The organism is Corynebacterium sp. A21 (assembly GCF_052266655.1).
Classification (GTDB): domain Bacteria; phylum Actinomycetota; class Actinomycetes; order Mycobacteriales; family Mycobacteriaceae; genus Corynebacterium.
Window position 1 is genome coordinate 519,045 of sequence record NZ_JBQPQY010000001.1, and the last position, 57,671, is coordinate 576,715.

At 62.3% G+C, this 57,671-nt stretch carries 50 protein-coding genes and 2 tRNA genes (2 of these 52 cut by a window edge); 25 read left to right on the forward strand and 27 right to left on the reverse strand.

What is annotated here, in order from left to right; translation table 11 throughout:
- Positions 1-179, forward strand: the final stretch of a protein-coding gene (dapF, locus tag ACTU46_RS02340; RefSeq protein WP_443379409.1) for a diaminopimelate epimerase. 727 nt of this gene lie to the left of the window's left edge; only the last 179 of its 906 coding nucleotides appear in the window; its start codon lies beyond the left edge, outside the window; the stop codon is at positions 177-179.
- A gap of 32 nt (positions 180-211) precedes the next feature.
- Here the strand turns inward: dapF and ACTU46_RS02345 are convergent, their stop codons facing one another.
- Complete coding sequence (locus tag ACTU46_RS02345) at positions 212-739, reverse strand: hypothetical protein (protein ID WP_443378551.1); 528 nt, start codon at positions 737-739, stop codon at positions 212-214.
- Positions 740-800: 61 nt separating this feature from the next.
- On the reverse strand, positions 801-1,559 hold the full coding sequence (locus ACTU46_RS02350; RefSeq protein ID WP_443378552.1) for a hypothetical protein: 759 nt from the start codon (positions 1,557-1,559) through the stop codon (positions 801-803).
- 119 nt (positions 1,560-1,678) lie between these two features.
- Here ACTU46_RS02350 and hflX point away from each other — a divergent pair, with 119 nt between their 5' ends.
- Together hflX and ACTU46_RS02360 are read left to right on the forward strand one after the other, a co-directional pair.
- The gene (hflX, locus tag ACTU46_RS02355) at positions 1,679-3,301 is read left to right on the forward strand and encodes a GTPase HflX (RefSeq protein WP_443378554.1); all 1,623 of its coding nucleotides are present in this window, start codon (positions 1,679-1,681) and stop codon (positions 3,299-3,301) included.
- 109 nt (positions 3,302-3,410) lie between these two features.
- Positions 3,411-4,694 carry a uracil-xanthine permease family protein gene (locus ACTU46_RS02360; protein ID WP_443378556.1) on the forward strand — a complete coding sequence of 428 codons (1,284 nt, stop codon included), beginning with the start codon at positions 3,411-3,413 and terminating at the stop codon, positions 4,692-4,694.
- A 39-nt stretch (positions 4,695-4,733) separates the two neighbouring features.
- Here ACTU46_RS02360 and ACTU46_RS02365 read toward each other — a convergent pair whose 3' ends face one another.
- From ACTU46_RS02365 to ACTU46_RS02375, 3 genes are all read right to left on the reverse strand, one after another.
- The gene (locus tag ACTU46_RS02365; protein WP_443378558.1) at positions 4,734-5,003 is read right to left on the reverse strand and encodes an HPr family phosphocarrier protein; all 270 of its coding nucleotides are present in this window, start codon (positions 5,001-5,003) and stop codon (positions 4,734-4,736) included.
- 69 nt (positions 5,004-5,072) lie between these two features.
- Positions 5,073-7,184: a PTS fructose transporter subunit IIABC gene (locus ACTU46_RS02370; RefSeq protein ID WP_443379412.1), complete on the reverse strand. Its 2,112-nt coding sequence runs from the start codon at positions 7,182-7,184 to the stop codon at positions 5,073-5,075.
- A 99-nt stretch (positions 7,185-7,283) separates the two neighbouring features.
- Positions 7,284-8,249 carry a 1-phosphofructokinase family hexose kinase gene (locus ACTU46_RS02375; RefSeq protein WP_443378560.1) on the reverse strand — a complete coding sequence of 322 codons (966 nt, stop codon included), beginning with the start codon at positions 8,247-8,249 and terminating at the stop codon, positions 7,284-7,286.
- Positions 8,250-8,456: 207 nt separating this feature from the next.
- Between ACTU46_RS02375 and ACTU46_RS02380 the strand changes: the two genes are divergently transcribed.
- Positions 8,457-10,157, forward strand: coding sequence for a phosphoenolpyruvate--protein phosphotransferase (locus ACTU46_RS02380; RefSeq protein ID WP_443378562.1), 1,701 nt, complete (start codon positions 8,457-8,459; stop codon positions 10,155-10,157).
- 665 nt (positions 10,158-10,822) lie between these two features.
- Positions 10,823-11,956: an MBL fold metallo-hydrolase gene (locus ACTU46_RS02385; RefSeq protein WP_443378564.1), complete on the forward strand. Its 1,134-nt coding sequence runs from the start codon at positions 10,823-10,825 to the stop codon at positions 11,954-11,956.
- 322 nt (positions 11,957-12,278) lie between these two features.
- Here the strand turns inward: ACTU46_RS02385 and ACTU46_RS02390 are convergent, their stop codons facing one another.
- Positions 12,279-13,058: a DeoR/GlpR family DNA-binding transcription regulator gene (locus tag ACTU46_RS02390; protein WP_443378566.1), complete on the reverse strand. Its 780-nt coding sequence runs from the start codon at positions 13,056-13,058 to the stop codon at positions 12,279-12,281.
- A gap of 301 nt (positions 13,059-13,359) precedes the next feature.
- Entirely contained in the window at positions 13,360-14,082 is a 723-nt protein-coding gene (gene lexA, locus ACTU46_RS02395) for a transcriptional repressor LexA (protein WP_443378568.1), read from the reverse strand.
- Between the two features lie 482 nt (positions 14,083-14,564).
- Here lexA and ACTU46_RS02400 point away from each other — a divergent pair, with 482 nt between their 5' ends.
- A complete protein-coding gene (locus ACTU46_RS02400) occupies positions 14,565-14,744 on the forward strand; it encodes a hypothetical protein (protein WP_443378570.1) in 180 nt (59 codons plus the stop codon).
- A gap of 82 nt (positions 14,745-14,826) precedes the next feature.
- Positions 14,827-15,285, forward strand: a complete 459-nt coding sequence (gene nrdR, locus ACTU46_RS02405; protein WP_443378572.1) for a transcriptional regulator NrdR — start codon at positions 14,827-14,829, stop codon at positions 15,283-15,285.
- A 23-nt stretch (positions 15,286-15,308) separates the two neighbouring features.
- Here nrdR and hrpA read toward each other — a convergent pair whose 3' ends face one another.
- A complete protein-coding gene (hrpA, locus tag ACTU46_RS02410; protein WP_443378574.1) occupies positions 15,309-19,214 on the reverse strand; it encodes an ATP-dependent RNA helicase HrpA in 3,906 nt (1,301 codons plus the stop codon).
- Between the two features lie 133 nt (positions 19,215-19,347).
- On the opposite strand from hrpA, the gene ACTU46_RS02415 reads away from it, so the two are divergent.
- Entirely contained in the window at positions 19,348-20,364 is a 1,017-nt protein-coding gene (locus ACTU46_RS02415) for a hypothetical protein (protein ID WP_443378575.1), read from the forward strand.
- Positions 20,365-20,566: 202 nt separating this feature from the next.
- Here the strand turns inward: ACTU46_RS02415 and ACTU46_RS02420 are convergent, their stop codons facing one another.
- Complete coding sequence (locus ACTU46_RS02420; protein WP_443378577.1) at positions 20,567-20,923, reverse strand: iron chaperone; 357 nt, start codon at positions 20,921-20,923, stop codon at positions 20,567-20,569.
- A gap of 198 nt (positions 20,924-21,121) precedes the next feature.
- Positions 21,122-22,099, reverse strand: coding sequence for a hydrogen peroxide-inducible genes activator (locus ACTU46_RS02425; RefSeq protein WP_443378579.1), 978 nt, complete (start codon positions 22,097-22,099; stop codon positions 21,122-21,124).
- A gap of 193 nt (positions 22,100-22,292) precedes the next feature.
- Here ACTU46_RS02425 and ACTU46_RS02430 point away from each other — a divergent pair, with 193 nt between their 5' ends.
- The 3 genes from ACTU46_RS02430 to ACTU46_RS02440 all read left to right on the forward strand — a co-directional run bounded on the left by ACTU46_RS02430 (position 22,293) and on the right by ACTU46_RS02440 (position 24,583).
- Positions 22,293-22,889: a peroxiredoxin gene (locus ACTU46_RS02430; protein ID WP_443378580.1), complete on the forward strand. Its 597-nt coding sequence runs from the start codon at positions 22,293-22,295 to the stop codon at positions 22,887-22,889.
- Positions 22,889-23,413 carry a carboxymuconolactone decarboxylase family protein gene (locus tag ACTU46_RS02435; protein WP_443378581.1) on the forward strand — a complete coding sequence of 175 codons (525 nt, stop codon included), beginning with the start codon at positions 22,889-22,891 and terminating at the stop codon, positions 23,411-23,413. Before ACTU46_RS02430 ends, ACTU46_RS02435 begins: the two co-directional genes overlap by 1 nt.
- A gap of 417 nt (positions 23,414-23,830) precedes the next feature.
- Complete coding sequence (locus ACTU46_RS02440) at positions 23,831-24,583, forward strand: DedA family protein (protein WP_443378582.1); 753 nt, start codon at positions 23,831-23,833, stop codon at positions 24,581-24,583.
- 162 nt (positions 24,584-24,745) lie between these two features.
- Here ACTU46_RS02440 and ACTU46_RS02445 read toward each other — a convergent pair whose 3' ends face one another.
- Positions 24,746-27,289, reverse strand: coding sequence for a DEAD/DEAH box helicase (locus tag ACTU46_RS02445; protein WP_443378584.1), 2,544 nt, complete (start codon positions 27,287-27,289; stop codon positions 24,746-24,748).
- Positions 27,290-27,407: 118 nt separating this feature from the next.
- A complete protein-coding gene (locus tag ACTU46_RS02450; protein ID WP_443378586.1) occupies positions 27,408-28,526 on the reverse strand; it encodes a PAC2 family protein in 1,119 nt (372 codons plus the stop codon).
- Positions 28,527-28,913: 387 nt separating this feature from the next.
- On the opposite strand from ACTU46_RS02450, the gene ACTU46_RS02455 reads away from it, so the two are divergent.
- Complete coding sequence (locus ACTU46_RS02455; protein WP_443378588.1) at positions 28,914-30,083, forward strand: DUF4192 domain-containing protein; 1,170 nt, start codon at positions 28,914-28,916, stop codon at positions 30,081-30,083.
- Positions 30,084-30,114: 31 nt separating this feature from the next.
- On the opposite strand, the gene galE is transcribed toward ACTU46_RS02455, so the two are convergent.
- The 6 genes from galE to ACTU46_RS02485 form a co-directional block, all read right to left on the reverse strand.
- Positions 30,115-31,104 (reverse strand): UDP-glucose 4-epimerase GalE, encoded by a 990-nt coding sequence (galE, locus tag ACTU46_RS02460; protein WP_443378590.1) that lies wholly within the window; start codon positions 31,102-31,104, stop codon positions 30,115-30,117.
- Positions 31,105-31,155: 51 nt separating this feature from the next.
- Positions 31,156-31,836 (reverse strand): iron dependent repressor, metal binding and dimerization domain protein, encoded by a 681-nt coding sequence (locus ACTU46_RS02465; RefSeq protein WP_443378592.1) that lies wholly within the window; start codon positions 31,834-31,836, stop codon positions 31,156-31,158.
- A 367-nt stretch (positions 31,837-32,203) separates the two neighbouring features.
- A complete protein-coding gene (locus tag ACTU46_RS02470; protein ID WP_443378593.1) occupies positions 32,204-33,205 on the reverse strand; it encodes a sigma-70 family RNA polymerase sigma factor in 1,002 nt (333 codons plus the stop codon).
- A gap of 195 nt (positions 33,206-33,400) precedes the next feature.
- Positions 33,401-33,835 carry a D-aminoacyl-tRNA deacylase gene (dtd, locus tag ACTU46_RS02475; RefSeq protein ID WP_443378595.1) on the reverse strand — a complete coding sequence of 145 codons (435 nt, stop codon included), beginning with the start codon at positions 33,833-33,835 and terminating at the stop codon, positions 33,401-33,403.
- Between the two features lie 19 nt (positions 33,836-33,854).
- Positions 33,855-35,378 (reverse strand): DUF7782 domain-containing protein, encoded by a 1,524-nt coding sequence (locus ACTU46_RS02480; RefSeq protein ID WP_443378597.1) that lies wholly within the window; start codon positions 35,376-35,378, stop codon positions 33,855-33,857.
- Between the two features lie 70 nt (positions 35,379-35,448).
- Complete coding sequence (locus ACTU46_RS02485) at positions 35,449-35,916, reverse strand: DUF3099 domain-containing protein (RefSeq protein ID WP_443378599.1); 468 nt, start codon at positions 35,914-35,916, stop codon at positions 35,449-35,451.
- 58 nt (positions 35,917-35,974) lie between these two features.
- Between ACTU46_RS02485 and ACTU46_RS02490 the strand changes: the two genes are divergently transcribed.
- From ACTU46_RS02490 to ACTU46_RS02505, 4 genes are all read left to right on the forward strand, one after another.
- The gene (locus ACTU46_RS02490; RefSeq protein ID WP_443378601.1) at positions 35,975-36,214 is read left to right on the forward strand and encodes a DUF3039 domain-containing protein; all 240 of its coding nucleotides are present in this window, start codon (positions 35,975-35,977) and stop codon (positions 36,212-36,214) included.
- Complete coding sequence (locus tag ACTU46_RS02495; RefSeq protein ID WP_443378603.1) at positions 36,211-37,935, forward strand: DEAD/DEAH box helicase; 1,725 nt, start codon at positions 36,211-36,213, stop codon at positions 37,933-37,935. Before ACTU46_RS02490 ends, ACTU46_RS02495 begins: the two co-directional genes overlap by 4 nt.
- A gap of 227 nt (positions 37,936-38,162) precedes the next feature.
- Positions 38,163-38,777, forward strand: a complete 615-nt coding sequence (locus tag ACTU46_RS02500; protein WP_443378605.1) for a DUF4190 domain-containing protein — start codon at positions 38,163-38,165, stop codon at positions 38,775-38,777.
- Between the two features lie 77 nt (positions 38,778-38,854).
- Positions 38,855-40,249 (forward strand): DUF418 domain-containing protein, encoded by a 1,395-nt coding sequence (locus ACTU46_RS02505; RefSeq protein ID WP_443378607.1) that lies wholly within the window; start codon positions 38,855-38,857, stop codon positions 40,247-40,249.
- Positions 40,250-40,327: 78 nt separating this feature from the next.
- Here the strand turns inward: ACTU46_RS02505 and ACTU46_RS02510 are convergent, their stop codons facing one another.
- Both ACTU46_RS02510 and ppgK read right to left on the reverse strand, forming a co-directional pair.
- Positions 40,328-41,902: an RNA polymerase sigma factor gene (locus tag ACTU46_RS02510; RefSeq protein ID WP_443379415.1), complete on the reverse strand. Its 1,575-nt coding sequence runs from the start codon at positions 41,900-41,902 to the stop codon at positions 40,328-40,330.
- A gap of 255 nt (positions 41,903-42,157) precedes the next feature.
- On the reverse strand, positions 42,158-42,910 hold the full coding sequence (gene ppgK / locus ACTU46_RS02515) for a polyphosphate--glucose phosphotransferase (RefSeq protein ID WP_443378609.1): 753 nt from the start codon (positions 42,908-42,910) through the stop codon (positions 42,158-42,160).
- 64 nt (positions 42,911-42,974) lie between these two features.
- On the opposite strand from ppgK, the gene ACTU46_RS02520 reads away from it, so the two are divergent.
- Both ACTU46_RS02520 and ACTU46_RS02525 read left to right on the forward strand, forming a co-directional pair.
- Entirely contained in the window at positions 42,975-43,841 is an 867-nt protein-coding gene (locus tag ACTU46_RS02520) for an inositol monophosphatase family protein (protein WP_443378610.1), read from the forward strand.
- Between the two features lie 137 nt (positions 43,842-43,978).
- The gene (locus ACTU46_RS02525) at positions 43,979-44,272 is read left to right on the forward strand and encodes a DUF4193 domain-containing protein (RefSeq protein ID WP_443378612.1); all 294 of its coding nucleotides are present in this window, start codon (positions 43,979-43,981) and stop codon (positions 44,270-44,272) included.
- 226 nt (positions 44,273-44,498) lie between these two features.
- Here the strand turns inward: ACTU46_RS02525 and ACTU46_RS02530 are convergent, their stop codons facing one another.
- Complete coding sequence (locus ACTU46_RS02530; RefSeq protein ID WP_443378614.1) at positions 44,499-45,014, reverse strand: DUF3093 domain-containing protein; 516 nt, start codon at positions 45,012-45,014, stop codon at positions 44,499-44,501.
- A 209-nt stretch (positions 45,015-45,223) separates the two neighbouring features.
- On the opposite strand from ACTU46_RS02530, the gene dut reads away from it, so the two are divergent.
- The 5 genes from dut to dxs all read left to right on the forward strand — a co-directional run bounded on the left by dut (position 45,224) and on the right by dxs (position 51,102).
- A complete protein-coding gene (dut, locus tag ACTU46_RS02535) occupies positions 45,224-45,679 on the forward strand; it encodes a dUTP diphosphatase (RefSeq protein ID WP_443379417.1) in 456 nt (151 codons plus the stop codon).
- A gap of 141 nt (positions 45,680-45,820) precedes the next feature.
- Positions 45,821-46,759: a DUF3710 domain-containing protein gene (locus ACTU46_RS02540; protein WP_443378615.1), complete on the forward strand. Its 939-nt coding sequence runs from the start codon at positions 45,821-45,823 to the stop codon at positions 46,757-46,759.
- Between the two features lie 74 nt (positions 46,760-46,833).
- Entirely contained in the window at positions 46,834-47,577 is a 744-nt protein-coding gene (locus ACTU46_RS02545; RefSeq protein ID WP_443379420.1) for a DUF3159 domain-containing protein, read from the forward strand.
- On the forward strand, positions 47,574-48,857 hold the full coding sequence (locus tag ACTU46_RS02550; protein WP_443378616.1) for a class I SAM-dependent RNA methyltransferase: 1,284 nt from the start codon (positions 47,574-47,576) through the stop codon (positions 48,855-48,857). The genes ACTU46_RS02545 and ACTU46_RS02550 overlap by 4 nt, the downstream gene beginning before the upstream one ends.
- A gap of 310 nt (positions 48,858-49,167) precedes the next feature.
- Positions 49,168-51,102: a 1-deoxy-D-xylulose-5-phosphate synthase gene (dxs, locus tag ACTU46_RS02555; RefSeq protein ID WP_443378618.1), complete on the forward strand. Its 1,935-nt coding sequence runs from the start codon at positions 49,168-49,170 to the stop codon at positions 51,100-51,102.
- Between the two features lie 85 nt (positions 51,103-51,187).
- Here the strand turns inward: dxs and ACTU46_RS02560 are convergent, their stop codons facing one another.
- Both ACTU46_RS02560 and ACTU46_RS02565 read right to left on the reverse strand, forming a co-directional pair.
- The gene (locus ACTU46_RS02560; RefSeq protein WP_443378620.1) at positions 51,188-52,402 is read right to left on the reverse strand and encodes an HRDC domain-containing protein; all 1,215 of its coding nucleotides are present in this window, start codon (positions 52,400-52,402) and stop codon (positions 51,188-51,190) included.
- Positions 52,403-52,421: 19 nt separating this feature from the next.
- Positions 52,422-53,042, reverse strand: a complete 621-nt coding sequence (locus ACTU46_RS02565; RefSeq protein ID WP_443378622.1) for a DUF3000 domain-containing protein — start codon at positions 53,040-53,042, stop codon at positions 52,422-52,424.
- A gap of 293 nt (positions 53,043-53,335) precedes the next feature.
- Between ACTU46_RS02565 and hemQ the strand changes: the two genes are divergently transcribed.
- A complete protein-coding gene (hemQ, locus tag ACTU46_RS02570; RefSeq protein WP_443378624.1) occupies positions 53,336-54,037 on the forward strand; it encodes a hydrogen peroxide-dependent heme synthase in 702 nt (233 codons plus the stop codon).
- Between the two features lie 123 nt (positions 54,038-54,160).
- On the opposite strand, the gene msrB is transcribed toward hemQ, so the two are convergent.
- The 4 genes from msrB to ACTU46_RS02590 form a co-directional block, all read right to left on the reverse strand.
- Positions 54,161-54,574, reverse strand: a complete 414-nt coding sequence (gene msrB, locus ACTU46_RS02575) for a peptide-methionine (R)-S-oxide reductase MsrB (RefSeq protein WP_443378626.1) — start codon at positions 54,572-54,574, stop codon at positions 54,161-54,163.
- A 75-nt stretch (positions 54,575-54,649) separates the two neighbouring features.
- Positions 54,650-55,966 carry a glycosyltransferase family 87 protein gene (locus tag ACTU46_RS02580; protein ID WP_443378628.1) on the reverse strand — a complete coding sequence of 439 codons (1,317 nt, stop codon included), beginning with the start codon at positions 55,964-55,966 and terminating at the stop codon, positions 54,650-54,652.
- A 61-nt stretch (positions 55,967-56,027) separates the two neighbouring features.
- Complete coding sequence (locus tag ACTU46_RS02585) at positions 56,028-56,777, reverse strand: pyrimidine reductase family protein (protein WP_443378630.1); 750 nt, start codon at positions 56,775-56,777, stop codon at positions 56,028-56,030.
- A 114-nt stretch (positions 56,778-56,891) separates the two neighbouring features.
- Positions 56,892-56,964: transfer RNA gene (locus tag ACTU46_RS02590), tRNA-Gly, on the reverse strand.
- A gap of 658 nt (positions 56,965-57,622) precedes the next feature.
- Between ACTU46_RS02590 and ACTU46_RS02595 the strand changes: the two genes are divergently transcribed.
- Positions 57,623-57,671: transfer RNA gene (locus tag ACTU46_RS02595), tRNA-Val, on the forward strand (it continues 26 nt past the right edge of the window).

Genomic DNA, 57,671 nt, shown 5'->3' on the forward strand with positions numbered 1-57,671 from the left:
GCACCGTAGCCGCCGCCCGGGCAGCACTCGCCGATGCCGGACAGCTTGACGGCACCGTCACCGTGATAGTTCCCGGCGGCCGGGTCCGAGTCGAGATCGCTGGTGAGCACTCCACGCTGACCGGGCCCTCCCGGATCCTGGCCACCGGTGAGGTGGACACCGCGGCACTGCTGCGCTGACCCCCGGCCACAGGGCGTCGATAAGCGCCGGGCTAGTAGTCGTTGCCGAGCCGTTTTGCGGTGTGCCGGGCCAACAGCCAGGAATCCTTGAGCTCCTGGGCGCGGCGATCGGTCACATTGAGTAGCTGCTCCAGCTCGGTCACCGTGAGATCGGCGAGCAGGCGGGCTGGTAGGCGGCTGAGGAATCTCCGGTTCGAGTTGTACTGGAAACGGAAGTTCTCCAAGTCGGGGTGCGCGCAGTCCTCGTCCCGCAATGCTGGGCGGTAGAGGGTGCGATCAGCCACGGAATCAGTGTCCGGCGAGTTGCTGAACTGCTCATAATCCAGGATCACGTGGTGGATGTCCTCCGCAGAGAGCTCGATCGAAGAACGTAATGCCCGGGTCTCCGGTTCATCGGGCCGGCTCCGGGCCACCAGAATGGTCACCAGAATGATCGGCACCGAGAGTAGCAGTCCGGGGACTTTGAGCCAGGCCACCAGCACCAGACAGCACAGCGCGATAACGATCAGCCAGGTCGTCTGACGATCGGTTCTGGAACCTTGTCCCGGGGTGTCAGACACGCGCTACCTTCCTCGATCGCTGGGCTGCTCGGGCATTGGCGGGGATGAAGAGGAGGAGGGCTCAGTGGCCGCCGCAGCCACAACCGCCGCCCTCGCCGCCGCCACCACAACAGCCGCCACCAGAGGAGATTGGGGCGAGGACATTGCCGGTCAGCACTGCGCCGCCGACAATGATGTTGCCCTTGAGCGGTAGTGCCGGGGCATCGGGCAGACAGACGTCGAAGGGGAAGGCCCCATCAACGGTGGCGTGGATGAAGCGCTGGCCGGTGAGCTGATTGCTGCGGTATTCAGCCTCAAGCACGCGGGCAGAGAAGGTGGCGGAGGCATCCGGAGCCGCAGCGCCGGAACCGGCGGCGAGGATCTCCGCGCCGGCAGAGCTGAGCTGACCCGGGAGCGCGCCAGTGGCGGCGGTGAAGGCCTCGGCGTCCTCATGAACGGTGACCTCGGTGGCCAGAGCAGTGACACCCAGCTGCTGCCACTGCTGGATCGGTTCATCCACCAGCAACGGCCCCTGCGAGAGATTCAAGGTCACCGAGCTGAGGACGGTGCCGAAAGGGTCGACGATCTCGCAGAAAGCCAGGATGTCATTGATCATCTGGATGTGGGCGAAAGTCTGGGTGACGGAGTCGAAGCCGGCATAGGTGGCGAAGGGCTCCACCGCCAGAATGTTGATCTGGGCACCGGAATAATCGGTGAACTGGACCAACTGGCCACCCCGAAGCTCGCCGGTGACCACCAGCTGGTTAGTGGCGATGGCGGCCTCGACCGCCTCCTGCCAACGGTCGAAGCCCAGGCCGATGCTCTTGAGATCAGTAGTCATGGACAACAGTCTAAACCTTTGGGCCCACAACCCAAACCAGCCGCTTTTGGGGCCGATGAGGGGTTTTTCCCGAAGAGATGTTAACGCCTCGGCGTCATTGCATGGAACAATGGCAGATAATGACCCAATCGAACAATGATGATCTGTTGGCCCGGGCATTCCGGGACCACCTTCCCACGACTCAGCCCGCTGAGGACCCCGGCGAGGACCACTCGGGGCTGCTGCGCTCGGAGAAATCCGCCCAGCCGGAAGATTCCACCCCCACCACCGGTGATCTGGATCTGGAGGCACGTAATGCCCGCCGCCAGACCGGCCTGGATGCCACGGTCCGCTCCGATGATGCCGCTGACATTTATGAGGTTGAGTACCGCAAGGTTCGACTTGAGCAGGTGATCCTGGTCGGCATGTGGACCGAAGGGACCACCGCCGAGATCGAGGCCTCGATCGCCGAGCTCGCCGCCCTGGCCGAGACCGCCGGCGCCGAGGTCATCGAGACGCTCTACCAGAAACGTGACAAGCCGGATCCCGCTACCTACATCGGCTCCGGCAAGGTCAAGGAGCTGCGTGACATCATCGAGGCCACCGGTGCAGACACCGTGATCTGTGATGGTGAGCTCACCTCCGGTCAGCTGGTCGCCCTGGAGAACGCGCTCAACACCAAGGTCATCGACCGCACCATGCTCATCCTCGATATCTTTGCCCAGCACGCCACCTCCAAAGAGGGCAAGAGCCAGGTCTCGTTGGCCCAGATGGAGTACCTGATCACCCGGGTCCGTGGTTGGGGTGGCACGCTGTCCCGACAGGCGGGTGGACGTGCCGGTTCCAACGGCGGAGTGGGCCTACGCGGCCCCGGTGAGACGAAGATCGAGACGGACCGTCGTCGCCTGCGTACCGATATGGCGAAACTGCGTAAGGAACTCAAGGGGATGAAGACCGCCCGCGAGATCAAGCGTTCCCAGCGACGGGCCTCGACGATCCCGCAGATCGCCATCGCCGGCTACACCAATGCCGGAAAGTCCTCCCTGATCAATGTGATGACCGATGCCGGGGTACTGGTCGAGAACGCGCTTTTCGCCACCTTGGACCCGACCACCCGCCGGGCGGAGCTGGCCGATGGCCGCTCCGTAGTCTTCACCGACACCGTCGGCTTCGTCCGGCATCTGCCCACCCAGCTGATTGAGGCCTTCAAGTCCACGCTGGAGGAGGTACTCGAGGCGGACCTGATGCTGCACGTGGTGGACGGTTCCGATCCCTTCCCACTGAAGCAGATTGAGGCGGTGAACAAGGTGATCCTCGACATCGTCCGCCAAACCGGGCAGGAGGCACCGCCGGAGGTCATCGTCGTTAATAAAATCGACGCCGCCGACCCGCTCGCACTGGCCGAATTGCGTCATGCGCTTGATGATGTCGTCTTCATCTCGGCGTTGACGGGGGAGGGGATACCCGAGCTCGAGGCCCGGGTGGAGCTCTTCCTCAACTCTCTCGATGCCCACATCACCGTGCTGATCCCCTTCACCCGCGGGGAGATCGTCTCCCGGCTGCATGAGTTCGGTACCGTCCGCAGTGAGACCTACACCAACGAGGGGACCCTCGTTGATGTCCGCCTGCCGCAGTCCATGGTGGGTGAGCTCAAGGAGTTCCTTGTTGAGACCGTGGATGAGGATGAAACAGATGAAGTAGCTGAAGCTTCCGCCATCGGTGAGGTGGCTGGCGAACCGGACTCTGAGGGTTCCGGAGGCTGATCCGAGGATCTTAGCCAGGGGCGTTGTCAAAGCCGCGGCACCGATCCTGAGATCCACTGTGAACACCCTGATTTCCCATCAAGGTGTTCACGGCGGATAATCGGGATCCGTGAAGACCTCCTTTGGCTGGACCGTCCACGGTGACGGCAAGAAGATTCTCCCCGGCGCCGTCGTCGCCCCTGATGAACGACTGAGTTGGCCCCGAACCATCGGCATTGGTATGCAACATGTGGTGGCGATGTTCGGTGCCACCCTGCTGGTGCCCACCCTGACCGGGTTCCCGGTGAACACCACCCTGCTGTTCTCCGGTCTCGGCACCATCATTTTCCTGCTGATCACCCGCAACCGGCTGCCTTCCTATCTGGGCAGCTCCTTTGCCTTCATCGCGCCGCTGGCCGCCAGCCAGAGCTATGGCATCGGTGCCCAGATCGGTGGTGTCCTCATCACCGGCCTGGTCCTGATTCTGGTCGGGGTGATCGTCCGGATCCTGGGCCGAAAAATCATTGATGCGGTGATGCCACCGGCGGTGACCGGTGCCATCGTTGCCCTGATCGGCCTGAATCTGGCACCCACCGCCACCGCCAACTTTGGCCAGCAACCACTGGTGTCCACGGTGACCCTGCTGTCGATCCTGGTGCTGACCGTCGCCGGCCGAGGCATGATTTCCCGGCTGGCGATCCTGCTCGGTGTGATCATCGGCTGGGTTTTTGCCGCCCTCAGTGGCAACCTCGCCGAAGGCGCGGTGGACACGGTGCGCGCGGCAGCCTGGATCGGCCTGCCCGAGTTTCACACCCCCGAGTTTCAGCTCTCTGCGATCCTGGTGACCCTGCCGGTACTGGTCGTGCTCATCGCCGAAAATATCGGCCATGTCAAGGCTGTCAGCGCGATGACCGGCCGAAACCTTGATGACCTGGCTGGAAATGCCCTGATCGGTGATGGCCTGGCCACTACTCTGGCCGGTGGCTTCGGTGGTTCCGGTACCACCACCTACGCCGAGAACATCGGGGTCATGGCAGCCACGAAGGTGTATTCAACCGCCGCCTACTGGGTGGCTGCGATTACGGCGATCGCCCTGGCCTTCATCCCGAAGTTCGGTGCCCTGATCTTCACCATCCCCACCGGTGTGCTCGGTGGCGCAACTCTGGTGCTTTACGGACTGATCGGTCTGCTCGGCGTCCGGATCTGGATGGACGCCAAAGTCGAATTCAATAATCCGGTCAACCTCACCGCCGCAGCGGTGGCCCTAGTCGCGGGCATCGGTAACCTGACGCTGAACGTTTTCGGCGTCACGTTGGAGGGAATCGCCTGGGGTTCAATCGGCATCATCATCGGCTACCCGATTCTCAAGTGGCTCTACATCAATGTGGGTGAAGGCCAACAGGCGAAGTTCTAGGCGCTTGCCGACGCCGCGGGGCAGCCCTGGGGCGCTGGATCAGACGGCATCGAGGTTGGACTCGATCATCCCGGCGATCTTGTCCACCGCAGCCTGACTCTCTGAGGAAACCGACACCTGATCACCATGCTCTGCGCCCAGGGCCATGATCATCAACGAGGAGTCCGCCTCGGTCAACTCCGCCGTCGGATCCCCGAGGAGTTCGAGAAAAACCTCAGCATCGAAAGCTGCGGCCGCAGCCGCGATCAGGGCGGCCGGGCGGGCGTGCAGACCCACCATGGAACCTACGGTCACAGTTCTGGAAACCACCGGCGGAATCCCTTCCTTGAGAATTCTTAGCTGAAAAGGGCGCACATGCGGGCCGCTTAGTTACCTCACTCATCCTAGAGAACGCGCAGACCCCGTGCCACCGAGCAGGCGACTCGGCCAGAATTGCTTGATCAGGACCACCGCGATCGCCCCGACACCTGAGCCCACCGCAATGATCAGGAGGAAGGTCAACCAGGGATCGATCGCAAAGAGCACCAGCACACCCCCGTGCGGTACCGGAGAACCCACCCCCAGGGACATCGAGAGGGCGCCGGTCACCGCACCACCGAGTACCACTGAAGGAATCACCCGCAGGGGATCTGCCGCGGCGAAGGGAATCGCCCCCTCAGTGACAAAGCTCAAGCCCAACACCCACGCCGACTTACCGTTCGCCCGTTCCGCCGGAGTGAATAGCCTCCCCCGGATCAGCGTGGCCAGGGACATCGCGATCGGTGGCACCATCCCGGCGGCCATCACCGCCGCCATCACCTGGGTAGAAGCCATATCACCGGTGGACAGCCCCGCAGTGGCGAAGAGATAGGCCGCCTTATTCATCGGCCCGCCAAGGTCCACACACATCATCATCCCCAGCAACGCCCCGAAGAGCAGCGCCGAGGAACCGCTTAAGGAAGCCAGCCAGTCACTCAACAAAGTCAGCAGGTTCGCCAGCGGCCGACCCAGCAGCAGGAACATCGCCAGACCCACCGCCAGGGTGCTCAGCAGTGGAATGATCACCACCGGAACCAAGGAAGCCAACAACCGGGGAGCCTGCCACCGGCCGATCCCAGCAGCCACCGCGCCCGCTAACACCCCGGTAACCAGAGCCCCGAGGAAACCCGCTCCGAGGAAGAGCGAGATCGCGCCGCCGACAAACCCCGGCGCCAGACCCGGCCGCCCCGCCAACCCGAAGGCGATAAACCCGGAAAGGGCGGGAACAATCAACTGCATCGCCAGAATTCCGGTGCCGTAGAGCACCGCCCCCAGATAGAGCAACCATCCGGAACGCTCGAGAAGAATCACCTCACCCTCCAGCAGCCCCGGCTCAAGGGGCAGGTTCGCCGGCGAGTAGTTGGTGACCACCCCAGGCCAGACCTCAGCGACATCAGAACCGCCCAACAGAAAACCCAGGGCGATGAGGAGGCCACCAGCGGCCACAAACGGCACCATATACGCCACGCTGGTCATCATCGCCTGACGTACCCTGCGGCCCCAGCTCAGCGCAGTGCTGGTTGACCCCGCCATCTGGCCGAGCCCGGTCGCCTCCCCCAGATCGCCGGCAGGGGAGCTCCTCACCCCCGGAACCCGTGGGGCATCGGGGTCCTGGGCAGCCGCCACCGCCTCATCCAGCATCGCGCCGGGCTCATTCATGGCGCGCCGCACCGCCGAGCTGATATAAGGTTTACCGGCGAAGCGTTCCCTTCCGGAGACAGAGATATCCGCGGCAAAGATGATCACATCAGCCCGGTCGACCACCTTCGGATCAAGTGGGATCGGGGCGGCTGACCCCTGGGATTCCACGACCAAGCGGACATCATTGCGAGTGGCTGCAGTTTGCAGCAACATATCTGCGGCCATGTAGGTCTGCGCGATACCTGTGGGGCAGGCGGTTACCGCCAATACCCTGATCACCTCATCGCCTTCTTTCGCCGCAGTGGCGAAGATGGGGACAGGTCCCTGGGAGGGCCGGGTCTTATCCGGAGTCTTAATTGGAGAAGTTGTGGTGGGGGTGTCCCCGAGAGCCACACAGATCACCTCGACAGCGGCTTCCGCCGTGTCAGCCAAACGCAGCGCACTGAGAAAATCCGCCCGCAGGAGTGCCCGGGCCAGTTTAGCGAGAAGTTTCAGGTGAGTTTTAGCGCCATCAGCTGGGACCGCAATCAGGAGAATCAGATCACTCTCCCCGGTGGGGCCGCCGAAATCCACCGGCCGGGAAAGCCTGGCGAAGGCCAATGAAGGTTTCAGGACTGCCGCACACCGCCCGTGTGGGATGGCGGCGCCACCGGCGACTCCGGTGGGGGACTGTGCTTCCCTGGCCAGGACTACCGCAGTGAATTCCCCGGCGGAACGTACCCGGCCGGAACTCTCGAGAAGCAGTGCCAATTCAGAGATCACCGACTCAGCAGAAGCACCTAGGTCGGCGTCAAGGCGCACTTGGGCCGTGCTGAGGAGCTTCCCTGAAATCGAGTTCACCCCCTCATTAAAGCCGGACTGGTGAATCGATGTGATAATTATGCCCCCGGTTGGGGCAGCCGCGAACCTACCCGGGAGCAGAAAGGGGGGCTAGACCACCTGTGTCACCCGCACCGCAGAAAAGGAAAGATGTTCCGGGGAAGGCATGGTGGTTCCGGGCAACTCCACTGCGGCCCGACCATAGGCCACTGCCTGGGCCAGCGCATCGGCCGGTGACTGGTCCTGTACCCGGCCGAGGAGATAGCCTGCAAGTAGGGCATCGCCAGCCCCGACCGTGGAAACCGGTCTAACGGCATCCACGGTGGCGTACCAGGCGGCGGAACCATTGACCAACAACGCACCTGCCGGACCAAGCGTCACCAACACCTCCCGTAGGCCCTGAGCCATGAGCCGCTGGGTGGCCGCAAGCACCTGGGACAGATCCCCGGCGGCAGCCTGGGACTCTAAATACTGACTATCGATACCGCAGAGCTGGCCCAATTCCATCACATTGGGTTTGATCAGGTCGGGGGTGGCAACCGAAAAACTCCGGGCAAGCTCCAACAGTGGACGGTCAGAGGTGTCCACGGCGATCTTGATCTCCGGAAGTATTGAGTGCACCCTCCTGATCAACTGGGAATACCAGTCCAACGGCACCCCCGGTGGCAGCGATCCGGCCATCACCAACCACTGGGCCAGGGGCGCATGCCTGAGCAGCTGCTCAAACAATTCATCCTGGGCACTGGCGTCCAGACGCGCGCCGGGGCCATTGAGTTTAGTGGTCGTCCCATCAGGCTCGGTGACCGTGGTGTTGATGCGCGCCAGATCTGGAATATCGACCCGAGAGTAGGGAAGTCCGGTGAGATCAATCAGCCGCAGCATCGGATCGTCCTCCCGGGCGGGCAGGACCGCCAAGGTGGGATATCCGGCGAGATGCAGGGTGTGGGCGACGTTGATGCCTTTGCCGCCGGCGGCCCGCTGGCTGTCCCGCAGTCGTTGCACCGCTCCACGCTGGAGCGGGGCGGACAATTCCAAGGAACGGTCGATACTTGGATTGGGGGTAAAGGTCAGGATCATGCGGGATTCCCCGCCCTTGGTGAACGGGTGGCGAACACTGGGTGAGGATGCCTCACCGGGAGAGCCGTTGATGCTCCGCTCAGATACCGGATCGGAACGCCGGTGTAGGTCAATGTCACTCCATTTCGCTAGGTGCCCAGGGGCGGATGGTTCAGCTGACAGTGGCCGGTGCCGACCACGACTACTATCCGGAACATGGAGCCTAATATGACAACCGGTGTGGACCGCGACCCCGTCAATAACTCCTTTCAGGGTAGCGCTGTTGTGTCTGGCATCGCCTATGGGCCTAGCATGTGGGCTCAGGCACGGCCAAAAATGCCCGTTCCGGGGGAACAGGTCCCGGAGGGGGCCCGTCAGCGCGAATTCGAGAAATTCATTATCGCCACCGAAAAGATCGCGGGACGGCTGAATGCGCGTGCCGACGTCGCGACCGGGGCGGCCGCTGAACTGCTGCGAGCCGCAGCGGTGATGGTGGCGGACCCGGCGTGGCGTCGAGAAGCACGCAAGGCGGTGACGGTGGGGTATGCGGCCGATTACGCGGCGGTGAGGGCCACTGAGAAGTTCACCACCATGTTCGCCACCCTCGGGGGAAGGATGGCAGAAAGAATCGTCGATCTTGAGGACCTCCGGGACCGGGTTATCGCGGAGATCAGGGGAGATGTCGAACCTGGTCTGCCGGTGTTCACACAGCCGGTGGTGCTTTTCGCGGATGATCTCTCGCCAGCGGACACCGCCATGCTGGATCCGGCGCAGGTGATGGCGCTGGTGACTGTCCGCGGCGGGAGGACCGGCCATACGGCCATCATCGCCCGTCAGCTGGGGATACCCTGCGTCGTCGGGGTGGGGAAAACCCTGCACAAGGTTCATGAGGGACAGAATGTCCTGGTCGATGGCGGCACCGGTATCGTGCGCACCGAGGCGGATCCCCTGCTCGCCCAGGCTCTGGTGAAGGGCGGGGACATCCGTTCACACCGCCTTGCCCAATGGCGTGGACCGGCGCAGACCAGAGATGGGCATCGGATTACGCTGCTGGGCAGCGTCACCTCGATCATTTCCGCGCAGCACGCTGCCACCAGCCCGGCGGAAGGCATCGGGCTCTTCCGGACTGAAGTTCCCTTCCTCAATGCCCGGGAGGAACCCACGGTGGTGGAGCAGGCCAGGTTGTATCAGGAAGTTTTGAGGGCATTTCCCGGCAGAAGAGTGGTATTCCGGACCTTCGACGCCGGTTCAGATAAACCCCTGTCCTTCGCGAATCTGCCGACAGCGGAGAACCCGGCGTTGGGAGTCAGGGGACTGCGGGTTGCCTGGGACCAGCCACGCCTGTTGACTAATCAACTCGATGCCATCGCACAGGCGGGAGCCGCGACGGCGGCGGATCCTTGGGTGATGGCACCGATGTTGACCACCCCCGCAGAAGCGGAATGGTTCTCCGGGCTCTGCCGGGACCGTGGGTTGATCCCCGGGGCGATGATCGAGGTGCCAGCAGCTGCCCTGATGGCGGATCTGATTATGCCGCAGCTGAGCTTCGTGTCCATCGGTACCAATGACCTGACGCAGTACGTTATGGCCGCTGATCGGATGTCTCCGGAACTCAGTGAATTTGCTGACCCCTGGCAACCGGCGGTGCTGCGACTGATTCAGCACACGTGCCGGGAAGGGCAACGTCTGAGCACCGACGTCGGGGTATGCGGGGAAGCCGCTGCCGACCCTGTGCTCGCCTGCGTCCTTGTAGGGCTGGGGGTCAACTCTTTGTCCCCGGCGGTCACGGCGATTGCCGAAGTGGGGCTGCGCCTCTCTGAGGTGAGTCTGGCGGCCTGCCAGCGTGCGGCTAGGGCGGCGGTCCGGGCCGGGAGCGCACCAGAGGCCAAGGCCATGGCCGAAGTCGAGCTGTGGGAGTCGGAGGCCTGAGACTGCCGGCCTGTCCGAACAACCTGCTCCGGGACAGTCGCTGGTAGCACTTTGTTTGATGGTGTCCCGCGCGGCAATAGGGGGACGCACGCAAAAACTCGAGGACAGCGGTCTGGAACTCAGCGAGCATGGCCGAGATTTTCAGACCACCGGTGAAGCTGCGGGAACGGTGGACATCAATGGGCGGAAACCAACAGATTCGCAGTCGTGATCTACAGCGTGCGGTGATGCCCGCCCATCCAGTTCCATCCGACCAACAACCACACCGCAGCCAAGGCACGTCCGGATTCCGCAGCGAATCCCGGTTCAGGTCCGGCGACGGCGGATCTGATGAGGTGGATTCAACCCTCCGGGGTGGAGAGAACAGGTATTTTCAGCGGCACCTACAACTTGATCCGGATTAGGGTGTATGGAGCTACAGCGGTCCCCGCATCTCGCCCAGGTGGTAGAACCAGGCGCCGGCACGTTGGCCCTTGTCGGCAACTCAGGTGAAGTTCGCTGCGAAGACATTGCCAGGTTCAGGCTGGGTGCGGGTGCGCAATAATCGTGGGATGCCGGATCTGAGACAGCACCATAGGGGGAGCGGACACAATGAGTTAGGTCATGTCTTTTTTGCTTGCTATCTTCATATGAATAAATTCACACGAACGATTGGACTATGACACATGAACCTCTCACTTTCCGGTGCCCGCCCGCTGGCGAAGACCTTGGTGACCGGAGCCCTGCTCCTTTCCCTGACAGGTATTACCGCCTGCGCAGCTACCGGGACGCAGGGGACCCCGGAGGATAAGTCCGCCACCGGAACTGCAGCAGCCGGTGAAGCTGCTGCCACCCAGGCGATCTCAGCCAATGATTTCCCGGTCAATGTCACCGAATCGACTCATCCGGCGGCAACCCCGCCGGCGGAAGGTGACCTGCGGGTCACCCTCCTGGGTACCGGCAGCCCGATCCCCAGCACCGAGCGCTTCGGCTTCTCAGTACTCATTCAGGCAGGGGAGAAGAACTATGTCATCGATGCGGGCCGCGGCGCCATCATCCGACTGATCCAGGCAGGCGTGGAAGCCGGGCAGGTCGACGGGTTATTCCTCACACATTTCCATTCGGATCACGTCATCAGCATCGATGATCTGTGGATGACCGGCTACGTGCCGGCTTTCGGCGGCCGGGAGGGGACCTTCAATGTCTATGGTCCGGAGGGAGTGACTAATATTGTTGATAACGTGCGCGATGCCTTCCAGAATGACATCGATGTCCGTGTCGCGGACGGTGAAGTCGAGCGGGACACCACCGGTATCGCGGCGCATGAGTTCACCGAGGACGGTGTCATTTTCGATCAGGATGGCCTGCAGGTGACGATGTTTGAGGTCCAGCACGACCCCGCAGATGTTATCAAGCCTTCCAAGGGGTTCCGCATCGACTACAACGGTAAATCAGTGCTCATCAGCGGCGATACCATTCCTCACCAGAACGTGGTCACCTATGGCAAGGACGTGGACCTCATGCTCCACGAGGTTGCCGCTTTCCAGGACCGCGATGTCCTGCCCCAGGTGATCTCACATCACACCACCCCGGATCAGGCCGGTGAGATTTTCGCCGAGGCCCAGCCGAAGCTCGCCGTTTATACGCACTTTGTCAACGGGATTCCAGGCAAGGTCGAGGGCATCACCGATGAAGAAATGATCGCCCGCACGAAAGAAAACTATGACGGTGAAGTAGTCTTGGGTGAAGACCTCATGACGTTCCTGATCACCGACGATGGAATTGAGACCACCGATCAGGCCGATCTCGCGGCCAAATAGCAGGAGATCGCCCACGCTTCGCTAGCAGCGTGGGCTGTTATTGCGAAGGAACGAGCACCCGTACTTCCCGCAACCACCACCAGATTGCATGTGGGCTGAACTCCCCGATAGGCGGCTTCTGGGGGAGGGTGGCTGGGAGATAGGTGCGGCTGCACTGCCAAGATAACGAGTGAAGTCCCGGAGCGCGAAGTAGGACTCAGCTGCTGGCGAGTTTCCCAGATGAGCGCAATCGCTGCAGCGATGACCAGCAAGATTCCGCCGACAGTCTCTTTGCGCGATTCCGTGCTCTACAAAACTGGTGCCAAATTTAAAACGCAGAGCATTAGCTCGCGATGATCACTTCAATCTCACGTTCCCGGAGTGCCTCAAGGAAGGTCTCGGGAGCACCCTCATCGGTGATGACCACGTCGATGTCATTGATGCCGGCAAAACTGACCAGGTAATCATTGCCCAGCTTGGTGGAGTCACAGAGGACGACAACTTTGTGAGCATTGGTGACCATCGCGGCCTTGATGGCGGCTTCCTGGGGATCTGCGGTGGAAAGACCGTGGTCCAGAGTCAGGGCGTTGGTACCGATGAACGCGACATCGCCGCGCATCAGCGCCAGAGTGCGTAGTGCGGTATCACCGACGACCGCCTGGGTGATGGCGCGGACGCTGCCTCCCAAGAGCTGCACCTCGGTCAGCCCGGCATTAGCGAGGTTCAGGGCGGTGACCAAGCTATTGGTCACGATCGACCATTCCCGGGCTCGCGGTTGTTCGGTGATCAGGTTGGCCAGTGCCGTGACGGTGGTGCCGGCATCGAGAAACATGCTGCCGCGGGCAGCGGGTAATTGGTCCAGGGCAGCCCGGGCGATCGCCGATTTTGCGGCGGAGGCCGAGCGAAAGCGGGTGTCCAGGCTGAACTCAGCGGTCTGGAAGGTCTGGCTGGCCACTGCGCCACCATGGACGCGGTGTACGATTCCCTCGCGGTCCAGCACTGCAAGATCGCGGCGGATGGTCTCGGCGGTAACTTCGAATCGTTCCGCAAGCTCGGTGACGTTAACGCGACCTTCGACAGCGGTCAGCGAAGCGATCTGGCGGCGGCGTTCCTCAGCGTACATCCAACTTCCTCGGTCTAATGGGATCGAACTGCGTGACGTTGTTCCATCAATTTCCGATTCTCCCACTTTCGGCAGAAGCAGTAGCAGATTCATTTTCCACGCACCCCTCTCCGGGGTGAATAGAAAATTCTGAAGTATCAGAAGAAACTGCATTGACCTCTGGAAATAGCTCATCCGGCAGACCTATATCCGTATAGGCGGCAGCTGCGCGGAACGAAGTTCGGGGGTGAGGTTCGGGCGGTGGCTAATAATCCCCGGTCTCGAACCGCGGCAGCTATGCCGTGGCCCGTCTACCTGGGGACTAGAGCTTGCGCATCACTGAGACGACCTTGCCCATGATCTCGGCATCGTTGCCGGGGATGGGGGAGAAGGCGTCATTGTGGGGCAGGAGCCAAATGCCGGTGGAGTCCTTGTGGAACTCCTTGACGGTGGCCTCTCCCTCGATGAGTGCGGCGACGAATTCGCCCTGCTCGGCGACCGGCTGGGAGCGAACAACAACCCAGTCGCCGTCCAGAATACCGGCGTCGCGCATCGATTCGCCGACGACCTGCAGCATATACAGTTCGCCGTCGCCAACGATCTCAGCGGGGAGCGGAAAATAATCCGAGACATTCTGCTCCGCCAGGATCGGGGATCCGGCGGCGATGGAACCGACCACCGGGATATAGCTGGCGGAACTTGCCTCGGCCGGGATGCTGCCGGCTGCTGCCGGCTTGGCAGCGACAGGTTCTCTCCCAAACTCACCTCCAGGAAGCTTTCGAACGTCCACGGCGCGCGGCTTATTCGGGTCCCTGCGTAGGTAGCCCTTCTTTTCCAGCTCCTTGAGCTGGTAGGCCACCGAGGAGGTGGACTGTAAGCCGGCGGCATCGCCGATCTCGCGGATGCTTGGCGGGTAACCCCGCAGCACCACCGCATCCTGGATGACCTCGAGGATCCGACGCTGCCGGTCGGAGAGGTCCGACTTCTGGGTTTTGCCGCTGGCAGTGGTCTTCGAGGATGTTGCTTTGGCTCTGGCGCGGGCCATGTCAGAAGCTCCTTAGGTCTGGACCAACGAGGGTCAGTGTTCAGCCGGTGCGGTTGTAGGTCCGCTTCGGCGGGGCGACAGTCCTGCTATTCGAATCAGCTGGTCGGTTTCTGGGCGAACCCTGCCCCATCACATTCGAATTTAACACGAATGTTCGAGAAAAGGGGGATTTATCTGGACAAGTGTTCGAAGGCATGTTATAAATCGAACAGAAAAGTGTATTCGAATACCTGAGCGAGAGATGTTTGGGTGTGGCGGGGCGGGTTCCTAGGATTGCCCACGGATGAAAGGACATGATGGTGGCGATTTCTCTTAATCACACTCAACCAGCACAGATCAACAATAAATTTGATTCCAGGGTCGTTCCTGCGGCGGCGATATGGGAGCCGAGGGAGGGGTTTTCCCTCTCTCCTCGGGGCGTCGGAATACGTCGCCTTTCCCGGGAAATTCGAACAGAGGGACTAACCCCTTCCAGGGTCACCATGGCTCCGAAGTGCCTGCGCAAAAGCGGACTTCAGTTGGGGGAGTCTACTCAGGCATATTTGGCGGGTGCGGTCTTCGGGCTTGCTTTCGTGGTCGGGATGGTCCTCGGCGGTGACTGGGATGAGCCGGTCCCGAACACCACGCTGCCGGGCCAGGAAATGTCTGTGTCCGTCCGCTGATTCGGGGCGGGTACGCTGTCCTCTGTGGGGAGCGCGATATTTACGATGCCGACCGGCCCCGCAGAGAGGTTCTGAAACTCCCGTGTACTGTCCCTTTTGCCATCATGACCATTCTCGGGTGATTGATTCCCGGGTCTACGAGGGCGGGTCCTCGATTCGCCGCCGACGGGAGTGCAGCTCCTGCAAGCGTCGGTTCACCACGGTCGAGAAGGCGGTACTCCTGGTGATCAAACGCAATGGTGTCACCGAACCCTTCAGCCGTGACAAGGTAATTACCGGTGTGCGCCGTGCTTGCCAGGGAAGGGATGTCTCTGATGATGCCTTGAAGCGCCTCGCGCAGGAAGTGGAGGAGGCGGTCCGTGGACAAGGTAGCTCGCAGATCAACGCCAATGAAATCGGTCTGGCGATCCTGGAGCCGCTCCGAGAGCTCGATGAGGTGGCCTACCTCCGCTTCGCATCCGTCTACAAGTCTTTTGAGAGCGCTGACGACTTCGAGTCGGAAATCCGTCTGATGCGCCGTCGCTCCCGGAACCAAACCTAGAGTCTCGATCCGGGAGATCCGTCTTAACTGAGTTTGTCGATCGCCTTTTGGATCCGGCGCTCAGAGACCGGCTGTGCGGTACCTAGACGTTGGGCAAAGAGACTGACCCGTAGCTCCTCGATCATCCACCGGATGTCCTTGACCGCACGGGTCTTTTCCCTTCCCGTAGGTAGCTTCTGTAGTCGACGACTCAGGTAGTCGAGGACTCCATCGACAATGTCCTGACGATCGGCATCCTTGTCCGGATCCCTGGGCATTTCCTCCAGCCGTATCTGCATCGCCTGAAGATACCTGGGGAGATGTCGCAGGTGGGTTATCCCGTGGACACTGATGGCGTGTGCGGGTAGCAGGAAATCCAGCTGGCGCTTCATATCTTCGATGGCCTCGCCGGTCCACTGTGCCAATTCGCCCCGGATATTGGCATAACCGACCAGGGCGGGAGCCAGGCTGACCACGGAACGACGCACCTCTCCGGCGACCTCCGGTGACACCGCCGCCTTGAGCTCCTGGAATTTCTCCGGGTCGCGCACCGGGCCACCGTGGCGGAGCATGCCATCACGGATCGCAGCGATGCGCGCATCCTCCACCAGACCGGCAGGGCCACCGTGTGGATAGTTATCCACCGCCACCCGCTGCTGCAGCGGAAGGCCCTTGGTCATCTGGTTGGCGTTGACACTGATTTCCCGCATCAGCAGGGTGAGTGTCGCCGTCATCATGGAGGTCTCGGCCTGCGCCTTGGTGGGCATCACCTTCACCGCGACCCCGTCTGCAGTGGCCACGAGGGAGGGGTAGGCGGTGACCGCATGGCCGTCAATCTTGGTGGTCACTTCCGGCGCGAGTACTCCCAGTGAATCTGCGGTCCATTCCTTGGCCGCCGCGCTTTCTGCCTGACGGCCGGCTTTGGACAGTGAAGATCGAATCTGTCCGGCCCGGCGCTCCCTGAGCGCTCCGAGGTTTTTGTCGGTGTCGGTGATCTTGCCGTGCTTATCGACGGCCGCGTAGGTCATCCGCAGGTGCGAGGGAAGAGCACTTGGCCGGAAATCCTCGGCATTAATGCCGTTGCCGCCGAGCTCTCGGAGAGCCGTGGCGAGTTGCTCGGTCACCGGACTGAGATAAGGGGTCAGTTTCGGCAGCGCCCGGGCGGAAAATTCCGGGGCTGGGACCACGGTGCGACGCAGTGCCTTGGGAAGCGCTCGGATGAGCTCGGTGAGCAGTTCCTCCCGGAGGCCTGGCACCAGCCAGTCGAAGCTCTCAGTGTCCATTCCCGCGAGCATCGGGATCGGAATCTCCACGGTCACACCATCCTGCGGATGGCCAGGTTCAAAGCGGTAGGAGAGGGTGTAGTCGATATCGCCCTTGCGCCAGGTATCCGGGAACGCGGCTTCGGTCATACCTTCCGCGCCCTCGCCGAGGAGTTCCTCCGGGTTGAAGTCCAGGAGAGTCGGGTTTTCCCGGTGCGTCTTCTTCCACCAGGAGTCGAAATGGCTGCCAGTGGTGATTTCAGCGGGCAGCCGGGAATCATAGAAGTCGAAGAGGGAATCCTCGTCAGCGACGATGCCGCGGCGGCGGAGCCGCTCCTCGATTTCGGCGGCGTGCTCCAGCTTGGCCACGTTCTCGTGGAAGAACTTGTGGTGGGTGTTCCAATCGCCCTCAACCAGGGCATGGCGGATGAACATGTCACGGGCGGCCGCCGGATCAACCCGGTGATAGGGGACCAATCGGTCGGCGATAATGGTCAGGCCATAGAGGGTGGAGCGCTGGTAGGCCATCGCGGCGGTGCGCTTGCCTGACCAATGGGGTTCCGAGTACTGGTGGCGGAGCAGATCACCGGCAATCTTCTCCACCCAGGCCGGCTCGATGCTGGCGACGTCCCGTGCCCAGAGCCGGGAGGTTTCCACCAGCTCGGCAGTCATGAGGAACCGCGGGGGCTTTTTCGCCAGTGAAGAACCGGGGAAGACCATGAAGGTGGTACCTCGGGCGCCCAGGAATTCCCGGGTATCACCCTTTCGGACACCGATCTGGGAGAGCAGGCCAGCCAGCAGGGAACGATGGATCGCATCCGGGTCGCGTTTGCCGACGACTTCCTCCGGGGTGGACCATCCCAGTTGCTTGGTGACGTCCCGGAGCTGACGGGTAAGGTCGCGCCACTCCCGGATGCGCATGTAGTGGAGGAATTCCTTCTTCATCAATTTCCGGAAGGCATTGCCGGTCATGTCATCACGCTGGGTGAGGATATAGTCCCAGAGCTTGAGGAAACTGAGGAAGTCGCTGGTGGGGTCCTTGAATCGGGCATGGGCCTGATCTGCTTGTGCCTGTTTTTCCAGCGGTCGCTCGCGGACATCCTGGATGGTCATTGCCGCCACCACGATGATGACCTCGTGCAGCACGCCGAGCCGCTGCGCCTCGACGAGCATGCGGGCCATGCGGGGATCCACCGGAATCCGGGAGAGATCGCGGCCGATCGGGGTGAGTACGGGCTGCCCGTGGTTCTCGCGTTGCTCAACGGCCCCGAGCTCATGGAGTAGGAGCAGGCCATCGCGGATGGCCCGGGGGTCGGGGGTCTCAACGAAGGGAAACTCATTGATATCGCCCAAGTTGAGGGAGGCCATCTGGAGGATGACGCTGGCGAGGTTGGTGCGCAGGATCTCAGGATCAGTGAACTCGGGGCGGGCGTTGAAGTCCTCCTCAGAGTAGAGCCGGATGGCGATACCGTCGGCCACCCGGCCGGAACGGCCGGAACGCTGGTTTGCGCTGGCCTGCGAGATGGGTTCAATCGGCAGTCGCTGCACCTTGGTGCGTATCGAATATCGGGAGATGCGGGCAGTACCGGTATCCACGACATAGTGGATGCCGGGAACCGTCAGCGAAGTTTCGGCGATATTCGTGGACAGGACGATCCTTCTACCGGAGTGCGGGGAGAACACCCGGTGCTGTTCCTCGTTTGAAAGCCGTCCGAACAAGGGAGCAACCTGGACACCGCGCCATCTGCGGCCCTCAATAGCCTCCATCGCATCACGGATATCGCGTTCGCCAGGGAAGAAGCAGAGGATATCTCCGCTACCTTCCGCCATCAATTCCTCGATGGCATCGCAGAGTCCGTCCAGGGGATCCTGGTCGACGAGCTTTCCGGCAGCTTCAAACTGCAGCGGGCGGTAGCGGATATCCACCGGGAAAGTACGGCCCGAGACCTCGACGATCGGAGCGGGATTTCCCTCGGCATCGGCGAAGTGAGTGGCGAATCGCTGCGGATCAATTGTGGCGGAGGTGATGATCACCTTCAGATCCGGTCGTTTCGGGAGCAGCTGCCGCAGGTAGCCCATGATGAAGTCGATATTGAGCGAACGTTCATGTGCCTCATCGATGATGATCGTGTCATAGGCGTTGAGGAAGCGGTCGCGCTGCATCTCGGCGAGCAGAATACCGTCGGTCATCAGTTTGACGGCGGTGGTGGCGGAGACCCGGTCATCGAAGCGGATGGCGTAGCCCACGGTCTCGCCGATGTCCTGGCCGAGTTCATCGGCGATGCGTTCTGCCACGGTGCGGGCCGCCAGGCGGCGGGGTTGGGTGTGTCCGATGAAGCCTCGCCGTCCCCGGCCGAGCTCCAGGCAGATCTTCGGGATCTGGGTGGTTTTGCCGGAACCGGTCTCCCCGGCGATCACCACAACCTGATTATCACGGATCGCCGCAGCGAGGTCTTCACGGCGGGCACTGACCGGCAGTGACTCCGGGTAGGTGATCTCGGGGACCGCCGCGTCCCGGCGGTCGACCCGGGAGCGGGCGGCATCGATCTCGCGTGCGATGTCATGGAGAGCCTTGGGCGCGCGGGCCTGGTGGAGTCGACGCCGGAAGTTACGCTCATCGCTGAGGGAGACGCCGTCGAGAAGCTCTAGGAGATCCGGCTTGGACCGGGTTTCGGGCGAAGTAGTCATGTCAACCTTCAGAGTCTAGCGTTGCCGGGCCTGATCCCGGGATTCCTGGGTGGGGGGAAGAAGCCTGCGGCGCTCAGGGGGGAAGGGTAGGTTTGCTTGAGATCACCTATTGCCTATTGGACGGACTGCGCGCATGACACAGCCCCCGAATTACAACCCTTATGGGAACAACGAGGATGAAAACAAGGAACCGCAGGATAATTCTGCTTCCAACTTCCCGCCGTACCCTTCTACTCCGCATCCGGAGGATCAGCCGCAGGGCTTCCCGGGGCCGGATTCCACCGGTCCGCAGTATCCGGGATACAACGATTATGGCACCGGTTATAGCCAGCAGGGTCAGCCCGGATACCACGGCTACGCCCAGGGATATCAGGGCAATGGCGGGCAGCCCGCCGCCGGTCAGCTGGTGCGGGGCGACGGTCGCGTCGACATCATGATGGCGGTCCGTTTCGGATTCAAGTCGGTCTTCTCTAATGCGCTGATCTGGATCCTGGGCACCGTGATCTTTTTCTTCCTGCTGGTCGCGATTTCGAGTGTGATCAGCCTGGCCACCGTCGATCCGAATAATATCAGTGGGGCCACGGTCACCGGTGATATCGCGAACTTCCTGGTGAGTGCGGTCAGCATCGTATTTTCTGTGCTGCTCTACACCGGTGCCCTGAAGCAGGTGGACAAGCCGAAGATCAAGCTCCGTGATTTCTGGGAGGAACTGAACTTCTGGCCCACTTTCGGTGTGCTGGTGATCATCGGTGTGGTTGCCGGCCTGGTCGGCGGAATCCTGGTCGCCCTCACGATTGCCCCTACCCTGATGTCGGGTGAGGTACCGGGAGGAGCGGAGGTCATCGGAATGATTCTGGGCATGCTGGTGTTGTTCCTGGTCATCCTGCTGGTCACGCCGCTCTATTCCTATATGGCCTGGTATGCCGCTGATCGGCGCGAGGGTTTCCTCGGCTCCATCAAGCACGGTTTCCGTGACGGTGCCCGCAACTATCTGAAGCTGCTGGCCTACAACGTCATTGCCGGTCTGCTGATGTTTGTGGGTGCGATCGTGACCTTAGGTCTCGCCATCATCATCCTCGCTCCCGCCAGCCTGCTGATCAGTGCCCACATCTACCGTCAGATCGCCGGCGAACCCTTCCGCCTGGCCTGATCCACCGGATTGGTGCTGCCCGGGAGCTGATGTCCGGCGCACAAGATCTAAAGGTCCCCATCCCACCGGAACATAAAATTTCCGGTGGGACAGGGACCTTTTCTTGATCCGGGACGATTCGGATTCGAAGGACAGTCTCCGGCCCCGCAATGGATTCTGGACGACCAGGGATCATCGCTTGCCTGTTAAACAGACGGAACTCTCAGACTCCGGCGTCCTTTCGCGAAGCCCGCACCAACCGTTCGACGAGGTCGTCCGGGATCGGTTTGCGCGGCGAGAAGGTGATGCCCGTCTTCGTCGGCTTTAGGCCGGCGGCCGCGATTTCTTCGGCATGTTCGGAGATGGCACCTGGAAGGAGATACAGCCCGCACTGCTTGCTGAACGCTGCATAGCTCGCGACGATCGAGCCGCCGATCCTGAATCCCGGCATGTTGTAAGCCACGATCTCCTCTGCTTCCGGCAGGGTGCGGGACAGTATCCCGCGCAACCCTCTCAGCGAGGGCCGGAAGGTCTCGGGTGCGGCGGCGATGTAGGCGTCGTGGTCAGCAATCGCCGTCATGGCTATATCTCCCTGTCTGGTTGTTCTCAGAGGTTTCGTGCGATCCTGCTGAATATCAACTTCCATGGTCCGGGCAGTGCCCGGGGTCTCCCACCGTGTGCAGATCCGGGATCCAGTTTAGTAGTGCTTGGATAAGTTGCTCTGCGCTACCACTCTGCGCTCAGATCACCGCGGTCGAAGAACCTGAGGAAGCGGCTCCTAGGCCTCGACCGTTGTCCGAGCCTGCTGCAGCACCTCAGCGCCGGCAGCGCTGGCCTTCTCGAAGGCGGCGGTGATCACATCGCCCAGGGCCTTGAAGTCCTCAGCGCGGGAGCTGGAGCTTCGGTAGACCAGGCCGATCTGGCGTTCCGCGGAGACTGCTTCGCTGAAGGAGGCGGTAGCCAGACCCGGTCGGCGGCATTCGCTGTCGACGGCACTCATCGGGACCAGGGTGGAGCCCAGGCCACCGATCACCAGTTGCATGACGGTGGTCAGGCTGGACGCCCGGGTAACGGCGGATGCCGCCTCGGAAAGGTTGATGTCTGCCTTGCGGCACAGATCGAGGATCTGGTCGTGAAGGCAGTGACCGTCATCGAGGAGTAGCAGGTCCAGTTTCTGGAGTGCATCGAGTCCGAGGTTGACCCGGCCGGCGAGCGGGTGATCCTCAGGGACAACGATGGTGAATTCCTCCCGGTAGAGATGTAGGTCGACCATGCCGCCAGCCTCGGAGGGCAGAGCCATGAGCGCGACGTCGATCTGGCCGTCCCGAAGCATCTGCAGCAGGTGGCGGGTCTGATCCTCGACGATTCGGGGCTCCAGCGCCGGGTATTGCTGATGGATCGACGGCAGCAGGTGGGGGAGGATATAGGGGGCGATCGTGGGGATCATGCCGATCGTCAGGGGCCCATTGAGTGTGCCGTTTGCCCCCCGGGAATGGGCCAGGAAGGCATCTGCCGCATCGAGGGTGGACTTGGCGTAGGGGAGGAGCTCTTCACCCGTTGTGGTAACAATCACCTTCCGGGTGGAACGCTCGATCAGCTGCACTCCGAGGCCGGTTTCCAAGGCCACCAGTGCCTGGGAAAGGGAGGGTTGGGAAATGCTTAGTTTGCTGGCTGCGGTACCAAAGTGCTTGTTCTCCGCGATGGTGACGAAGGTTCGCAGCTGAGCAAGTGTGGGCCGGTACTCCTTATTGTTCATGCCTATGACTATACATCCAACTTAGTTGCGATAGCTATTGACCTTCTTTGAATTATTAGGCATAATGGGTCCCATCGCCGAAACGCTCTCCAGCCCCAAAGATCGCCGGGGCAGGGGTTTTTCGGCGCGCCCGACTGCTGTCGGGAGTGCGGTTCGCACCGATCTCACGTTCACTGATTTTGAGGAGATATCTATGGCAATTGCAACTGTTGGCGAGAAGTTCCCCGAGTTCCAGCTCACCGCTCTTAAGGGCGGCGACCTGCACGAGGCTAACGCTCAGGCGCCGGAAGATTACTTTGAGACCGTCTCTCTGGACAAGTACGAAGGCAAGTGGAAGATCGTCTTCTTCTACCCGAAGGACTTCACCTTCGTCTGCCCGACCGAGATCGCTGCCTTCGGCAAGCTGGACGAAGAGTTCCAGGACCGCGACACTCAGGTGCTCGGCGGCTCCGGCGACAACGAGTTCGCTCACTTCAACTGGCGTGCAACCCACCCCGAGCTGAAGGACGTCCCCTTCCCGATGTTCGCTGATGTCCGCCACGATCTGATGCGTGCACTGGGCGTCGAGAACGCTGAGGGCGTCGCAGACCGTGCGACCTACATCATCGACCCGGACGGCGTCATCCAGTTCGTCTCCGTCACCCCGGATGCTGTCGGCCGTAACGTCGACGAGGTCCTGCGTGTTCTCGATGCTCTGCAGTCTGAGGAAGTTTGTGCTTGCAACTGGCAGGCCAACGACCCGACCAAGAACATCAACAAGATGGATGTCGTCCAGGAGCAGCTCAAGTAATGTCGATCGAGAATCTGCGTTCTAACCTGCCCGAGTACGCCAAGGACCAGAAGCTGAACCTCGGTTCGCTGACCCGTTCCTCTGAGCTGAACGAGCAGCAGCTGTGGGGAACCCTGCTGGCGTCTGCGGCAGCCACCCGCAATGACACCGTGCTTTCCGAGATCGCCGAAGAGGCCAAGGAGCACCTGTCGGCCGAGGCTTTCGAGGCAGCACTCGGTGCAGCCACCGTCATGGCGATGAACAACGTCGCCTACCGCGCCAAGGGCTGGCTCGGTGATGATTTCGCACAGGTCAAGTTCGGTCTGCGCATGAACATCATCTCCAAGCCCGGCGTGGAGAAGGCTGACTTCGAGCTGTGGTCGCTGGCTGTGTCCAGCATCAACGGCTGCGAGCACTGCATGGTCGCCCACGATAAGACCGTGCGTGAAGAGGGTCTGACCAAGGAGCAGGTCTGGGAGTCTGTCAAGATTGCCGCTGTCATCCAGGCCATCGCCCAGGTTGTTCAGGTTGAGGCTGCTCGTTAAGAGCACCCCTGACCACTGAGGTCTTAGACCTCAGATTTTCAAGGCACCCTCCCCGTGAGTTTTTCCGGGGAGGGTGCCTTTGTGCTGTGCCGCTTATCGACGCCGCGAGCAGGCCCGGGTCTGCGCCATGACCGGGGAAGTCCGGTATTGAGCTAGTTGAGTTACGGCTAGTCTGGCGAGCAGGCACGATGGACGTGCAGCCTGGGGAAGACATTGGCCTGGGTCTTGAGTCCTATGCCGGAATGACAGGAGAAGAGTTTGAAGCGAAACGCGCCGCAGGGGAGAATTCAGCCAGAGCATCGAAAGCTCATTAACGCAGCGCATGACGAGGTGCCGCTGACCTGAGGCAGTGGGAAACCGTGGCTGCCGCAAGGTGTCTGTACCTGGAACCGACCTGTTTCGCGCTAGGCTGCACCCATGACGCAGAACGATGAACCGGAACAGCTCAGGTTCCCTGCCAGTCCGGTCAACACCGACCAGGTTGTGGCCCAGGCGGAGAAGAAATCAGAACCGGAACTGCCTAAGTTTCTCGCCGAACCCGAGCGCGCGGACATCATCTTATTCGTCGCTCTGCTGGCGATGGGGCTCTTTTCCCTGGGGATGATCCCGTTCCGGGCCTGGCTGCTCACCGAGCCACTGGCATACACCCTGCTGGTCGGCGGTTATACCAGTTCCGTGGTGGCCGGTGCCAACGTCTCGGTGGGTAATGGACACTTTTTGGTGTACCTGATGTGCACCGTTATCGGTGCGGTGAAGTTCATGCCCATCTACTGGTTGATGGGCAAACGCTGGGGCATGGAGTTCATCGACATGTCGCTGCAGTACATGCCGCGTGCCCACCGACTCTTCCAGAAGGCAGTGAAATCAGAGACCTCCCGCACCAAGGTGTGGACCCTGTCCCTTGTCCCGCTGGGCTACCTGCCCGGTCCTGTCCCGGGAACTGTCCTCAATGCGGTGGCCGGCCTGCTCAAGGTGAAGCTGGCCATCGTCCTGCTAGTCAATGTCACGAGCATCCTGGTGATCAACGGCCTGATGATGTGGCTGGGATTCCAATTTGGTGATCCGGTCCTCAACGTGGTCGAAATGGTCAGCAAGTACCTGCTGTGGGTCACGCTGGGACTGTTGGCTGTGGTGTTCTTCCAGGCATGGCGACGGTCGAAGAAGAAGTAGATCTGCGGCCCACACTTTGACGGGTAGATCTCGAGCACCGGCCAGATGATGCCCTCCGGGAGGGCAATTGGGCGGATACCCGAGACCTACCCGTCATCCCTCGGGTGAGCATCGCTGACCCGAGGGCACCTCCACGCGGCGTCGATAAGCGCGCCTTAGTTTTCAGGAGTACTCGATCTGCAGGGACTCCAGGCGCACCTCGCCGGCCTCATCGGAGGCATCGAGGTCCACCACGGCCACCAGGGCGAAGGAGTTCTCGCCCTCCGGGTCTTTGATCACCTGGCGCACCGGTAGCCTGCGGTCCTTGATCTCGCCGGGACGGAAGAACTCCGGTCCACGGGCAGCGGGGCCGGTATCCAGGTCTGAGTACTCATCGAAGTAGGCGTCCAGGGCCGCCCCGAAGTCGGGCTTGGAGTCCAGGTATTCGAGCATCTCGGTGAGCTTGTCCTCCTTCTCGAAGGCGAAGAGCTCCACGATGCGGAACATCAGGTTGCGGACCATGATCTTGAAGGCGCGCGGGTTACTGCTCAGCGCCGTCGGATCCTCGACCCCGAAGGCCAGTTCCCGGGCGAGTGCCTCCTTGGAGATCGGGGCATCAGGATCCGCCATCTGCGCCCATTCATCCACGAGGGAGGAATCGACCTGCCGGACAAGCTCACCCAGCCAGACGATGATGTCCTCCAGCTCCTCATTCCGGTGCTCCGGTGGGAGGGTGTGCTGCAAGGTGCGCCAGGCATCGGTGAGGTAGCGCAGGACCACGCCCTCGGAGCGGGCGAGGCCGTAGGTGGCCACCAGATCGGAGAAGGTCATCGCATGCTCGATCATGTCGCGCACGACGGATTTGGGGCTGATGTCGAATTCCTTGACCCAGGGGTGTCCCTCGGCGAAGATCTCGAGAGCGGATTCCAGCTCCTCGTGGAGCGGCTTGGGCCAGGTGACATCCTCGATGATCGCCATGCGCTCGGTGTAGTCCACACCCTCGGCCTTCAGAGCGGCGATCTCCTCACCGCGCTCCGCCTTCTGCTGCGCGATGAGCACCTGGCGGGGATCATCCAGGATCGCCTCGAAGGTACTGATCACGTCCAAGGTATAGGTCTCGGATTCCTTGTCCAACAGGCTCAGCGAAGCCAGCGCGAAGGGGGAGAGCGGCTGGTTCAGCGCGAAGTCCCGCTGCAGTTCCTGGGTCAGATGGTACTTCCGGCCCTGCTCATCAGTACCCTCCTCGACCCGCTCGACGATGCCGGCGTTGACCAAGCCACGCAGCAGATCGATGGTGGTGAGAATGTCCTGGTTCTGCCGGGCGCGGGTGTCATGGTTACCGCGGAGCAGCTTCTTCAGGTGTTCGTAGCCATCGCCCGGTCGGGAGAGGATATTAAGCAGCATGGAGTTGGAGACCTTGAACTGTGACTGCATGTTCTCCGGCTCTGCGGTGGTCAGCCGTTCATAGGTCTTCTCCGTCCAGGTCACCTCGCCCGGCCGGGCCGATTTCTTGCGCAGCTTCTTCAGCTTCTTCGGGTCCGCCGCGGCGCGCTGACGCAGCCGCCAGTTCTCGATCTCATGTTCCGGAGCCTGGATGACCACGGTGCCCACGGTGTCATAACCGGCACGGCCTGCCCGGCCGGCGATCTGGTGGAACTCACGGGACTTGAGCACGCGCTCCCGGGTGCCGTCATACTTGACCAACCCGGTGAAGAGCACAGTACGGATGGGGACGTTGATGCCCACACCCAGGGTGTCAGTTCCGCAGATGACCTTGAGCAGGCCGGTCTGGGAGAGCTTCTCCACCAGACGACGGTACTTGGGCAGCATGCCGGCGTGGTGCACACCGATGCCCTTGCGCAGCAGTTTGGACAGGGTCTTCCCGAAGGTGGTGCTGAACCGGAAGTCACCGATCTCGGCGACGATCTTGTCCTTGGTGTCCTCATCGATAATCTTGATCGAGGTCATCGCCTGGGCACGCTCAATGGCGTCGCGCTGGGTGAAGTGGACGATGTAGACCGGTGACTTGCCGGTCTCAAGCAGCTCCTCCACGGTTTCGTGCACCGGGGTGTAGACATAGGAAAACTCCAGCGGGACCGGGCGTTCCGTGCCGGCCACCAAGGTGGTGGTTCGGCCGGTCCGCTCACTCAGGTCCTGCTCCAGGAAGTTGGTGTCACCGAGGGTGGCTGACATCAACAGGAATTGGACCTTCGGTAGCTCCAGCAGCGGTACCTGCCAGGCCCAACCACGATCCGGCTCGGAGTAGTAGTGGAACTCATCCATCACCACCTGGTCGATCCTGGTGTCGGCGCCTTCGCGCAGCGCAATATTCGCGACGATTTCCGCGGTGGCGCAGATGATCGGGGCGGATCCATTGACCGTGGCATCACCGGTCATCATGCCCACTGATTCAGGTCCGAAGATCTCGCAGAGGGAGAAGAACTTTTCACTCACCAGCGCCTTAATGGGCGCAGTATAGAAGGAACGCTGACCGCGTGCCATGGCGATGAAGTGCGCAGCATTGGCCACCATGGACTTGCCGGAGCCGGTCGGGGTCGCCAAAATGACGTTATCCCCGGTGAGGATGCCCAGGGCGGCCTCTTCCTGCGCGGGGTAGAGGGAGATACCGCGCTCCCGGGTCCAGGACAGGAAGGAATCGAAGATTGATTCATCCAGCAGGGATTCGGGGACTTCCGATAAGTCAGGCAGCATCTGGGTTAAGTTCACACCTACCAAGGTAGCTGTTGCACCAGACCTGGTGTGAGGAAACCCCCGGGGAGGTGAGTTGAACCCAACTGGTTCAACTCACCTCCCCGGGGGAATTCAGTGCTCTCCGGGGATGCGGTTAGTCTTCTTCCTCGACTTGGGAGTCAGATCCTGAGTCCCTTTCCTCAGTGTTGTCTGCCGGGTTCTCGGGAGTTTCCCCGAGTTCTTCCTCGGTGCTGCTCTCCCAATGCTGTTCCACATCTGGTCCGGTGGCACCGCCTTGAGCTGGGTCCCCGGCCTGCTTGGTGGGATCCGAGGTGTCCCTGCCATCCGCGGCGTCGTCAAGACCGGCGAGGAACTGTTCGAACTGTTCACCGAGTTCTTCACCGGTGGGGAGGTTCTGCTCCCCGGGGAGTGCCGCCTGCGGATGATTCTTGCGGTAACGTTCGAACTCTTCGTCGTACTGGTGTTCCAGGGCGTGCACGATCTGCTGGATCTCACCGCTGTCTTCAACCTGCTCAACGAGCTGGTTGGCCACTCGCCGGGCATCAGCCTCCAGGACCAGCAGCGGAAGCTTCAGCTGGGCGGCCTCGGCGACTGCCTCGAGCAGCTTGAGGGTGGCATCCGGGTAAGGCGAGGCCGCCAGGTAGTGCGGTACATGCGCGGTGTAACCCGCAACATTGAGTCCACGCTTGTGTAGCTCACGCTCGATATGCAGGGAAGCTGAACCTGGGACCGTCATCCGAGACTCGAAGTTGAAGAGATTCTTCATCAGCTCCGGAGTATTGCCGTGGGCGGAGACCACCAGCGGACGGGTATGAGGCACAGTCATCGGGGCAGCGTAGAGGCAGATGGTCTGTTCGACATTGAACTTCTCCACGAGATCGGCCACCGCAGTGGTGAAGGCCTCCCAACGCAGATCAGGCTCCGGGCCGGAGAGCATCAGGAATGATTTGCCCTCACTGTCCCGCAGCACACTCATGTTCAGGTTCAACCGCTCCGCAGAGCTGATGTGGTTGACATCGATGGTCACCGCTGGGCGCCGTGAGCGGTAATCGATCAGCTCATCATTGTTGAAGGACGCAATAAGGCGATTATCCAGGGCGGCCAGCAGGTGCCGGGAGCTGGCGTCTACAGCATGACCGGCATCGGCGTAGCCCTGGAGTGCGATCACCAGGGTCGGTCCCTTTTGATCCTGATTCATCACCTCCGGTGACGGGTACTCCAGCTCATACATGCGGCGAGAATTCTCCGACATGGTCATCCTCCTCATTACTACGGTGTGTCTTACGGCCCGACCGTATGTGGGCGTCGCCGTGATTTTGCAGACTTGAGATTGCAGAGGCACCGCGGCCTGCACTGTGTTAATTCGGTGACCTCAAGTTGAGTCGTGCTGTATCAACCACAACAAACCTGCGGGCAAAATATTTCCGTCACGATTCAATTCAGTTCTCCCGACACCTCAAAGGCATGGGGTACCGCTTGCGCGTTCCCTACATTCTATCCGAACCAGTTTCCTCTATCGACGAGTCCACCGCATGTCGGGCTGGCTGCCCCCTGTGAATAACTTCGTTAGTCCACAGCTTCCGTCACTATCGCTGAGCAGCGGAGGACAGAGTGTCTGAATCTGGCCAAGATCAATGCCATGACTTCGACAATCACGCAGTGCACACCCGCCGACCTCTTCGCCAATCTGCCGGGGATCCTCGGTTTCTATCCCCGGGAATCCCTCGTTCTGGCCACCTTCCACCGTGTCGAACACACGAAGCGCTTCCTGTTGGGTCCGGTGATGCGCCTGGATATCGGTGATCTTGCGGCCCTGGAGGAAGTGGCTGAGGTGCTCCATAATGAAGAACCTGATCTGGTGTTCGGTTTCCTGATCACCACCGGCGATGAGAGTGCCATGGAGCACATTGCGCTGGATCTTTATGAGCGGGTCAACGCTGGGCTGATGGATCTCAGTGCCTGTTGGACAGCCCGTGAGGTGGTGACCGGGGAACCCTATCAACTTGTATTCGGTCCCGGTGAGCAGCAGTTGACCCGGTTGATGAATAACTCCACCGACTGGCAGCGAGGGAAGATCTCACCGGTATCCTCGGCGGTCGCCATGGCACCGCTGCTTCGCAATGGTCAGCTGCCGGAGCTGGAGCGCTCCGCGGTCTTTGACTACTTCAATCGTTTCAATCCGCTTTTCGACGCCGCGGAGACCGCCGCCCTGGAATCCTTCGCCGCCCGCCACGCAGACGAACTCTGCACCCTGATCAACCGGGAGGCCATGGAGGGCGAGGGAACTGCCCTGGGGGCGGTCATCTCCGATTTCCGGCTGGTGCTCGCTGAAATTGAGGAGACCGGCACGGACGCCGGCAGATTGATGGAAGAGGAGGAGACGCTGGTGACAGTCGCTGTCTACCTCTCCGACAGTCTGCTCCGCGATGCTGTGCTCAGCACCGGGCTGAAATATCCGAGGGCTGCGCTGGCCCTCTCACTGGCGGTGGCCCGCACCTTCGGCGAGACTATCCGGGCCAATGCCTTATCGCTTTATGCGGTGGTGGCGGTTGCGGCTCAGCTGTCGATGCAGGTGGCCCCGGCGTTGCTCGCCGCGCAGCGGGAGGTTCCTGGTCACACCCTCAGTTCACTCCTGCTTGATGGCGCACAGGCGGGCGTCCACGAGGCGATACTGGAGGCCACGCGGCGCGGTAGTGAACTGGTGGCCGATAAATATCGGGTGCCGCAGGCACTGCGAACGATTGAGTCTGGGGCTGGGGCGGACACCGGACAGAGCATTCCCGGGAATGACTCCCCGGTGGAACCCTGATCCCGCGGGGATCCCGGCGGGGGAGGCGAGGTTACCTGGAGCGCTGTGCCGCGTGCGCCCGGTCTCCCAGCGCACTACTGAAGGCCCAGGCATCCTTGACCACTATCTCCAGATCGGTGCGGGTCGGGTTCCAGCCCAGCTCACGCTTGATCTTCTCGGAGGAGGCGATCAGGGTTGCCGGGTCACCGGCACGACGCTCGGTAACTTCAGCGGGGATCGGATGACCAGTGACCTTGCGGGCCATCTCAATCACCTCATTCACGCTATAACCGTCGCCTGAACCGAGGTTGTAGATTCGGTGGGTGCCCGGCTGGTTGGACTCCAGCGCCAGCACGTGGGCATCCGCGAGGTCGCGGATGTGGATGTAGTCCCGGACCGGCGTGCCGTCCGAGGTGGGCCAGTCCTCGCCGAAGATGAAGATCTTGTCGCGGTGGCCGAGCGCAACCTGGAGCACCAGCGGAATCAGGTGAGTCTCGATCTCCCGGTTTTCACCGATGGCACCGTAGGCACCGGCGACATTGAAGTAGCGCAGGCTGGTGGCACCGATACCGTGGGCATGCGCATAAGAGGTGATGGCGTGATCAATGGCGAGCTTGGTGGCGCCATAGGGGTTGGTCGGCGCCGTGGGCATGTCCTCGGTGATCGGCACCGACGCCGGCTCGCCATAGGTGGCGGCGGTCGAGGAGAAAACCAGGTTGCCCACACCATGTGCATGCATGGCGTCCAGCAATGCCAGCGTGGTCACCACATTGTCCTGCCAGTAGATCTCCGGCTTCGCCACGGATTCCCCGACCAGGGAACGCGCGGCAAAATGAATGACGCCATCGAATCCACCGCGGCCAAGTACTTCAGCCGCGAGTTCCAGCACACTTCCCTCGACGAATTCTGCGGCGGCCGGGATCGCGTCACGGTTGCCGGTGCTCAGATCATCGATGACGGTGACTTGATGGCCTCGCTCAGTCAGCACTGCGGTGCAGACACTGCCGACATAACCTGCACCACCGGTGACCAGGAGCTTCATGCGGGACTACTTCCTCTTCTGTGGACCAGTTTTCGGGGGGGGGAAGAAACCTCAGAGTAATTCGATGCGCACGGCGTGGCAGAGATCGTCCATCAGCTCGACCTCGTGCTCATCCTTGGTGATGCGCACCCGACCGTGGTCGTTGATGATATCGACGGTGGCACCGATGACGATGCCGGCCTTCTGGAGCTCCGCGAACTGCACGACATCGACCTGCAGGATCTCGTTGAGCTGAACGATGCGGGCGGAGAGCTTCTCACCGTTGGGCAGATCGACCGCGCGAATTCCGGCATCAGGGGTTTCCTCGTTGTCCAGACCGAGGTCAGCCAAACCGGGGATCGGGTTGCCGAAGGGGGAACGGGAAGCGTCATTGAGGACAGCGACCATGCGCTTTTCGACCTCATCGCTCATCACGTGCTCCCAGCGGCAGGCTTCCTCGTGGACCTGAGTGATGTCCAGTCCGAGGATGTCGGTGAGCAGCCGCTCGGCAAGACGGTGCTTGCGCATGACAGCGGTGGCCAGCTGGCGGCCTTCCACGGTCATTTCGAGGCTTCGGTCGGGGCGGACCACAACAAGTCCGTCGCGTTCCATACGGGCGACCGTCTGGCTGACGGTGGGACCGGATTGCTCCAGGCGTTCCGCGATCCGCGCGCGCAGCGGAATGATGCCCTCCTCTTCGAGCTCATAAATCGTACGCAGGTACATCTCGGTGGTATCTACCAAGTCCTTCACGTCGCGAGAACCTTTCTTCAGAATTCCGGGGACGGCCTTATGGCATGTCAAGTGTAGAGCAGAACGATAGCAGTGAAGCAGATTGATCAATCGCGGGTGCTGGTCGGGGCGGCACAATTTCCGCTGGTGATTGATAATAAGCTCTGATGCTTATAGATTCACACTACCTTATAGCGTCAACCGATAATGGTCGCCAACTATTTCCGGCCTGGTGCAGGCTGTGGAGAAGGTCCTGTCGGGACGCGTGAGTTCCGGCAATCGATTCCCGCCGGTGGTCGCGTTAGCGAGCTTCCCAGCTCAATAGAAGAAACCGTGCCGCCGGCGGAAAGCCGGGGACACGGTCAGGTAGAACGGGATCTGGCAGAACTCAGAGGGCGTAATCGCGCAGCCGGTTTGCACGCTCGCCGTCACGGAGCTTGCTCATGACCTCACGCTCGATCTGGCGGACCCGCTCCCGGGAAAGCCCGAAGCGGCGGCCGATCTGGTCGAGGGTGCGCGGCACACCATCATCAAGGCCATAACGCAGCCGGATGACATCCTGTTCCCGCTCCTCGAGGGTGGACAGGACATAACGGATATCGGAGTGGCGCAGCGAAGCGACGACCGCGGTCTCGGCATCGGTGGCTTCGGCATCCTCGATGAAGTCACCCAGCGGTGCCTCCTCATCAGCACCGACCGGCATATCCAGGCTCACCGGATCGCGGGACTGGCGCAGCAGCATTTCAATCTTCGACTCTTCGATGCCGGATTCCTCCGACAGCTCCTCATTGGTGGCCTCACGGCCGAGGTGCTGGTAAAGCTCGCGCTTAATACGGGAGAGCTTGTTGACCTGCTCCACCAGATGGACAGGCAGGCGGATGGTGCGGGACTGGTCCGCCATTCCGCGGGTGATGGCCTGTCGGATCCACCAGGTGGCATAGGTGGAGAACTTGAAACCCTTGGCGTAGTCGAACTTCTCCATGGCGCGGATCAGCCCGAGGTTGCCTTCCTGGATCAGGTCGAGCAGAGGCATGCCGCGGCCGGTGTAACGCTTGGCCAGGGAGACCACCAGACGCAGGTTGGCCTCAAGAATATGGGAGCGGGCCTTCTTACCTTCCTTGGCTAGTACCTTCAGATCGCGCTTCATAGCGCGGGTCAGTTTCTGCTCCGGATCGTTGAGCAGGTGATGGGCATAGAGCCCCACCTCGATCTGCTGGGCGAGTTCAACTTCGTCCGCTGCGGTGAGCAGCGCGGTTCTTCCGATTCCGTTCAGATACACGCGGACCAGGTCCGCCGAAGGATTGTCATTGGTCTGACCTCGGCGGCTGCCGCGATCCTTTTCCTCTGTCTTTTCCTCAACATCGATGTCCACTGCAGACGCTGTTGTCATCGGGGCCTCCTCGGTATCGCCGGTACTAATGAGATAACGGGACATGCCCGAATAAAGTTCCCGCCGCCTTTATTTGCATTCATGGGGTGGGGCGAACCCCTGCTGAACTGGGAAGAAGGAAAAGCGCGGGGGTGGTTGAGCGCACCTGCCTCGGGATCGCTCTGCCCCCGATCCGGTTTGCAGTGAGGTTGCGGATCAGCATTCGACGAGCACGGTGAACGGTCCTTCGTTGACTGAGGTGACCTTCATCATCGCGCCGAACTGCCCCTGTGCGACCTGGATTCCCCGTTGCTGTAGTCCGGCGGCGATCTTGGCGAGCACCGGCTCCGCCTGTTCTCCGGGGGCCGCCTCGGACCATGAGGGGCGGCGGCCCTTGGCGGTCTGGCCGTAGAGCGTGAACTGGCTGACCAGCAGCACCGGGGCGCCGGCATCCTGCACTGAGACCTCACCCTCGAGAATGCGGAGCTCCGCGATCTTGCGGACCATTGTCTCCCAGGCATCTTCGGCATCGTCCCGGCCCACACCCACCAGCGCCAGCAGGCCACCGGTGGCGGGGCAGTCAATGGCACCGACAACCTCGCCCTCAACCGTGACTGAGGCGGAACTGACCCGGGTCAATACTGCTTTCATGTCCTGCTCCTCAAATTCTTCAGTAGCCGCTGAGCTCGGCGGGGATCACGAGACCATGGCGGACCAGGTCGCTCACCGCGGCCACGGCTTCAGGAAGGAGCTTCTCGACGTCGAGCCCCTTGGCCATGGCGTAGAGGTCCACCGTCTCGGCAAAGCTCAGGCCCTGCGGATGGAGGCCTGCGACGATCGAGGCGAGGTGGGTATCCACCTCGTGGCTCCAGCGGGGGCCCTCGGTTCGGGTCAGGCGCATCACTGCCGGGGTGAAACCGACGCCGGCTTCAGTGTCGGTGATGCTGACATCCTCCTTGGCTACCCCGGGTCGGAGTAAGAAGCGGGAGTCGCCGAACTCCTCGGCGGTGACCCCACGCAACCAGTCCACCCGGGTGAAGTACTCATCGACCTCCGGGCCCAGTGGGTCAGTGAAGGACTGGGTCATTTCCTCAGCGAGGATCTCGGTGGGTTCCTCGCCGATATTCTTCATCGCCACGAAACCGAAACCGACTCCGGTGACCCCGGCTTCGGTGAAGTGTTGGAGCCAGGCTGCAGTACGGGTATCGGACTCGACGGAGCGGGGATCCAGGGATTCATCACGCAGCCAGGTGCCCACATAATGGGCGGGGTCAGCCACATCGCGTTGGATCACCCAGGCGGAGACTCCGGTCTCGGGGAACCAGGCGGCCACCCGATGCGCCCAGGATTCCTCGGAGGTGTGCACCCAGGCCGCCAGGAAGTGGGCGGTGCCACCTGGGTTGAGGTAATCGAGTGCCTCGCCGATCACCAGTGCGCTGGCGCCGTCGAGATCCAGTCCGGAATCCCGGTAAACATGGCCGACCTCGGGCAATCCGACCACGAAGGGCGGGTTGGCGACGATCCGGTCGAAGGTACGTCCCTCAACCGGTTCGTACCAGGGTCCTTCGAGCAGTTCCACCGCAGCGCCTTCGCCGGTGACCGCGCCCAGGGTGGCCTCGGCGAAATCCAGGGCCCGCGGGTGTAGGTCGGTGCCGGTGATCTGGTCGGCACAGTGTAGCTGGCCCAGTGCCTGCACCCCGGATCCTGTCCCCAGGTCCAGGACCGTGCCCACCGGGGTGGCGGGCGTGGCCTGCAGCAGTGAGAGACTGGCAGCGCCGACACCGAGGACATGGTCGGGGCCGGGGACATGGTCGGTCATGGCGGCATCCGCATCCGAGAAGACGAGCTGGTCCCGGCCGAGGATCACATGCGGGCGGATATCGATGCCCAGGCGGACCTGGCCAGCAGTGTCAGCGGCGAAGACCGCGGCGTCGATAAGCGACTGCGCCAGTTCCGCACCGAGCAGGCCCGCCAAGTCGGCGGGGGAGAGCGGGTCCCGGAGGATGAAGGTACGGATCAGCCGGTCCAGGGTACTGCCGGCACGGGTGGCATAGCGCACCGCAGCGGGCTCGCCACGGTGCATCGCCTCGGTCATCTCGGGGCCCAGATGGGCGGCGATGCCATCGGCGCTGAAGCCTGCCTTCCGCAGCACGGGGGTCAGTTGGCGGGCCAGGGCGGTCAATTCACTGCGCATCGGTGGTGGTCCATTTCCGCCGGCCGGGCCGGCTCAGTTGGGGGTCAAAAATCTTGAGAATGGGGCTGGCTCAGCGTTCGGGGGACCCGGAGTCATCGTCTTCGGCCTCAATGGTCTCCGGTTCTTCTCTGGCGGACAACTCCTGGTGGGTCTGTTCCTCGAGTTCCTGCTGCTGCGCGAGCTCCCGGATTATCGCCGGTTTATAGACGTTGCGGCTACGGGGGTCACGTCGCTCGCCCTTCTCATTGGCGATGACCACCGCCACCGCCGGCAGCGGCACCGAGATGAGAAACAGGATCCCGGTCACCCACCAGTTCTCCCACCAGAACACGCTCAGTCCGCACAACACCAGCAGCGGCACCCGTGCGATCTGGATGGCGGCGTAGACCCGCTCCCGGTGGTGACGGTTCTCCGAGGCAGAACGGGCCGCGGTGGTGATCAGGGTGGCCGGGCGCCGGTGTAGCCGGAAACGCCTACGGCGAGGCGGTCCGCCGGTGGACGGATCCTCCGGAACATCCTCGTAAATGCCCTCATTCATGGATCACACGATAGACCCGTTGTGCCTTTGATCGGGGTATTGGGGCATGATGGACAGCGTGAGAACGACAACGAAGACCATTGAACGCCCCGAGGTGCGGGATCAGGAAAGCACCGAAGATGACACCCCGAAGTTCTTCCACTACGTGAAGAAGAACAAGATCGTGGAGTCAGCTGTTCAGGGAAACATGGTCGTCGCCCTCTGTGGTGAGACCTTCCCGGTGACCAAGCAGGCTAAGCCCGGTTCCCCGGTGTGCCCCGACTGCGAGCGGATCTACAAGGGCCTGCGTAAGAAGTGAGCAAGGGACAACTTCGTATATGGCAGCGCCAGGCCTTGACGAAGTACCTGGCGCAACGCCCCAAGGATTTTCTCGCGGTGGCAACACCGGGCGCGGGTAAAACCACTTTCGCGCTGCGCGTGGCCACGGAACTTATTGAGGACCGTACGGTGGACCGGATCATCGTCGTGGTCCCCACCGAACACCTGAAGATGCAGTGGTCCCAGGCCGCGGCCCGGGTGGGGCTCTCGCTGGACCCGCGTTTTTCCAACTCGGATGCCATCAACCCCGCCTACCAGGGCGTGGTGGTCACCTATGCCCAGGTGTCGATGCATCCCTTCAAACATCACGCCATCTCCACCGCGAAACGCACCCTGGTGGTCCTTGATGAGGTCCACCACGGTGGTGACGCCAAGAGTTGGGGTGATGGCATCCGCGAGGCCTACAACGACGTGGAACATCGCCTCGCACTGACCGGTACCCCCTTCCGATCCGATGACTCGGCGATCCCCTTCGTCCGCTACATCGAGGACGGCGAGGGACACCTCGTCAGCCAGTCCGACCACACCTACGGCTACGCCGAGGCGCTTGCCGACGGTGTGGTCCGCCCGGTGGTCTTCCTCGCCTACTCGGGGGAGGCCCGGTGGCGTACCAGTGCCGGCGAGGAGTTCGCCGCTCGACTGGGGGAGCCGCTCAACGCCGAGCAGACCGCCCGTGCCTGGAAGACCGCTCTTGACCCCAAGGGCGACTGGATCCCGGCGGTGCTGCAGGCGGCGCACACCCGGTTGCAGCAGCTGCGGCGCAATATGCCCGATGCCGGCGGTCTGGTGATCGCCACGGATAAGACCACCGCGCGCGCCTATGCGCGACACCTGGAGAAACTCTCCAGCACCCCGGTCTCGGTGGTCCTCTCCGATGAAGCTGGTTCCTCCGAGCGCATCGATGAATTCTCCGCCTCCACCGATGAATGGATGGTGGCGGTCCGCATGGTTTCCGAGGGCGTGGATGTTCCTCGCTTAGCGGTCGGTGTCTACGCCACCTCCGCCTCGACGCCGCTGTACTTCGCGCAGGCCATCGGAAGATTCGTGCGTTCGCGCATGCCAGGGGAGACTGCCTCGGTGTTCCTGCCCTCGGTACCGGTGCTCCTGGACCTGGCCGCAAAGTTGGAGACCTCCCGCGACCATGTGCTGGGCAAACCTGACCGCCCCTCCGATGGACTCGATGATGACCTGCTCGCACAGGCCAACAAGGTTGAGAACGAGGCGGATCTCCAGGAGAAGAGCTATGAATCTCTCGGCGCAGACGCCGAGCTGGATTCGTTGATCTATGATGGTTCGACCTACGGCACGGCCACCTTCGCCGGCTCCGAGGAAGAGGCGGACTATCTCGGCCTTCCCGGGCTTCTCGACGCCGATCAGATGCGCGCGCTGCTGCGCAAGCGGCAGGAGGAGCAGCTTGACGCTCGTGACGACGCAGCCCGCCACCGGCAGGAAGCAGAGGCCAAGGCCCGGGCAGCGGCCCGTAACCAGGGCACTGAGGTCGCTGTCGACCAGGTCGCTAGTCAGGAGCTCCCGAAACTGCGGAAGGAGCTCAACGCGATAGTCTCCATCACCGCCGGAAAGAGTGGTCGACCGCACGGGGCCATCCATACCGAGGCGCGCAATGCCTGCGGGGGGCCGCCCACCGCACTGTGCAATGCGGAGCAGCTGCAGGATCGTATCGCCTATCTCCGCCGCTGGTGATCAACACCGGCCGCTGATGATCCCGGGTTCCTGCGCGGAGCCCGGGATTTTTCTTGTCGGAGCGCCCGCCGAGGGAGACTAAAGGATAACGATTTCAATAAGGAGCTGCCCTCATCGGGCATGGGCCGTAGACTTGCACCCGAAACTGCCCGAAAATCATCCGTGTCGGTGCCCCCTCACCGGGGGAGACTTGGCTGGCACCGGTAACCAGCTGAAAGGCACCCACCATGACCAACCCTCAGGACCCCTACGGAACCAATGGTTCAGGGGCTGATCACGGTTCCATGGGACAGGGAAACAACCCGAATCCCGGCTATGATCCCTACGGTTCGCCGGCTGGACCTACCGGGGGCTACGCCGGCGGTGCCCCGGGGCAGAACAATCCCGGCTACCCCTCCTACCCGGGAACCGGCCAGCAGCCCTCCAACGATCCGGGCAGCTACCAAGGAGGCTACCAAGGAGGCTACGCCCCGGGTGGCTGGGAAGCCGGCGAGATGAAGAACAAGATCGCCCCCTGGGCACTCGGTGTCTCGATTGCCGCGCTCGTCGTGATGTTCAGCATTATTTTCTCCCTATTTGCGCCGCTACTTGGCCTGGTTGGTGTGATCCTCGGCATCATCGCGGTGGTCAAAGCCCGCAATATCCAGGGGAACGGACGCCGGATGGCCATGAGCATCGTGGCGATCGTGCTCTCACTGCTCGCGGTGATCATCCCGATTGCGGTGATTATCTTCGGCTTCGTCTTCCTCGAAGGCACCGGAATCTCCGAGTGCTTCTACTTGAGGGACTCCGCAGAGCAGGAAGCCTGCGTCATGGAGAATCTCGGCGTCGAGGACCTCTAGGCCCTGGAACTCTACTGTTCCGCGAAGCCGGGCAGAAGACTTCTGCCATACCCCTGAAAAGAAAGTGAGCGCTCCTGGTGCCGCACCAGCCTCCGGTCCGTCGAACCGCCATTCGACAAAGACTCATCGCCCCCGATATCGCCAGGGGGCTCACCCTGCTGGGAATCGCGCTGGCCAATGTGAGCACCGCCTGGGTGGCTCACCCCAATGCGGAGCTGGCCAAGTCCTTGGGCGGGGTCTATGAGGGTAGCGCCCTCGACCAGATCACCGTGGTGCTGGGAACCATGTTCGTCCACGTCCGTGGCCTGCCGATGTTTTCCACCCTGCTCGGGTTCGGCATCGGCATGATCGTCGTGAGTTTGTCCCGCCGGCAGTATCCCCTGGGTAGTGCCCGCTGGGTGATCATCCGCCGCTATGGGGTCCTGGCACTGTTCGGGGTGGTCCACACGATCTTTCTCTTCTTCGGCGACATCATGTTCTTCTATGGGCTCTGCGGCATCGTCCTGGCCCTGCTGATCACCCTCCGGGATAAAACTCTGCTGTGGCTCGCCGGGGTCATCCAGATGCTCGTCCTGGTGTCGATGTCCCTGTCCGCCTTCTTCCTCGCCATCAGTCCGGAGAGCGCCGCGATGTTCGGTGCCAGCGGAGGGTTGTTCGCTCCTCCCGAGAGCTATGGCGAGGTGCTGGGCAATGGTGCCATGATGGTCGGAATAGTCGGTGTCGGTTTCTTCTTCCAGGCATTCCTATTCATGCCGCTGATGATCTTCGGCTTCGTCCTGGCGCGCCGGGGTATCCTCACCGATGTTCGCGCCCACGCCAAGCTGTTGTGGACCATGGTGGGGGTCGGGGTGGCGGTCATCCTATTGATCGGCCTGCCCTGGGGACTGGCGGAGATCGGGGTACTGCCGACCAGACTGGCCCCGGCACTCCAGATGCTGAACACCGGTTTCGGGCTGCTGACCGGGCCCGCCATCATCGCGGCCATCGCGCTGGCCAGTCAACCATTGCAGGACCGTCATAATGCGGCCCGGGCGGCGGGGAAGTCGCCGGTACTCTCGCTCCCTGTCCGGGCGCTTAAGGCGCTGGGGCAGCGCTCGATGAGCGGCTACCTGCTGCAGTCGGTGTTCTTCCTGATCCTGGTCCTGCCCTTCACCCTGAACCTGGGGGAGGGAGAAGGTGCCTTCGTGCTCTCGTTGATCGCCTTCGGGGTGTGGTTTGCCACCCTGGTTATCGCGCTGCTACTGGACCTGGCAGGCAAGCCCGGTCCTGTGGAGTATCTGCACCGGTTGCTCTCTTATGGTCGACGGGGACTGCAGGATCCCTGGCAGCCGAAACCACTCAACGTGGAGGCTGGACCTCCCGGCCCCCTGGCGGTCAAGGAAGAGGAACTGGAACAGGGGACATTGATGTCGGGCGAGGTGCAGGACTGTTTGCCGGCACCTCCCCGGTCGGGATTTTCCGGGCGTCGATAAGGGGCGGGAGTAGACAAAAACCGGGCCCCGATCCCACCGTGAAGGTGGCATCGGAGCCCGGTTCTTGTTGTCCGCTGACTAGTCCAGGTAGTCGCGCAGCACCTGCGAACGCGAGGGGTGGCGCAGCTTAGACATCGTCTTGGATTCGATCTGGCGGATACGTTCACGGGTAACACCGTAAACCTGGCCGATCTCATCCAGGGTGCGGGGCATACCATCGGTCAAGCCGAAGCGGAGTCGGACCACGCCTGCTTCACGCTCCGACAGAGTCTGCAGGACATCCTGCAGCTGATCCTGGAGGAGCGAGAAGGAGACCGCATCCACGGCGACCACAGCCTCGGAGTCCTCGATGAAGTCACCGAGCTGACTGTCGCCCTCATCACCGATCGTCTGATCCAGGGAGATCGGCTCGCGGGCGTACTGCTGGATCTCGAGGACCTTCTCCTCGGTGATGTCCATTTCCTTGGCGAGTTCCTGCGGGGTGGGCTCGCGGCCCAGATCCTGCAACAGCTCACGCTGGATACGGCCCAGCTTGTTGATGACCTCGACCATGTGCACCGGGATACGGATGGTGCGGGCCTGGTCCGCCATGGCACGGGTGATGGCCTGACGGATCCACCACGTGGCATATGTGGAGAACTTATAACCCTTGGTGTAATCGAACTTCTCCACGGCACGGATCAGTCCGAGGTTACCTTCCTGGATCAGATCCAGGAACGCCATGCCACGGCCGGTATAACGCTTGGCCAGGGAGACCACCAGACGGAGGTTTGCCTCCAACAGGTGGTTCTTTGCCTTGCGTCCGTCGCGGGCGATGGCTCGAAGGTCACGCTTGACCGCGGGGGTCAGCTTGGCCTCCTTATCACCGCCGGCGAAGGCCTCCTCCATCTGCTCCATCCGGTGCGTGGCGTAGAGGCCCGCCTCGATGCGCTTGGCCAGGGAGACCTCCTGCTCGGCATTAAGCAGCGCAACCTTACCGATCTGCTTGAGATAGGCGCGGACAGAGTCAGCGGAAGCGGTGAGTTCGGCGTCCTTACGTGCCTGACGCAGCGCAGCGGATTCATCCTCGTCCCACACAGAGGCGCCATCGTCTTCGGCCTCCTCCTCTTCTTCCTCTTCGGCCTCGAGCTCCTCCTCGGTATCGACCGCATCGAAGCCCTGAGCGACAACGAGAGCGGGATCGAAATCCTGCTCCTCCTCATCCTCGTCCGCGTCCGTACCTGCCGGGCTCGTCGCCTTGGAAGCAGCGGAGCTGGTGACCTTGGCCGCGGTCGTTTTCTTCGCCGTTTTCTTGGCGGTGGTCTTCCGGGTGGTGGTCTTCTTGACCGTCTTTTTCGCGGTCTTCTTCGCTACGGTCTTCTTCGCGGGAGCGCTCTGGCCGACCTCGTCCGCAGCTGTCTCCGGCACCGGGATTGCTGCCGCTGGAGCCGCGTAGGTTATCGGTGCCGCTGGAGCAGCAGGCATCGAGGCAGCTGCCCGCGGAGCTGCCGCCTTGCGAACAGCCTTCTTCGCGGTCTTCTTTGCGGCGGTCTTCCTTGCCGGGACCGCACTTCCCACGGCAGTGTCCTCGCCGGGTGCGAGTGCCTTGTCTGAAGATTCAGTGGCTGCCACGTACGCCCTTTCGCCTTGCTTGCTATTTCCGGTGTGAGTCAGGGGTGCAACTCTTGATTGCTGGCCCCGAATACTGCGATACTGCACACACTAATGAATTTGCCGAACCTGCCGGTGGAACCGTGTGCCCCAAAGGTGGCTGGGGGGACACAAACGGCACGCCGGAGACAGGCGAGGTCATGATCAACGCCCCAGTATAGAGGATCCAACCCCACTGCGTCGCAGCGGATGGGCTGGAAGGGGCGACGACTGCTGCCCGGAAGTGTTTCGGGGGAGCCGGGAAGCTGGGTCCTCAGCTTATGGGGCGACGTGCTTGGCCACCGCCATGGCGGCGCCGACGATGCCCGCCTGGTTGCGCAGCTGGGCCGGGATAACCTCGGTGCTGATGTCTAGCCGTGGGACCCATTCCTCGTGCTCACGGGAGATCCCACCGCCGACGATGAACAGTTGCGGGTTGAACAACCGCTCGTACTCGGCCATCACCTTGGACACCCGCTTGGCCCACTTCTTGTAGCTGAGGCCCTTGCGTTCCTTGACTGCGGAGGAAGCCCGGTGCTCGGCCTCCTTGCCGCCGATCTCCAGGTGTCCGAGTTCGGTGTTGGGAAAGAGTTCGCCGTTGAGTAGGAAAGCCGACCCGATGCCGGTGCCGAAGGTCAGGAAGAGCACAGATCCCTCCTTGGCCTTTTCGTCGCCGAAGGTGACCTCTGCCAGGCCCGCGGCGTCGGCGTCATTGAGCACGCTGACCTCGCGGCCACCGAGATGCCGCTGGAAGAGTTCCTGGACATCGGTGCCGATCCAGGAGGGGTCGATATTTGCCGCACTGTAGGCGATCTGTTCCCGGATCACCGAAGGCAGGGTGATGCCGACGGCACCGTCCCACTCTGCCTCGTTGAGGATCTCCTGGACGGTCTCGGCAACAGCGTCGGGGGTTGCCGGCTTGGGGGTCTTGATTTTGATGCGGTCACCGATGAACTCACCAGTGTCCAGGTCCACTTTGGCCCCCTTGATGCCAGACCCGCCGATATCAATTCCAAAAGCGATGTTCGTCATGTCACAGAGTCTACAAATCTCTGGGCTGCCGCGTTGGTTGGGCAATCGCGGCACAATGGGAACCATGACTGAGAATGTGAGCTCGAGGCCTGGAAAGGCAAGCAATGATCCGGCGACCCTGCGTGCGATCGCGGTGGAGACCGCAGAGCTCGCCGCGAAAAGAATCGCGGCGAAACGCGAGGAACTGGGGGATATCCGACAGTTCGTGACCACCAAGTCCTCGGCGGTAGATCCGGTCACGGTGGTGGACACGATGGCCGAGGACTTCATCGCCGACCGACTCGAGAGTCTGCGCCCCGAGGATGGAATCATCGGTGAGGAGGGCTCGTCCCGGGAGTCGGTGTCGGGGGTGTCGTGGGTGGTTGACCCGATTGATGGCACGGTGAACTTCCTCTACGGGCTGCCGCAGTATGCGGTGTCCATCGGCGCCGCGATCGACGGTGAGGTGGTGGCCGGGGCGGTGGTCAATGTGGTCACTGGGGCGGTGTACTCCGCTGCCCGGGGTGAAGGTGCCACCCGCCGGCTCGGGGCACAGGTGCGTGAGCTGCAGGTCAATGAGGTCACTGATCCCGCACAGGTGTTGCTGGCCACCGGATTTAGCTACTCCTCGGCCAGGCGTCGGGCACAGGCGGAGGTGCTCACCGGGATCCTTCCGGTGGTCCGGGATATCCGTCGCATGGGGAGCGCCGCCCTTGATTTCTGTGCGGTGGCGGAGGGCTCGGTGGACGCCTATTACGAGCATGGGATCAACTGTTGGGACTATGCCGCCGGCGCCATCATCGCCGCCGAGGCGGGCGCAGTGGTCAAGGTTCCAAGCTTGTCGACGCCCGGTGTGGCCGGGGAAATCAGCTTCGCTGCGGCTGGATCGGTGGCCGGGCCGTTGGGTGAGATCTTTGAGAAGTGTGGAGTGGTCGCCGCACTACCTCGTTGAGTGCACCCATTTTAGCCCCTCTGACCTGGCGGTATGACAACGCGGCGAATGTGACTTACTATGCGCGTCGAACCTGCTGACCTTCGGTTTCAGCTTAATTGAAGCTAGGTCCCACTCGAGTTGAAGGAATCAACCTAATGGCCACCGATTACGACGCCCCGCGTCGCCGCGTAGAAGATGAACTGGAAACTGACTCCCTGGAGGGGCTGAAGGCCGCCGAGGGATCGTCCTCCCCGATGGACGATGACGGCGAAATCGTCGAGCCCTTCGAGCTGCCGGCCCAGGATCTCTCCGGCGAGGAGCTCAACGTCACCGTGGTGCCGCGTCGATCCAATGAGTTCACCTGCGCCAGCTGCTTCCTCGTCCAGCGCAACAACCGGATCTCGCATGTCGAGGACGACGGATCCATCATCTGCCTGGACTGCGCCTAGTCTGCAGAGGCCGCACCACAGGCCGGGGCCGCCGTGGGCCACACCCCCATGGGGTGAGCTGGCCCCCGGGGTGTCTGGGCGCTCCGGGGCGTCGATAAGCGGCGGCTCACCGTAGTCGGCGGACGTCGATAAACTGCCTGTGAAGAAGCGAATGCCGGGCACCGGGGGATGATCCTCGGTGCCCGGCATTGGTGTTTCCGGCTGCTGGGGCCGGGTTCGGATGGTTTTAGGAGCGGTAGGTGGCGGTGGCGGCTTCAACCTGATCCGGCAGGAAAGCCCGCAGCAAGGCCTCCGGGTTCTTGGAGCCGATCAGCCAATAGGGGGTCGGATCCTCTGGATCATCGAGTACCAGCATCACCATCTCGTGGACCCAGCCGTGGGAGACCACGAAGGCCGCTGGGTCGAGCTGTCGTCCCATGGCATTTCTCTTCGCGGTGGCGGGGACCGCCAGGGAGCGGGAGACCATCTCATCGGGCAGCATCGCCTTCTCAGCGAGTAACCAGCGGGTGCCATCGGCATCCTCTTCAACGCTGATGACCGTGCCCGACATGGTGACCAGAATCCACACAGCGACCAGCGAGAGCACGATCGCCGGAATGATCAGCCAGAAGATATTGCGGTTCAGGGCGAACTGCGCCGAAACCAGGGCGACCAGGAGCCCAGCTAGCACCCACCAATAGGCGGGGACCCACTGTCGTTCGCGGTAGATCGTCTTGGCGGCGGTTGATCCAGAGTCAGTCACAACCCATCACTGTACTGCACCCACTGGGGGAGCCAAGGCGGCCCGGTGAACCACCCACCGAAAGGGTGAGTCCCCAGCGAGTTTCCGGGTGTCCGGGGAATTACGGCGGGGACAGCCGCCACCGCCCTGCCTGAGCACCAGCTCCGCAGTGGCGCTGCCGTAGGCTGTGCAAGGTGAGTGAGACCCAGAATTCCCCTGCAGAAACGTCCATCGCCCCCGGCGCCGCCCTCGGGCCCATCCCCCTGAAGCGACTCGATCCTGGCCTGCCGATGCCGACGCGGGCACACCGCGGTGATGCCGGTGTCGATCTCTACGCCGCCGAGGATCTCACCCTGGAGGCCGGGCAGCGAGGCCTGGTGGGTACCGGGGTCGCGCTTGCCCTGCCGCTCGGCACGGTTGGCCTGGTACATCCTCGTTCAGGCCTGGCAGCACGCCAGGGACTATCTATCGTCAATGCTCCCGGCACCGTCGATGCCGACTACCGGGGAGAGATCAAGGTCAACCTGATCAACCTCGATCCGGTGGAGAAGATTGAGATCACCCGCGGCATGCGCATCGCACAGCTGCTGATCCAGCGGGTCGAGCTGGTTGATTTCCTTGAGGTCGAGGATCTTGACCAGACCGTGCGTGGTGCCGCCGGATACGGCTCAACCGGAGTGAACTGATCTGCCATCCCCGTACAGTGGGGTGGGAACACCTTGGGTGGGTGCCGCGGCTGAGCAATCACCCCGCGCGCCGGCGCATCTTTGACACCCACCAGACATAGCCGCCGAGGCTGAATCGGCTGAGAAAGGACGTGGAGACACATGGCATTGTGGCCATTCGGAAAGAAGAAGGACAAGGACACCGGGGAGGAAATCACGGAGACCCCCGTTGCCGTCACACCGGCAGCCACCGGAGAGCCGGTGAGCGCACCTGAACCGGCGGCACCGGAAACCACTTCACCGGAGACCTCGGATCTGCCCGATCCCGAGCATGATGCCACCAACGGCGGCACCGGCCCCTTCGACGGTGACACTGTCGAGATCGGGGACTTCGATTTCCAGGACTTCTCCACCGGAACACTGAACCTGGGCAGCATGCAGATTCCGCTGCCCAGGGAGTCACAGGTGCAGGTGGAAATGTCGGACCAGGGTCCGAAGATGCTGCACATCGTCACCACCGTCGGCCGAATCACGCCGGTATCCTTCGCCGCACCCCGCAAGCCGGGGCAATGGCGGGAAGCCTCCCGAGACATCGCCGAAGGCATGCGCAAGGAAGGGCTCACGGTCGTCGTCGAGCAGGGACCCTGGGGCCGTGAGGTCGTCGGCAGCAGCGCCAACGGCATCATCCGGATCATCGGGGTGGATGGTCCGCGCTGGATGTTGCGTATGACACTGGCAGCTCCCGCAGACAAGGCCGAGGAGCTGGCCGTCCTGGGCCGCGAGGTCACCGCCCGCACCTTCATCTACCGCGGAGATGAACCCATCCTCGCCGGAAGCGCCCTCCCGGTCGCCTTGCCGACGCAGCTGGCCCAGCAGGTCCAACAAGCCATGCAGCAGCGCACCCAGCAGGCGGCCCAGGCTGCCCCGGACGCCCAGAACACCCAGCGCGCCCCGATGGGTGGCGTCCCCGGCGGCAGCGGCTCCGCAGCGCTGTCCCCGGAACAGCAACAGGCACTGCAGGAAGCACAGAACGCCCTGCAGAGCCTGGGGGATACGGGCCAGGGGGACACAAACCCCCCGCAACCCACGGAGCGTCAGTGAGTCAGCAGCCCGAAGACCCGAGCCCCACCCCGGCTGATGACACCCCCGCGGGGGAGCCGACCCTGCTGGAGCAGATGGGTGGAATCTCAGGGTTGATCTACACCACCCTCCCGATCCTGGTGCTGATGCCCATCAACAACGCCTACGGCCTGGGAGCCGCACTCGCGGCCTCCCTCGGGGTGGCGGCCCTGATCTTCCTCTGGCGGCTGATCCGGAAGGAGAGCCTCCAGCCGGCCATCTCCGGACTGGTGGGGGTGGGCATCGGCGCCGGTATCGCCTGGTGGACCGGGGACGCCAAGGGGTACTTCCTCTACGGTATCTGGATGTCCCTGCTGTTCGCCGTCGTCGCAGTGATCTCGGTGGCGGTCAGATGGCCCCTCGTCGGGGTCATCTGGAAGGGGATCAACGGCCAGAACATGAAGTGGCGGGAGGACACCCGAGCGCGCCGGGCCTATGGCTGGGCGACCCTGGGGTGGGCGCTGGTATTCATCGCCCGCTTCCTCGTGCAGAATAATTTCTACAACTCAGACGCGACCACTGCGCTGTGGCTCGCCCGACTTCTCATGGGTTGGCCACTGACCGGTCTGGTCACTCTCTTCACCATTTTCATGGTCCGCCGTGCGGGCAAGTTGATTGAGCAGGGTGAACAGGAGAAGACTGGTGATGAGCACGACCCGGCCCCAGCGGCCGAGAGCAACCCTGATGATGCCCCGGACACCCCCGGCACCATCAACCTGGTCAGCGGCAACACTGCCGCTGACACTGAAGCACGCGACCGTGGAACCCGCGGTCACGAACAAGAAAGCAATACACCATGACTAGTCCCACCATTGGCCAGCAGCAGGAACTTGAGGTCACCCGGATGGCCCACGGCGGTGAGGGGATCGCGGTACTCGACGGCCGGGTCGTCTTCGTCCGAGGTGCCTACCCCGGAGATATCGTGACCGCTGAGATCACCGAAGTGAAGAAGAACTTCGCCCGCGGCGTGATCGCCTCGGTCAACACCGCCTCACCGCTGCGGGTCGAGCAGCGTTGTCCGGCCGCCGCCAAGGGCGCCGGCTGCTGTGACTTCGGCGATCTCAATCCCGATGAGGAGCTCAATCTCAAGCACGGAATCCTCAAGGACCAGCTCTCCCGCCTGGCGAAGGTCGAGGGACTGCCGGAGGCTGAACTGGTCGAACTGGCACCGCAGCGCGAATGGCGCACCCGGGTCCGTCTCGGGGTGGATGCCCAGGGGCGTGCGGGATTCCGTGCCATCAAGTCCAATGACCTGATCACCGATGTGCTCTGCACCCAGACCGTGCCGGGACTGCTTGACGGGATCATGGGGGAGGGTGCCCGTACCTTCACCCCGGGTGCCGAGGTCGTCGTCGTCATCGACAGTGCCGGTGAGCGTCATGTCGTGGAAACCCGCCGTGCGGCCCGTGGTCGTCGCAGCGAAAAGGTCACCGCTGTCCTCGAAGGCTCCGGGGAACTCCTGCAGGTCGCTGACGGCCATGAATTCCGTTTCCCGGCGGAGGCCTTCTGGCAGGCACACCGCAGTGCGCCGGATGCCTACACCGCGCTGGTGCGCAAGTGGCTGGCGGAAGAGCTACCGACCGAAGCTCCGCAGGAGGGTGAGCCGCAGGACGGGGCCACCGGGGAACACCAGAGCCCCGTCGCCTGGGATCTCTACGGTGGTGTCGGCCTCTTCGTTCCGGCACTGTCTGAGTCCCTCGGTGAGGGGACCCAGGTGCACTCCGTCGAGATGTCCAAGGCTGCCACGAAGGCTGGCCAGGAGACCCTCGAAGCCTATGATGTGACCTTCCACAACGCCCGTGTTGAGCAGCAGGCCAGCCAGCTGCCGCATCCGAAGGTGGTCCTGCTGGACCCGCCGCGCAGTGGTGCCGGCGCTAAGGTCATCGAAACCCTGGCTGATGCTGCCCCCGAGGTAGTCATCCACATCGGGTGCGATCCCGCGACCTTCGCCCGTGACATCGCTGCCTGGGTGCAGCATGGTTACCGGGTGTCCCGGATGACCGTGTTCAATGCCTTCCCAGGTACCCACCACTTCGAGGTCATCTCGCTGCTGCACCGCCAGCCGGGCACCGAGGTTTAGATTCTCACGCTGAGTAGGCGGAGATCCTCGCCCTCTCCGCCGCTAGACCTTCGCCGTCCACGGGAGGTACACCCGGGAGTTCCTGCTTAAAAATCCGACTTAAGTCGGGCAGTCTGGGACTCCAGGGTCCGTGCCGAGTAGGATGAGCAGTTAAACTTATGGGTGAGCTTGCGGACAGCTGCCTCAACCGCCCAGCCACTGCTCCACAATCAGCCCTCATGTGGAGTTTGGGAGTGGCCGATAACCCCTGGAGTCCCCGGTAGTTTCAAGGGACCTCCCCGAACCAGGTAAAGGAGTCAGACTCACCTCTATGGGAATCCTGCACCGTATTTCCTCGCCCGCTGACCTCACCGACCTCAGTAGCGAGCAGCTCGACGCTCTGGCCGGAGAGATCCGTGATTTCCTGGTGGCAAAGGTCTCCGCCACTGGAGGCCACCTCGGCCCCAACCTGGGCGTGGTGGAACTGACGCTGGCGCTGCACCGGGTCTTCGAATCGCCGGAGGATCCGATCCTCTTCGACACCAGCCACCAATCCTATGTGCACAAGATGCTCACCGGCCGGGCGGGGGAGTTCGATTCCCTCCGGCAGAAGGACGGCCTCTCCGGCTACACCTCCCGCGCGGAAAGTGAGCATGACTGGACCGAGTCCTCCCATGCTTCCGCGGCGCTCTCCTACGCTGATGGCCTTTCCAAGGCACAGTCGCTGAAGGGAAAGAAGGACCACAGTGTCGTCGCGGTGGTCGGTGACGGGGCCCTGACCGGTGGCATGTGCTGGGAAGCCCTCAACAATATCGCCGCCGGCAAGGACCGCAGTGTCGTCGTCGTGGTCAATGACAACGGCCGTAGCTACTCGCCGACCATCGGCGGTTTCGCCGAGAACCTTGCGGGGCTTCGGATGCAGCCTTCCTATGACCGGGTCATGGAGCGTGGAAAATCCCAGCTGAAGTCCATGGGCTGGGTCGGGGAGCGCACCTTCGAGGCCCTGCACGCTTTCAAAGAAGGGGTGAAGTCCTCGGTCATCCCGACGGAGATGTTCCCGGAGCTCGGCATGAAGTATGTCGGCCCGGTCAATGGACATGACCTCCAGTCCCTGGAGAACGCCTTAAGCTACGCACGTGACTACCGGGGCCCGATCATCGTGCATGTGGTTACCGAGAAGGGCCGTGGTTTCGCGCCGGCCGAGAATGACACTGCGGAGCTGATGCATTCCACCGGCATCATTGACCCGGTCACCGGCGCTCCGAAATCTACCTCGAAGCCGGGTTGGACCGCGGTGTTCTCCGATGAACTCTGCACCGCGGCGGAACAGCGCGAGGACATTGTCGCTATCACCGCTGCGATGGCTGGACCGACTGGTCTAGCACAGTTCGGGGAGAAGTTTCCGGAACGTTTTTTCGATGTCGGTATCGCTGAGCAGCACGCGCTGACCTCGGCGGCGGGTCTTGCCTTGGGGGGCATGCATCCAGTTGTCGCGATCTACTCGACCTTCCTGAACCGGGCGATCGACCAGCTGATCATGGATGTGGCGTTGCTGAAGCTGCCCGTGACCATCGTGTTGGACCGCTCGGGTATCACCGGCCCCGATGGTGCCAGCCACAACGGCATCTGGGACCTTTCGCTGGCTTCCGTGGTTCCGGGTATCCGGATCGCCGCCCCGCGCGATGGCCAGCAGCTCCGCGAACTCTTCCATGAGTCCCTGGAGATCACGGAAGGCCCGACCGTGGTGCGATTCCCCAAGGGCTCACTGCCGGCGGAACTCACCGCCGTGGACATGCTTGACGACGGCGTGGAAATCCTGCACTACTCGGATGGTGCGGACGATGCGGACTCCGAGGACGAGGCCGTCAGCGTGCTGCTGATTGCCGTCGGCATCATGGCGGAATCGGCGCTGGCCGCCGCCGCCGCGCTCGAAGAGTTCGGCGTCGGGGTCACCGTGGTGGATCCCCGCTGGGTGGTACCCATCGCGCCCTCGCTGCTCGCCCTGGCGGATGACCATGATCTGGTCATCACCATCGAGGATGGGATGCTGCGTGGCGGCGTCGGTTCGATGATCGGCGAGGCACTCAACGCCGTCGGAGTGGATGTGCCCCTGCGCCAGCTTGGCTTCCCGGGGCTGTTCCCGGAGCATGCCTCCCGCCCTGAGCTCCTCGCCGAGATCGGTCTCGATGCTGCCGGAATTTCCGCCTCGGTGGTGGAATGGACCGAGGAACTCTTCGGAGCGGATGAGGCAGCGTCTGTCGGCTAACGCTGTCCCAGCGAAACCCCGGTGCATACCACTCAGGTATGCACCGGGGTTTCTTTTAACGAGTACCCGGTGGCGCCAACGGGGGCTAGTTCCGGTGGAACAGCGCCTCGCTGAGCAATGGAGTCACCAGCTGAATCTGCCAGGGGCGGACTTCCTCGTCGCGAAGCATCGCCACCAGGTCAGCAGGGGAATGGAGCTGTTTCCCCTCGGTGCCTGCCCAGACCACGGTTCGCAGCACCGCCGGGCGAATGAGGTTCTCAGTGGGGATCTGAAGTTCGAGGCCGAGCGCCTCGACGATCTCCCGGATCTGGGTGAGCCTCTCCCAGGATTCCGGGAACTCCGTCTGCCAGGTCCGTTTTGAGGGCAGGCCACGGGGCGGGCGGATCCGGGCGGGCCAGCTCTGCCTCGGGGTGGTGCGGGCCTGACGGAGGATATCGAACCACCAACGGGAGGCTCCCGCCTGCCGGAAGGGGAAGCCCTTGACATTGCGTAGCTCACGCTCGTTCTTCGGGGCCAACCGTGCGATCTCAATCAAGACTCGGTTGGGTAGGATCCGGCCGACGGCGCGATCCTCGTTATAGGCGATGGAATCACGCTCCAGCCACATCTCCCGCGCCAGGAGCAGCTGCTCCGGCGTGTTCAAGGTACCCACTCCCTTAGTTCCACGCCACTGCGGTTCCGGTGGTGATTCGATCCCGGCGTGGGTGGCGCGGATGTACTCGAACTCCTCCTCAGCCCACTCCAGCTTGCCTTGGGAATCAAGCAGTTCCACCATGGCTTCGGCTAACTCCGGTAGGAGCTCGACATCGAGGGCGGCATAGTTGAGCCAATTCTCGGGCAGTGGACGCTGCGACCAGTCCTCGGCACCGTGCCCCTTAAACAGACTCCGGTCCAGGAGCTCCTCGATCATGGCGGCCAGGTTCACATGCTCAAGCCCGGCGAGACGGCCGGCGAGCTCAGTGTCGAAGAGCCGTCCCGGGTACAGGCCCAGCCAGGCGAGGCAGGGTAGATCGGAGGGGGCGGCATGGACGATCCAGTCTTGGCCGTTGAGGACCGGCGCCAGGAGTGCCCCGATCTGCTCACGATAAGGTTCTGGATCGATCAGCACTGTGCCGCAGCCGAGCCGGCGGAGCTGGATCAGGAAGGCGCGGTCATCATAACGAAAGCCAGAAGCACGCTCGGTATCGATGGCGATGGGGCCGCGCCCGGCCGCCAGCTGTTCCGCAGCGGCGGAAATTTCTTCCGGAGTGGCCAGAAGTGGAGGGATTCCCTCCCGAGGTGTAATTAAGGGGGTAGACATCGGAGACCAGCTTAGTCAGCTAGCCACGACCGAGTTCCGTCACACCCTCAGGAGGGAGCCCCGCCACATTAGCCAGCACATGAGCGAAGGCGGCAACATGCGGTGCCAGATTATTGTCCGCGGCGGTCCAGGAGGCGCGCAGCTCCAGCTGATAGGCCCGTGGCGGGCCCCCAATATCACCGAACCGGACCGATGAGGTGGACGTGACGGTACCACCGAGATTGGTGAAGTCAGCTTCCCCTTGTTCCAGTCCCTCGTTCAGCCACTGCCAGGCGACATCCGGGAGTAGCGGATCAGCGGCGACGGCATCATCCATGTCGGCCTGAATGAAGGCGACCATGCGCATGGAACCGGACCAGGCATCATCAGATTGCGGATCATGCAGCAGGATCAACCGGCCGAAGGCGTCACCCTCCGTGTCGGTAGGCACCGTCTCGCCTTCCGCCCGCAGGATCTCCAGGCCGATTGCATGGCTGAAGGGAGCCAGCCGCTGTGGTGGGCGAATCGTGCCGAGCGAGATCTCAGAACGCAGAACCGCAGCATGCATGGATTCGACGGCCTCGGAAAACGCCTTGGGGGTTCCCTCATCGGCGGTACGCGAGGTCGACTGCAGCTTCGGGGATGCATCGGAGTTGATCACAAAGTCAAGGTAGCTTCGGCACTCTGATATTCGGTGTAGGCGCGCCGGTTTGCCAGTGATACACCTGGCTCAGACAGACGATCCGCAACGGGCATTCACGGGTGGATAAAGATCCCCTAGATATCTGGGGGTGCCTCACCCCGGCCCCGAGGTATCCAACTTATGATTGACTGCAGTGGGGTACCCGGTAGTGGTGGGATAAGTAGTTTTTCGCTGCCACCGCAGAGGTCACCCCGGCTGAAATACAGGTGCGGTCCGGATCGACCGGAATCCGCGGAAAGGATGTCACGCAAGTGGGCAAGATCAATTTCGAGGATCTCAACAACGTCCAGCGCTACACCCAGTGGGCCACCTTCCGGGTAATCCCCGGGGCCCTGGGCTCCGAGCGCACTGAGATCATCAACCAGACCAGGCAGTTCTTCGCAGACCTGGAGGAGCAGGGAGATGTCACCGTCCGTGGCATCTACGATATCTCCGGTATCAGGGCCGAGGCCGATGTCATGATCTGGTGGCACGCCGAAGAATTCCAGGAGATCCAGGCGGCGTTCAACGCCTTCCGTCGTGAGACCGTGCTGGGACAGTTTCTCGAGGTCTTCTGGATCGGCAATGCGCTGCACCGCCCGGCGGAGTTCAACAAGTCGCATCTGCCCTCCTTCATCATGGGCGAGGACGCCGCCGAGTGGATCACCGTCTATCCCTTCGTCCGCTCCTTCGAGTGGTACCTGCTGGATCCGCAGGACCGTCGCCGTATCCTCTCCGAGCACGGCCAGGCCGCCCGCGATTTCCCGGATGTCCGCGCCAACACCGTCCCGGCCTTCGCACTGGGCGACTACGAGTGGCTGCTGGCCTTCGAGGGGCCGAAGCTCGACCGCATCGTTGATCTGATGTACAAGATGCGCTACACCGAGGCTCGCCTGCACGTCCGTGAGGAGACCCCGTTCTTCACCGGGCGTCGTGTTGCCGATGTCGCCGAGTTGATCGAGGTGCTGCCCTGAGGCAGCGTTGCACGCTGAGCCGGGTGCAAGCCTGAGTTCACCGGGGCGTCGATAAGCCCTCCCGAAAGTCACCGAGGACCCCGTACCCATCTGGGTACGGGGTCCTCGGCGGTGCGGGGGAGGTTAGTGCTCCACCGGCTGCTCCGCCAGCTTCAGGCTGATGGAGTTGATGCAGTAGCGCAGGTCGGTGGGAGTGCCGTAGCCCTCGCCCTCAAAGACATGGCCCATGTGAGAACCACACTTCGCACAGAGCACTTCGACGCGGCGCATCCCCAAGGTGTTATCCACGCGCTCGATGATCTTGTCACCGGCGAGGGGGGAGAAGAAGGAGGGCCAGCCGCAGTTGGACTCAAACTTCTCGGTCGAGCGGAAGAGTTCCTCACCGCAGGCCCGGCAGGAGTAGACGCCCTCAGTGGTGGTGTCGGTGTACTCACCGACGTGCGGCGGCTCGGTGCCGGCCTGACGCAGGACGTGGAACTCTTCAGGGGTGAGTTTCTGGCGCCACTGGTCATTGGAGATCAAGTTGAAATCAGTCATGGTGGGGACCTCCTCATGGAGTCTGGTTTATTTGGGAATGAGTCTAGCGGAGTGCGGAAAGTCGGGACTATCTCTTTAGTGTTCAGCGGTGGCGGAGGGGGAATTATTCCCCGGCACCGTGCCCGGGCTGCGCAGCGGAGGGGCCGCGGGGGTGCCTTCGGCGGAGCGGACCTCGTTGCGCCACCAGACCACCGCGACCACGGCGGTGATGATGATCAGCAGCGACCAACCCAGGGTGGCATTGAAAAAGCTTGCCCAGCGGCCGTAGTCTACCCAGCGGTCGGAGAGCCAGGAATCGGGGGAGAGGAAGAGGAAAACCGCGACCCAGGCCGGCCAGACATGGAAAACGCTGCGCTGCAGCAACAGGGTGAAGAGCCAGGGGAAGAGCATCATCGAGTAGTACATCTGTCCTAGCGAAGAAAGCAGAAACACCCCGGTCAGCAACAGCCCCGCCGTGGTGCTCGCCCACAGCAACGGATCAGTGTGGCGCCAGCGCAGCAGAGTGAGACCACCGACCAGACCGATCGCGGCAAAGACCAGGAACCAGAAGGTCTGCAGGCCGGCCGGCATCCCGAAGTAGACGGCGAAACCGGAGAGCGAACTATTGGCGTAGTCACGCACCTCACCCAGGTAAGGCACCAGCTTGCTCAGATAATCCGAGGCACCGGGAACCAGCGGCCAGGCCACGATATTGAAGAGAACCGGAACGGCCACCCCGCCCACCAGGGTCTGCCATTGCCACTTGACCAGCGGCAGGAAGAGCAACGGTAGGAACATCGGCTTAACCAGGATCGCCAGGCCGATGAGGATCCCAGCCCACCAGAGCTTGTCATTCAGCAGCAACCAGAGGAAACCGGCAAGTGCCAGGAGCAGGATCCCGTTGATATTGGAGAAGATCAAGGTGTTGCGGACAGATTCGGTGAGGAAAGCCGCGGTGATGGCTCCCGGCCACACCAATGAGCGAAGGCTGTAGCCGAACATCCGGGTCAACAGGGCCAGGGCGGCGATGATCGCGGCAGCGTTGAGCGCGATGAAGGAATAACGTGCCAGCTCAAAACCGGGAACCATTCCCAGCGGGGAGAGCAGCAGGGTGGCGCCCGGATTGTAGAGGTAGTGCGGGTCAACGTGATGGTAGATCTCGTTGTACACCGGCACGCCATCCAGGAAACGACGGACTGCGGAGTGCACCGTGGTGAAGTCATCGGTGAGGCTGCCGTTGACAGCGAGGATGAAGATCCGGTGAATCACCAGGAGGACAGCCAGCGGCCAGAGGATGGCATTGCCCACCCGGTCTGCACCGAGTCGACGGTTGTTGGGGGTGTCGGGCTGCCCGCTGAGGGGAGCCCTGGCGACCCAGATACTATCGAGCCTGCTTTTTACTGGGAAAGTCACGACCCAACACTATCGAAGCCACCGGACCCCGCGGGGAACCAACACCCTTGAAACGACCTACTCAGTGGTGCCGCCGGTAGCGCAGAAAGAGGGTGCCATCGTCGGTGGCATCGATATGTTCCAGCGAAAGGTCCCGGGTGAAGCTCGTGGATCCCTCCGGGACATCCAAGAGCGGGCGTTCAATCGGTGCATGCAGGCGGGGCTCGATGGTCAGATGGAATACATCGATGAGATCCTCGGCGAAAACCTCCGCGAAAGCCCGCGGCCCGCCCTCCAGATCAATCCGCTTGAAACCCCGGAAGCGCAGGGTGTCCAACACCGTGCGCATGCTGGCATCACCACAGTCGATGATCTCGGCGCCAGCCTCGATGAGGGCGGCTTTCTGGGCGGCGAGCCCGGGATGGACAAAGGTGGTGTGGGGGACCATCAGCAAGGGGGTGGAGCTGGCCTCGGTGAACAGGCGCATCGCCGGGTTCAGGGAGAGGCTGCGGGTCAACACCGCGATCGGAGGGACAGCATCCTGCCCGTTGATGAGCCGCTCCTCCTGCTGTTCCTGATCGAGGATGACACCACCGTAGTTCTCATCGCGCACAGTTCCGGCTCCGACGAGGACCACATCAGACCAGCGGCGTACCGCCTGAAAGAGTGCGGTGTCTGTGGCATTACCCATGGACTGGGTGTTTCCCGCCACCGCAGCGGTGCCATTGAGGGTGGCGATAGCCACCGCACGGACTTCCAGCTCTGCGGTGCCACGGAGCGGGCCAAGCAGTTCCTCGGTGGGCAGGGACCTGGGTCGGGGGAGGCTGTTCATAACCCCCAGCTTATCGACGCCCGCCTCGGATTGGGCCGGGATTGGGGTTAAGCCTGCCCCGGGGGAGGGGAAAAGGAAATACCGGTCAGCTCAAGAGCTGACCGGTGAAATGAGAGCGGATGACGAGATTCGAACTCGCGACCCTCACCTTGGCAAGGTGATGCGCTACCAGCTGCGCCACATCCGCACTGCACGTTACTAAGTCTCTACTTGTTGTAGAAGCTGTTGCTCGGTGCGAGAAGAACTTTAACCCGATCCGCTCATAAGATACAAATCCCCAGCCTGAGGGGGGTTTGATGGTGGCATGAACTGGGCTTTTGAAAATTGCAGCCACGTAATTACGTGGTTGTGGTTCACGTTGGGTTCATTTTGTGGATTCCCGGGGAGCCTGCGGGAATTTAGGCTGCTGGTGGGGCAGGACCTGCCGGGGCTGGCGACTGGCCATGATCCGGAGCGCCCTGAGTTGTCGTCGGGACGTCGAGCCCCACGGCACTGCGTGGCGCTTTCGTGAGGGTGACGCTTCCGGGGAGGGCGGATTCCCGGGGAATGGGAATCTGCCCTCTGTGGACGACGCCTCTTGAGGCTGGTGCCAGCGGGCCGCTCAGAATTGCCGGAGATTAATCATCCTTGTCCTATTAATGCCTGGTGGGTGTTTTCCTGGGGTGCAGTGAACCGCATTCAACAGGGTAGGGACGGGTGGGAGACTTTCGTGCTGCCCTTTGAGGGCTGCTTGAGAGGTTTATTGGGGATGGGCCGGAGGCGTTCCCACCTGCGGATTAGGCACCTCTCGCAACCTCGTGTTAAATTCTCTAACGCAACAAGGGCGGCAATAATTGCTCTTGAATGGTCCTATGGCTCAGTGGAAGAGCGTTCCGTTCACACCGGAAAGGTCGC

Excerpts from the sequence above, each read along its gene's own strand:
- ACTU46_RS02500 (WP_443378605.1), top strand. The coding sequence starts at position 38,163 with ATGACCAACCCTCAGGACCCCTACGGAACCAATGGTTCAGGGGCTGAT.
- ppgK (WP_443378609.1), bottom strand. The coding sequence starts at position 42,910 with ATGACGAACATCGCTTTTGGAATTGATATCGGCGGGTCTGGCATCAAG.
- ACTU46_RS02545 (WP_443379420.1), top strand. The coding sequence starts at position 46,834 with ATGGGTGGAATCTCAGGGTTGATCTACACCACCCTCCCGATCCTGGTG.
- msrB (WP_443378626.1), bottom strand. The coding sequence starts at position 54,574 with ATGACTGATTTCAACTTGATCTCCAATGACCAGTGGCGCCAGAAACTC.
- galE (WP_443378590.1), bottom strand. The coding sequence starts at position 31,104 with ATGAAGCTCCTGGTCACCGGTGGTGCAGGTTATGTCGGCAGTGTCTGC.
- ACTU46_RS02390 (WP_443378566.1), bottom strand. The coding sequence starts at position 13,058 with ATGTACGCTGAGGAACGCCGCCGCCAGATCGCTTCGCTGACCGCTGTC.
- ACTU46_RS02415 (WP_443378575.1), top strand. The coding sequence starts at position 19,348 with ATGACACAGCCCCCGAATTACAACCCTTATGGGAACAACGAGGATGAA.
- ACTU46_RS02585 (WP_443378630.1), bottom strand. The coding sequence starts at position 56,777 with ATGAACAGCCTCCCCCGACCCAGGTCCCTGCCCACCGAGGAACTGCTT.
- lexA (WP_443378568.1), bottom strand. The coding sequence starts at position 14,082 with ATGGCCCGCGCCAGAGCCAAAGCAACATCCTCGAAGACCACTGCCAGC.
- ACTU46_RS02385 (WP_443378564.1), top strand. The coding sequence starts at position 10,823 with ATGAACCTCTCACTTTCCGGTGCCCGCCCGCTGGCGAAGACCTTGGTG.
- hflX (WP_443378554.1), top strand. The coding sequence starts at position 1,679 with ATGACCCAATCGAACAATGATGATCTGTTGGCCCGGGCATTCCGGGAC.
- ACTU46_RS02525 (WP_443378612.1), top strand. The coding sequence starts at position 43,979 with ATGGCCACCGATTACGACGCCCCGCGTCGCCGCGTAGAAGATGAACTG.
- ACTU46_RS02520 (WP_443378610.1), top strand. The coding sequence starts at position 42,975 with ATGACTGAGAATGTGAGCTCGAGGCCTGGAAAGGCAAGCAATGATCCG.
- ACTU46_RS02375 (WP_443378560.1), bottom strand. The coding sequence starts at position 8,249 with ATGATCCTGACCTTTACCCCCAATCCAAGTATCGACCGTTCCTTGGAA.
- ACTU46_RS02560 (WP_443378620.1), bottom strand. The coding sequence starts at position 52,402 with ATGTCTACCCCCTTAATTACACCTCGGGAGGGAATCCCTCCACTTCTG.
- ACTU46_RS02540 (WP_443378615.1), top strand. The coding sequence starts at position 45,821 with ATGGCATTGTGGCCATTCGGAAAGAAGAAGGACAAGGACACCGGGGAG.
- ACTU46_RS02380 (WP_443378562.1), top strand. The coding sequence starts at position 8,457 with ATGACAACCGGTGTGGACCGCGACCCCGTCAATAACTCCTTTCAGGGT.
- hrpA (WP_443378574.1), bottom strand. The coding sequence starts at position 19,214 with ATGACTACTTCGCCCGAAACCCGGTCCAAGCCGGATCTCCTAGAGCTT.
- ACTU46_RS02430 (WP_443378580.1), top strand. The coding sequence starts at position 22,293 with ATGGCAATTGCAACTGTTGGCGAGAAGTTCCCCGAGTTCCAGCTCACC.
- ACTU46_RS02485 (WP_443378599.1), bottom strand. The coding sequence starts at position 35,916 with ATGAATGAGGGCATTTACGAGGATGTTCCGGAGGATCCGTCCACCGGC.
- ACTU46_RS02455 (WP_443378588.1), top strand. The coding sequence starts at position 28,914 with ATGACTTCGACAATCACGCAGTGCACACCCGCCGACCTCTTCGCCAAT.
- ACTU46_RS02470 (WP_443378593.1), bottom strand. The coding sequence starts at position 33,205 with ATGACAACAGCGTCTGCAGTGGACATCGATGTTGAGGAAAAGACAGAG.
- ACTU46_RS02480 (WP_443378597.1), bottom strand. The coding sequence starts at position 35,378 with ATGCGCAGTGAATTGACCGCCCTGGCCCGCCAACTGACCCCCGTGCTG.
- ACTU46_RS02440 (WP_443378582.1), top strand. The coding sequence starts at position 23,831 with ATGACGCAGAACGATGAACCGGAACAGCTCAGGTTCCCTGCCAGTCCG.
- ACTU46_RS02450 (WP_443378586.1), bottom strand. The coding sequence starts at position 28,526 with ATGTCGGAGAATTCTCGCCGCATGTATGAGCTGGAGTACCCGTCACCG.
- ACTU46_RS02400 (WP_443378570.1), top strand. The coding sequence starts at position 14,565 with ATGGCTCCGAAGTGCCTGCGCAAAAGCGGACTTCAGTTGGGGGAGTCT.
- ACTU46_RS02425 (WP_443378579.1), bottom strand. The coding sequence starts at position 22,099 with ATGAACAATAAGGAGTACCGGCCCACACTTGCTCAGCTGCGAACCTTC.
- dxs (WP_443378618.1), top strand. The coding sequence starts at position 49,168 with ATGGGAATCCTGCACCGTATTTCCTCGCCCGCTGACCTCACCGACCTC.
- ACTU46_RS02350 (WP_443378552.1), bottom strand. The coding sequence starts at position 1,559 with ATGACTACTGATCTCAAGAGCATCGGCCTGGGCTTCGACCGTTGGCAG.
- ACTU46_RS02550 (WP_443378616.1), top strand. The coding sequence starts at position 47,574 with ATGACTAGTCCCACCATTGGCCAGCAGCAGGAACTTGAGGTCACCCGG.
- ACTU46_RS02420 (WP_443378577.1), bottom strand. The coding sequence starts at position 20,923 with ATGACGGCGATTGCTGACCACGACGCCTACATCGCCGCCGCACCCGAG.
- dtd (WP_443378595.1), bottom strand. The coding sequence starts at position 33,835 with ATGAAAGCAGTATTGACCCGGGTCAGTTCCGCCTCAGTCACGGTTGAG.
- ACTU46_RS02435 (WP_443378581.1), top strand. The coding sequence starts at position 22,889 with ATGTCGATCGAGAATCTGCGTTCTAACCTGCCCGAGTACGCCAAGGAC.